The organism is Streptomyces monashensis, from assembly GCF_001866665.1.
GTDB lineage: Bacteria > Actinomycetota > Actinomycetes > Streptomycetales > Streptomycetaceae > Streptomyces > Streptomyces monashensis.
The window spans coordinates 1-56,502 of the sequence record NZ_MLYO01000031.1 but is presented as its reverse complement, the minus strand read 5'-3'; the positions used below and the strand labels follow the sequence as shown (position 1 = coordinate 56,502).

At 72.9% G+C, this 56,502-nt stretch carries 49 protein-coding genes and 1 pseudogene (1 of these 50 only partly in view); 27 read left to right on the top strand and 23 right to left on the bottom strand.

Annotation, left to right across the window (positions count from 1 at the left end):
* Nucleotides 1-610, top strand: partial view of a response regulator transcription factor gene (locus BIV23_RS18270; protein ID WP_071381944.1) — the 3' portion only. The gene continues 2 nt to the left of window position 1, outside the view; only the last 610 of its 612 coding nucleotides appear in the window; only part of the start codon is in view: it crosses the left edge, with 1 base visible at nt 1; it ends in the stop codon at nt 608-610.
* A gap of 10 nt (nt 611-620) precedes the next feature.
* On the opposite strand, the gene BIV23_RS18265 is transcribed toward BIV23_RS18270, so the two are convergent.
* From BIV23_RS18265 to lanKC, 4 genes are all read right to left on the bottom strand, one after another.
* Complete coding sequence (locus BIV23_RS18265) at nt 621-2,369, bottom strand: ATP-binding cassette domain-containing protein (protein ID WP_177239938.1); 1,749 nt, start codon at nt 2,367-2,369, stop codon at nt 621-623.
* Nucleotides 2,369-4,156, bottom strand: coding sequence for an ABC transporter ATP-binding protein (locus BIV23_RS18260; protein ID WP_079173229.1), 1,788 nt, complete (start codon nt 4,154-4,156; stop codon nt 2,369-2,371). The genes BIV23_RS18265 and BIV23_RS18260 overlap by 1 nt, the downstream gene beginning before the upstream one ends.
* A 121-nt stretch (nt 4,157-4,277) precedes the next feature.
* Nucleotides 4,278-4,391, bottom strand: coding sequence for a SapB/AmfS family lanthipeptide (locus tag BIV23_RS18255; RefSeq protein WP_071371418.1), 114 nt, complete (start codon nt 4,389-4,391; stop codon nt 4,278-4,280).
* A gap of 36 nt (nt 4,392-4,427) precedes the next feature.
* A complete protein-coding gene (gene lanKC / locus BIV23_RS18250; protein WP_071381943.1) occupies nt 4,428-7,040 on the bottom strand; it encodes a class III lanthionine synthetase LanKC in 2,613 nt (870 codons plus the stop codon).
* A gap of 260 nt (nt 7,041-7,300) precedes the next feature.
* On the opposite strand from lanKC, the gene BIV23_RS18245 reads away from it, so the two are divergent.
* From BIV23_RS18245 to qcrB, 3 genes are all read left to right on the top strand, one after another.
* Nucleotides 7,301-9,760 (top strand): SpoIIE family protein phosphatase, encoded by a 2,460-nt coding sequence (locus tag BIV23_RS18245; protein ID WP_177239937.1) that lies wholly within the window; start codon nt 7,301-7,303, stop codon nt 9,758-9,760.
* A gap of 80 nt (nt 9,761-9,840) precedes the next feature.
* Nucleotides 9,841-10,116 carry a hypothetical protein gene (locus BIV23_RS18240; protein WP_071381942.1) on the top strand — a complete coding sequence of 92 codons (276 nt, stop codon included), beginning with the start codon at nt 9,841-9,843 and terminating at the stop codon, nt 10,114-10,116.
* Nucleotides 10,113-11,648: a cytochrome bc1 complex cytochrome b subunit gene (gene qcrB, locus BIV23_RS18235; protein ID WP_079173228.1), complete on the top strand. Its 1,536-nt coding sequence runs from the start codon at nt 10,113-10,115 to the stop codon at nt 11,646-11,648. The genes BIV23_RS18240 and qcrB overlap by 4 nt, the downstream gene beginning before the upstream one ends.
* On the opposite strand, the gene ctaF is transcribed toward qcrB, so the two are convergent.
* The 4 genes from ctaF to BIV23_RS18215 all read right to left on the bottom strand — a co-directional run bounded on the left by ctaF (nt 11,584) and on the right by BIV23_RS18215 (nt 15,239).
* Nucleotides 11,584-11,967, bottom strand: coding sequence for an aa3-type cytochrome oxidase subunit IV (gene ctaF / locus BIV23_RS18230; protein ID WP_071381941.1), 384 nt, complete (start codon nt 11,965-11,967; stop codon nt 11,584-11,586). The genes qcrB and ctaF overlap by 65 nt on opposite strands.
* Nucleotides 11,964-13,643, bottom strand: coding sequence for an aa3-type cytochrome oxidase subunit I (gene ctaD, locus BIV23_RS18225; RefSeq protein ID WP_079173227.1), 1,680 nt, complete (start codon nt 13,641-13,643; stop codon nt 11,964-11,966). The genes ctaF and ctaD overlap by 4 nt, the downstream gene beginning before the upstream one ends.
* 243 nt (nt 13,644-13,886) lie before the next feature.
* Nucleotides 13,887-14,471 (bottom strand): isochorismatase family protein, encoded by a 585-nt coding sequence (locus BIV23_RS18220; protein ID WP_071381939.1) that lies wholly within the window; start codon nt 14,469-14,471, stop codon nt 13,887-13,889.
* A gap of 330 nt (nt 14,472-14,801) precedes the next feature.
* Nucleotides 14,802-15,239, bottom strand: coding sequence for a MarR family winged helix-turn-helix transcriptional regulator (locus BIV23_RS18215; RefSeq protein WP_071381938.1), 438 nt, complete (start codon nt 15,237-15,239; stop codon nt 14,802-14,804).
* Nucleotides 15,240-15,343: 104 nt separating this feature from the next.
* On the opposite strand from BIV23_RS18215, the gene BIV23_RS18210 reads away from it, so the two are divergent.
* Entirely contained in the window at nt 15,344-15,844 is a 501-nt protein-coding gene (locus BIV23_RS18210; RefSeq protein WP_071381937.1) for a metallophosphoesterase family protein, read from the top strand.
* Between the two features lie 23 nt (nt 15,845-15,867).
* Nucleotides 15,868-16,461 carry a GNAT family N-acetyltransferase gene (locus BIV23_RS18205; RefSeq protein WP_071381936.1) on the top strand — a complete coding sequence of 198 codons (594 nt, stop codon included), beginning with the start codon at nt 15,868-15,870 and terminating at the stop codon, nt 16,459-16,461.
* A gap of 128 nt (nt 16,462-16,589) precedes the next feature.
* Here BIV23_RS18205 and BIV23_RS18200 read toward each other — a convergent pair whose 3' ends face one another.
* Nucleotides 16,590-17,693, bottom strand: a complete 1,104-nt coding sequence (locus tag BIV23_RS18200; RefSeq protein ID WP_071381935.1) for an XdhC family protein — start codon at nt 17,691-17,693, stop codon at nt 16,590-16,592.
* Between the two features lie 262 nt (nt 17,694-17,955).
* On the opposite strand from BIV23_RS18200, the gene BIV23_RS18195 reads away from it, so the two are divergent.
* Both BIV23_RS18195 and BIV23_RS18190 read left to right on the top strand, forming a co-directional pair.
* The gene (locus BIV23_RS18195) at nt 17,956-19,890 is read left to right on the top strand and encodes an elongation factor G (protein ID WP_071381934.1); all 1,935 of its coding nucleotides are present in this window, start codon (nt 17,956-17,958) and stop codon (nt 19,888-19,890) included.
* 65 nt (nt 19,891-19,955) lie between these two features.
* The gene (locus BIV23_RS18190; RefSeq protein WP_071382058.1) at nt 19,956-21,824 is read left to right on the top strand and encodes a cellulase family glycosylhydrolase; all 1,869 of its coding nucleotides are present in this window, start codon (nt 19,956-19,958) and stop codon (nt 21,822-21,824) included.
* 74 nt (nt 21,825-21,898) lie between these two features.
* Here the strand turns inward: BIV23_RS18190 and BIV23_RS18185 are convergent, their stop codons facing one another.
* A complete protein-coding gene (locus BIV23_RS18185; protein WP_071381933.1) occupies nt 21,899-23,152 on the bottom strand; it encodes a YncE family protein in 1,254 nt (417 codons plus the stop codon).
* A 163-nt stretch (nt 23,153-23,315) separates the two neighbouring features.
* Between BIV23_RS18185 and BIV23_RS18180 the strand changes: the two genes are divergently transcribed.
* Both BIV23_RS18180 and BIV23_RS18175 read left to right on the top strand, forming a co-directional pair.
* A complete protein-coding gene (locus tag BIV23_RS18180) occupies nt 23,316-23,993 on the top strand; it encodes a TetR/AcrR family transcriptional regulator (protein WP_071381932.1) in 678 nt (225 codons plus the stop codon).
* A gap of 183 nt (nt 23,994-24,176) precedes the next feature.
* Nucleotides 24,177-25,202, top strand: coding sequence for an alcohol dehydrogenase (locus tag BIV23_RS18175; protein WP_071381931.1), 1,026 nt, complete (start codon nt 24,177-24,179; stop codon nt 25,200-25,202).
* Nucleotides 25,203-25,274: 72 nt separating this feature from the next.
* Here the strand turns inward: BIV23_RS18175 and BIV23_RS18170 are convergent, their stop codons facing one another.
* Complete coding sequence (locus BIV23_RS18170; RefSeq protein ID WP_071381930.1) at nt 25,275-26,507, bottom strand: glycosyltransferase; 1,233 nt, start codon at nt 26,505-26,507, stop codon at nt 25,275-25,277.
* A 250-nt stretch (nt 26,508-26,757) separates the two neighbouring features.
* Between BIV23_RS18170 and BIV23_RS18165 the strand changes: the two genes are divergently transcribed.
* The gene (locus BIV23_RS18165; protein WP_079173225.1) at nt 26,758-28,728 is read left to right on the top strand and encodes a ricin-type beta-trefoil lectin domain protein; all 1,971 of its coding nucleotides are present in this window, start codon (nt 26,758-26,760) and stop codon (nt 28,726-28,728) included.
* Between the two features lie 22 nt (nt 28,729-28,750).
* On the opposite strand, the pseudogene BIV23_RS53235 reads toward BIV23_RS18165, so the two are convergent.
* Nucleotides 28,751-29,129, bottom strand: a pseudogene (locus BIV23_RS53235) (tetrahydrofolate dehydrogenase/cyclohydrolase catalytic domain-containing protein); the annotation flags it as partial.
* A gap of 219 nt (nt 29,130-29,348) precedes the next feature.
* A complete protein-coding gene (locus BIV23_RS18160; RefSeq protein WP_071381929.1) occupies nt 29,349-29,714 on the bottom strand; it encodes a nuclear transport factor 2 family protein in 366 nt (121 codons plus the stop codon).
* Nucleotides 29,715-29,887: 173 nt separating this feature from the next.
* Here BIV23_RS18160 and BIV23_RS18155 point away from each other — a divergent pair, with 173 nt between their 5' ends.
* Entirely contained in the window at nt 29,888-30,154 is a 267-nt protein-coding gene (locus BIV23_RS18155) for a hypothetical protein (RefSeq protein WP_071381928.1), read from the top strand.
* Between the two features lie 103 nt (nt 30,155-30,257).
* On the opposite strand, the gene BIV23_RS18150 is transcribed toward BIV23_RS18155, so the two are convergent.
* Nucleotides 30,258-31,037: an acyltransferase domain-containing protein gene (locus tag BIV23_RS18150; RefSeq protein ID WP_079173224.1), complete on the bottom strand. Its 780-nt coding sequence runs from the start codon at nt 31,035-31,037 to the stop codon at nt 30,258-30,260.
* A 233-nt stretch (nt 31,038-31,270) separates the two neighbouring features.
* Between BIV23_RS18150 and BIV23_RS18145 the strand changes: the two genes are divergently transcribed.
* From BIV23_RS18145 to BIV23_RS18130, 4 genes are all read left to right on the top strand, one after another.
* Entirely contained in the window at nt 31,271-32,356 is a 1,086-nt protein-coding gene (locus BIV23_RS18145; RefSeq protein ID WP_071381926.1) for an S-(hydroxymethyl)mycothiol dehydrogenase, read from the top strand.
* Nucleotides 32,356-32,985 (top strand): MBL fold metallo-hydrolase, encoded by a 630-nt coding sequence (locus tag BIV23_RS18140; RefSeq protein ID WP_071381925.1) that lies wholly within the window; start codon nt 32,356-32,358, stop codon nt 32,983-32,985. Before BIV23_RS18145 ends, BIV23_RS18140 begins: the two co-directional genes overlap by 1 nt.
* A 66-nt stretch (nt 32,986-33,051) precedes the next feature.
* A complete protein-coding gene (locus BIV23_RS18135) occupies nt 33,052-33,843 on the top strand; it encodes an SDR family NAD(P)-dependent oxidoreductase (protein ID WP_071381924.1) in 792 nt (263 codons plus the stop codon).
* A gap of 151 nt (nt 33,844-33,994) precedes the next feature.
* Nucleotides 33,995-34,693: a L,D-transpeptidase family protein gene (locus tag BIV23_RS18130; RefSeq protein WP_071381923.1), complete on the top strand. Its 699-nt coding sequence runs from the start codon at nt 33,995-33,997 to the stop codon at nt 34,691-34,693.
* A 44-nt stretch (nt 34,694-34,737) separates the two neighbouring features.
* Here BIV23_RS18130 and BIV23_RS18125 read toward each other — a convergent pair whose 3' ends face one another.
* Complete coding sequence (locus BIV23_RS18125; protein ID WP_071381922.1) at nt 34,738-35,940, bottom strand: Gfo/Idh/MocA family protein; 1,203 nt, start codon at nt 35,938-35,940, stop codon at nt 34,738-34,740.
* Between the two features lie 119 nt (nt 35,941-36,059).
* Between BIV23_RS18125 and BIV23_RS18120 the strand changes: the two genes are divergently transcribed.
* Both BIV23_RS18120 and BIV23_RS18115 read left to right on the top strand, forming a co-directional pair.
* Nucleotides 36,060-37,217 carry an ROK family transcriptional regulator gene (locus tag BIV23_RS18120; RefSeq protein ID WP_107471200.1) on the top strand — a complete coding sequence of 386 codons (1,158 nt, stop codon included), beginning with the start codon at nt 36,060-36,062 and terminating at the stop codon, nt 37,215-37,217.
* 100 nt (nt 37,218-37,317) lie between these two features.
* Nucleotides 37,318-37,512, top strand: coding sequence for a hypothetical protein (locus BIV23_RS18115; protein WP_071381921.1), 195 nt, complete (start codon nt 37,318-37,320; stop codon nt 37,510-37,512).
* Between the two features lie 78 nt (nt 37,513-37,590).
* Here BIV23_RS18115 and BIV23_RS18110 read toward each other — a convergent pair whose 3' ends face one another.
* Both BIV23_RS18110 and BIV23_RS18105 read right to left on the bottom strand, forming a co-directional pair.
* Complete coding sequence (locus tag BIV23_RS18110) at nt 37,591-38,991, bottom strand: S1 family peptidase (protein ID WP_071381920.1); 1,401 nt, start codon at nt 38,989-38,991, stop codon at nt 37,591-37,593.
* A gap of 153 nt (nt 38,992-39,144) precedes the next feature.
* On the bottom strand, nt 39,145-39,975 hold the full coding sequence (locus BIV23_RS18105; RefSeq protein WP_071382055.1) for an SAM-dependent methyltransferase: 831 nt from the start codon (nt 39,973-39,975) through the stop codon (nt 39,145-39,147).
* A 192-nt stretch (nt 39,976-40,167) separates the two neighbouring features.
* Between BIV23_RS18105 and BIV23_RS18100 the strand changes: the two genes are divergently transcribed.
* Nucleotides 40,168-41,364, top strand: a complete 1,197-nt coding sequence (locus BIV23_RS18100; RefSeq protein ID WP_071381919.1) for a MalY/PatB family protein — start codon at nt 40,168-40,170, stop codon at nt 41,362-41,364.
* 10 nt (nt 41,365-41,374) lie between these two features.
* Entirely contained in the window at nt 41,375-41,761 is a 387-nt protein-coding gene (locus tag BIV23_RS18095; RefSeq protein WP_071381918.1) for a PPOX class F420-dependent oxidoreductase, read from the top strand.
* A 31-nt stretch (nt 41,762-41,792) separates the two neighbouring features.
* Here BIV23_RS18095 and BIV23_RS18090 read toward each other — a convergent pair whose 3' ends face one another.
* The 3 genes from BIV23_RS18090 to BIV23_RS18080 form a co-directional block, all read right to left on the bottom strand.
* Nucleotides 41,793-44,594: a hypothetical protein gene (locus tag BIV23_RS18090; protein WP_071381917.1), complete on the bottom strand. Its 2,802-nt coding sequence runs from the start codon at nt 44,592-44,594 to the stop codon at nt 41,793-41,795.
* A 345-nt stretch (nt 44,595-44,939) separates the two neighbouring features.
* Entirely contained in the window at nt 44,940-45,434 is a 495-nt protein-coding gene (locus BIV23_RS18085) for a Zn-ribbon domain-containing OB-fold protein (protein WP_071381916.1), read from the bottom strand.
* Between the two features lie 162 nt (nt 45,435-45,596).
* Nucleotides 45,597-46,340, bottom strand: coding sequence for a TetR family transcriptional regulator (locus BIV23_RS18080; RefSeq protein ID WP_071381915.1), 744 nt, complete (start codon nt 46,338-46,340; stop codon nt 45,597-45,599).
* 244 nt (nt 46,341-46,584) lie between these two features.
* Between BIV23_RS18080 and BIV23_RS18075 the strand changes: the two genes are divergently transcribed.
* The 5 genes from BIV23_RS18075 (at nt 46,585) to BIV23_RS51930 (ending at nt 52,444) form a co-directional block, all read left to right on the top strand.
* Nucleotides 46,585-47,688 carry a substrate-binding domain-containing protein gene (locus BIV23_RS18075; protein ID WP_071381914.1) on the top strand — a complete coding sequence of 368 codons (1,104 nt, stop codon included), beginning with the start codon at nt 46,585-46,587 and terminating at the stop codon, nt 47,686-47,688.
* A gap of 220 nt (nt 47,689-47,908) precedes the next feature.
* Entirely contained in the window at nt 47,909-48,238 is a 330-nt protein-coding gene (locus BIV23_RS18070; RefSeq protein ID WP_071381913.1) for an NAD(P)-dependent oxidoreductase, read from the top strand.
* Nucleotides 48,239-48,277: 39 nt separating this feature from the next.
* The gene (locus tag BIV23_RS18065) at nt 48,278-49,129 is read left to right on the top strand and encodes an ATP-grasp domain-containing protein (protein ID WP_071381912.1); all 852 of its coding nucleotides are present in this window, start codon (nt 48,278-48,280) and stop codon (nt 49,127-49,129) included.
* A gap of 308 nt (nt 49,130-49,437) precedes the next feature.
* Nucleotides 49,438-51,258, top strand: a complete 1,821-nt coding sequence (locus tag BIV23_RS51120) for a DUF4158 domain-containing protein (RefSeq protein ID WP_218161870.1) — start codon at nt 49,438-49,440, stop codon at nt 51,256-51,258.
* A complete protein-coding gene (locus BIV23_RS51930; protein ID WP_342746370.1) occupies nt 51,179-52,444 on the top strand; it encodes a Tn3 family transposase in 1,266 nt (421 codons plus the stop codon). Before BIV23_RS51120 ends, BIV23_RS51930 begins: the two co-directional genes overlap by 80 nt.
* A 155-nt stretch (nt 52,445-52,599) precedes the next feature.
* On the opposite strand, the gene BIV23_RS18055 is transcribed toward BIV23_RS51930, so the two are convergent.
* From BIV23_RS18055 to BIV23_RS18045, 3 genes are all read right to left on the bottom strand, one after another.
* On the bottom strand, nt 52,600-52,956 hold the full coding sequence (locus BIV23_RS18055) for a nuclear transport factor 2 family protein (protein ID WP_245790567.1): 357 nt from the start codon (nt 52,954-52,956) through the stop codon (nt 52,600-52,602).
* A gap of 87 nt (nt 52,957-53,043) precedes the next feature.
* Nucleotides 53,044-53,496, bottom strand: coding sequence for a nuclear transport factor 2 family protein (locus BIV23_RS18050; RefSeq protein ID WP_071381911.1), 453 nt, complete (start codon nt 53,494-53,496; stop codon nt 53,044-53,046).
* A complete protein-coding gene (locus tag BIV23_RS18045; protein ID WP_071381910.1) occupies nt 53,493-54,341 on the bottom strand; it encodes an NmrA family NAD(P)-binding protein in 849 nt (282 codons plus the stop codon). Before BIV23_RS18045 ends, BIV23_RS18050 begins: the two co-directional genes overlap by 4 nt.
* 111 nt (nt 54,342-54,452) lie before the next feature.
* On the opposite strand from BIV23_RS18045, the gene BIV23_RS18040 reads away from it, so the two are divergent.
* Together BIV23_RS18040 and BIV23_RS18035 are read left to right on the top strand one after the other, a co-directional pair.
* Entirely contained in the window at nt 54,453-55,391 is a 939-nt protein-coding gene (locus BIV23_RS18040; protein ID WP_071381909.1) for an AraC family transcriptional regulator, read from the top strand.
* Between the two features lie 207 nt (nt 55,392-55,598).
* Nucleotides 55,599-56,468, top strand: coding sequence for a recombinase family protein (locus BIV23_RS18035; protein ID WP_218161869.1), 870 nt, complete (start codon nt 55,599-55,601; stop codon nt 56,466-56,468).
* The last annotated feature ends 34 nt before the right edge of the window (nt 56,469-56,502 follow it).

Here is a 56,502-nt window from a genome sequence, read left to right as displayed (position 1 = left end):
GATTCGGTTGCTTCTGGTGCACGACGCGTGTCTGGTGCGGGCGGTGCTGGCGGAGTGGCTGGGCCGGGAACCGGGGCTGGACGTGGACGACACACCGTGGCGCTCCGCCGCGGCGCGGATCCGGTCGTCGTCGCCGGACGTGTGCGCGGCGGACCTGGACTGCGCCGACGGCCATGGCATACCGCCGCTCGGCGATCTGTCCCCGGCGCGGGCCGGGGCCGGCCGGCCGCCGGCGCTGGTGGTCATGGCCCACGCGAACCGGCCGGGCCTGCTGAAACGGGCCGCCGAGGCGGGCGCCCTCGGCTTCGTCGACAAGGCGGGCTCACCGGACCGACTGCTGCGCGCGATCCGCAGCGTCGCCGCGAGGGAACGTTTCGTCGACGCCTCACTGGGCTTCGGCTTTCTCCAGGCGGCCCAGATGCCACTGACGAGGCGCGAGCTGAGCGTGCTGTCGCTGGCGGCCGGGGGCGCGTCGATCGCGGAGATCGCCGGAAGCCTGCACCTGTCCCACGGCACGGTCCGCAACTACATGGCGTCGATCACCCGCAAGACGGGCGCGCGGAACCGGATCGACGCCATCCGCATATCGCGGGGGGAAGGGTGGCTGTGACCGGTGCCGGCTAGCGGGTGAGCGTGGTCGGCGACGCGGGGCGGCCGGCGGTGAGCTGCTGGTACAGGGCCGAGGTGCGCAGTAGTTCGTCGTGGGTGGCGCAGGCGGTGCGCGCACCGTCCATGACCAGGATCCGCCCGGCACGGCGGGCCGAACCGAGCCGGTGGGCGACGACCAGCAGCGTGCCGCCCGGACGCCCGGCGAAGGCCCGCTCGGCGCGTGCCTCCGCCGCCGGGTCGAGATGGCAGGTCGCCTCGTCGAGCAGGGCGAGCGGGGCGGTCGAGAGATAGGCCCTGGTCAGCGCGATCAGCTGGCGCTCGCCGGCCGACAGCGCCGTCGGCTCCACCCGGGCGCCCGGCCCGCCCAGCGCCCGCAGCAACGGGGTCAGCCCGACGGCGTCGGCCGCGGCCAGCAGCTCGGCCTCCGGCACGGGGTCCGGCCGGAAGAGGGCCAGGTTCTCGGCGAGTGTGCCGCCGTGGACGTAGGCCTCCTGGGGGATGAGGACGGTTGCCTGCGGCGCGGGTACGGGGTTGCCGTGCACGCGGATCGTGCCGCGGTCCGGGGTGATCAGGCCGGCGATCAGGCCGGTGAGCGTCGACTTGCCGACGCCGCTGGGCCCTACGACGGCCAGATGGGCGCCGGTGGGGAGGGTGAGGTCGAGGCCGTCGAGGACCGGCTCGCAGGCGGGGCCGTACGCGAAGGAGAGGGAGGCGAGGGCGAGGGCGGGTGCTGCGGTCGTGCGGCGGGCGCGGGCGGGTTGCGGCTGGTCGTGGTCTGCGGTCGGCGGTGTCTGTGTGCGGGGGAGGGGGCGGGGTGTGGGGGTGGTCAGGCGGCGCAGTGCCACGGTCAGGCGGGAGCCGCTGGTGCCCAGGCCGTGGACCAGGTTCTGGAGGGCGGGGAGCAGGGACTGGGTGACATAGGCGAGCGCGCCGACCAGGGCACCCGCGCTCACGCCGTGGCGCAGCAGCCAGGGGGTCGTGACCAGGAGCAGTACCACGGGCAGTTCGCCGCCGACGGCCAGCGCCGCCGTGCGGGTCAGGCTCCAGCGGGCCAGGGCACGTGCGGTCGCCAGCTCGGCGTCGATCCGTCGTCCGAGGTCCGCCGCGACGCGCTCCTCGGCGCCGCACGCCGTGACGTCCCGCAGCCCCGGGCACAGCACGCCCAGCTCCCGGGCGAGCGTCTCGTCGGCGGTGAGGAACGCCTCCTGACGGCGGGCCAGCGGCCGGAGGGTCACGGCGAACAGGGCCACCCCGGCCAGCAGCGGGGGCAGGACGACGGTCAGCAGCAGCGGGGCCAGTGAGAACAGACCGATCAGGGCGCCGGCGGCGGTGAACAGGAAGGAGCGCGACACCATCACCACGCCCGCGAGCGTGTCGCGGGCCAGCTCCACCTGCTGGGTGAGCCCGGACAGCGCACCCGGGTCCGCCTCCCGCACCCCCCGCCCGACCACGGCGGTCACCAGCCGGTCCCGGGCCGGTTCGACCAGTTCGGCGACCACGCCGTAGACCCGCCCGGTCCCGTACGCCCCGGCGCACACCGCGAGCCCCGCCGCCCCCAGCCACCCCAGCCCGGTCCGCACGTTTCCGGCCAGGAACCCGGCGTCCAGCGCCCGCGCGAGCGCGTATCCGACGAGGAAGGTCTGCCCCGCCTCCAGCACGGACCACGCCCCGAGCCGCACCAGCACCCGCCACCGCTCCCGCAGAAACCGGGCCGCCTGTGCGCGGGGCGGCGCCGCCCGCCCGCCCTCGTAGCCCTCCATCAGCCTCGTTCCTCGCTTCCTGCCGCGGTCCCGGCGTCGCTCTCCCCCTCCGCCCCGAACACCGCCCGGTACGCCGCGTCCCGCCACAGCTCCCGGTGGGTGCCCACGGCCCGGACACGGCCGTCGTCCAGCCAGGCGACGCGGTCCGCACGGGCCGCGGTCGTCGGGCGGTGGGCGATCAGGAGGCGGGTGCGGGCCGGTGCGGAGGTCAACAGGCTCTGGGCGATGCGGTGTTCCGTGACCGTGTCGAGGCTGGACAGGGCGTCGTCGAGGATGAGGACGCGGCTGTCGCGGGCGAACGCCCGGGCGAGGCCCAGGCGCTGGGACTCCCCGCCGGAGCGCGGGGCGTCGGCGACGCGGGTGGCGTAGCCGTCGGGCAGTCTGCGGACGAAGTCGTCGGCGTGGGCGCGCCGGGCGGCGGACCGGACGGCGGCCGGGGTCCGGTCGGCGAGCCCGAAGGCGAGGGCGTCCTCGATCGTCGTGCCCAGCAGCGCGGGGCGTTCGAAGGCGTAGGCGACGGCGCGCCGCAGTTCGTCGTGGGTGAGGTCGCGCAGGGGGACGCCGTCCAGGAGGACGTCGCCGGCGTCCGGGTCGGACAGTCGGCCCGCCACCTCGGCGAGCAGGGACTTCCCGGCGCCGCAGCGGCCGACGAGCGCGAGGGTCGTACCGCCCGGAACGGTCAGATCCAGTCCGTCGAGGACCGCGCGGCCGCCCCGGACGGCGGTCACCGCCCGCAGCTCCAGCCGGCCGGGTCCGGCGGGCAGGCGGCGGGTGCCGTGCCCCGGGCGGGGTTCGGCCGTCACCTCGCCGAGCCGGCCGGTCGCCGCGCGGGCCCGGGCGAGCGCGGACAGCCGGCCGACGAGCGCGCCGACGCCGGTCGCGAGCACCGCGTACCGGGAGGCGGCCAGCAGGTCGCCGACCGACAGCCGGTGCCGGGCCAGCAGCAGTCCGGCCACCGCGAGGACGCCCAGGTTCAGCAGCGGTGCCACGGTGACCGCCTGCGCGGCGGCCCGCCCCTGCACCTGCCACATCCGCCGCCCGGCACGCGCGAGTTCGGGCAGCGGCGCGAGGATCCGGGCCGTCTCCCGGTCCGCCACGCCCGCCGCCCGGATCGTCCGGGAACCGGCGACCGCGTCGGCCAGCGCTCCGGCGATCCGGCCCTGCACCCGCTGGTATTCGGCCACGCACGTCGTCGTGTCCCGGGCGAGGGCGCGCAGCAGCAGCGCCAGGACCGGTGCTCCGGCGAGGAACACGGCCGCCAGCCACGGGTCGATGACACCGAGCGCCACCACGCCCCCGACCGGCCCGGCGAGCGTGGCGAGCAGCGCGGCCACCGCACCCGGGGCGGTCCCGGCCTGCGCGGCGTTGCCGACGCCGCGCGCCACCAGGTCCCCGGCGCCGAACCGGGCCGTCGCGCGCCGGCCGAGCGCGAGGACGTGCCCGGTGAGGCGGCGGCGCAGCCAGGCGGTGGCGTGCGCGGTGGCCGTGCCGGTGAGCACGCCCGCGCAGCCGTCCAGCAGGGCGAGCAGCAGGACGACGCCCGCACAGCAGGCGACCCAGCGGGCGGCCGGCGCACGGGCGAGGAGCAGGTCGAGGGTGTGGCCGAGGAGGGCCGGCAGCAGCAGGCCGGCGGCCGTGGCGGTCGTACTCACGGCGCACAGCGCGGCGCAGCGGGCGCGGCCGTGGCGCAGCAGCTCGTGCGACAGGGCGCGGCCGGCCGCCGAAGTGCCGCTGTCGGAGCGGGATTCGACCGGCTGCCGCGTCGCCGGGGTCACGGAGGGGGTCATCGGCTGCGGCCTCGTTCGGCTCGGAGGGGTGCGGGGGCCGCCGGCGGCGCACCGGGGCGGCCCCGGACGGACCCCTCTGCGTGGGAGGGGGCCGTCCGGAGCCGGTGAATCACCCGCTCGGTCAGAGACAGAGCAGAATGCTGGCGGCGGAGACGCAGGAGAGCAGGCTCACGGTGCTCGCGCCGCCGCCGTCGTGCTCGTCGGACTCGAGGGTCTGAAGGTCGAGCAGTGCCATGGCAGGGTCCTTTCCTTGTCGGGGACGGGGGTTGGATCACGGCTCCGTCCGTGCGGAGCCGCGTGTGCGGGCCGCCGGGGGCGGCGGGAGGAACGGCAGGTGCGCGGTGCGGGGGTCGTCGCAGGCCGCGGCGAGCGCGAGCAGGCAGCCCGCCGTTCCGGTGGCGAGGTCCATGGACAGACGCATCATCTGGTGCCCGGGGAAGGCGAGTTGGCCCTGGTAGTCCATGGCGAGCCAGCCGAGCCCCTCGATCTGCCGCGCCAGCCGCTCCCGGTCGGCGCCCGGCGCCGTGCAGCGGGCGAGGTGCAGGATCATTCCGGCGCGGCCCTGGAACAGGCCGGGCTGGGCGTAGAAGCGTGAGGTGGCGGCGGTGAGGATGCCGTTACGGGCGCGGGCGAACGCCTCGTTGTCCGTGTGCGCGAGGTAGTCGTCCAGGACCAGGCCGATGCCCGCGCTGCCGTCGCCGAGGTAGGGCAGCGTCCGCCGGCCCTCGTCCACCTCCAGGCCGCCGCCCGCCTGCTGGGTCACGCAGCAGTCCAGGTCACGGCGGAGCGCCGCGGCGGCCGTGGCCAGGTAGCGGTCCTCGCCGGTCTCCTGGTGGCGCCGCAGCAGGAACAGCGCCGGTCCGCTCGCGCCGCGCAGCAGCCCGGCGCGCGGGCGCGGGGTGGCCGGCACGGGCTCGGCGAGCCGCCGTACGACGATGTCGGCGGCCTCGGCGGCGTGTCGCCGCAGGGACGGCTCGCCGGTGGTGTCCGCGAGCCGGCCGAGGACCAGGCCGAGTCCGGCGAGCCCGCCGTGCAGGTCGGAGGCGAGATGGCGCCAGTTCTCCCGCAGGATGGCGTCGACCAGGTCCAACGCCCGCTGCCGGTGGCCGAGCCGGTCGAGGACCAGGGCGACGCCCGCGAGGCCGTCGTACAGGCCGAGCGGGGTGCCGGGCGGCGGCGGGGCCGTGTGGTCGAGCAGCCAGCGCTCGCCCTCGTCGTAGCGGCCCGCCCCCGACGCCTCCAGGGCGTACAGGACCCCGGCCGCGCCGTGCGCGAGGCCGAGGCCGCCGCCGTCGGAGAACTGGGCGATGTCACCGGGGAACAGCCGGTCGTCGCGCTCCGGGGTGGCCGAGGCGAGGATCGCCTTCACCATCGAGTCGCGGCTGTACGGCCAGTCGCCCGGCACCACGGGCGGAGTGGTCCGGACGCGCCGGCCGCCCGCCGTGTCCCGGGTGATCTCCGCGACCGCCTCGTCCAGGAAGGCCCGCGGCACGTCCGGGAACTGCTCGGCGACGACGTCCGCGAGATGGGCCGCCTTGCCGCGGTCCACCACGAACAGCGTGGTCACCGGCAGGAACAGGGCGAGCCGCAGACAGGCCAGCGCATAGCGGTCCACGTCCGGGCCGCGGCGGTCCGGCGGGGCGAAGAAGCCGGGATGGGCGACGGTCTGCCGGGCGTTCTCCTCGGCGGGGGCGGCGGCCTCGAAGTCGATGAGATGCACGGACCGTTCGTCCTCGGCCACCATGATGTTGAACACGTGCAGGTCGTTGAAGACCAGCCCGCACGCGTGCACCGCCTCGACCGCCCGTTCCACCGCCGCGTGGATCCGCAGCGCCCACGCCGTGTACGCGGCGACCTTCGCCGGGTCGGGGTCGGGCGTCAGCAGCGGATGCCGCTCGGCGAAGAAGGAGTTGAGCGGGCGGCCCGCCAGGAAGTCCATGACCAGGAACCGGTGCTCGCCCAGCAGGAACCAGTCCCGCACCCCGGGCACCACACCGGTCCCGGCGGCCCGCTCCAGCGCGGCCTTCTCCCGCTCCAGGCGGGTCACCGCGTCCGCGCCGTCGGCCGCGAGCCCCGCGTGCGGCCGGGCCTCCTTCAGCACCACCTTGCGCCCGTCGCGGGTGTCGGTGCCGGCGTACACCCCGCCGCCGTTGGAGAAGTGCAGCGCCTTCTCGATGCGGTACGGCAGCTCGCCGACCGTCGTGGTGTTGCGGGCCGCCAGATGCGGCCGGAGGAACGCGGGCAGGGTCACCCACTCGGGGACCTGGAAGGACGGCGCCCGCCGGTCCGGCACGAGTCTGCCCTCGCCGTCGGCCACCGCCAGGGCCAGCGTGCCGCGCTCGTCGACGACGTACCGGCGGGCGAAGGCGCCGTAGCGGACGTAGAGCGGACCCTCGCCCCAGCGCAGGTCGGTGAGGATGTACGGCCCCTCGAACCCCGCCAGCAGGGCGCCCAGTTCACGCAGGACCTCGTGCAGCCGCGCCTCGTCGGCCGGGTAGACGGTGACGAACTTGCCGCTGGTGTCGCGGCCCGCGTACTTGGCGTTGCGCAGATGCAGCAGCTGCGGGCCCGGCACGAACTTGAAGGGGATGCGGCGGGGCACGCAGTAGTCCCAGACGATCTCGGCGATCCGCTCCGCGTTCGCGGCGGTCGCCGAGGAGTGGATCTTCCAGCCCTGGGCCGGCGACGGCAGCGGAGCGCCGTCCGGGCCGAGCGGGGTCAGGTTCAGCCAGTCGCCGGAGCGGGACGCGTGCCAGCCGTCCGGGACGGCGCGGCGCGCCGCGGCGAACTGGGCGGCGGCCGCGCCGCCGGTGTCCGGGAGCCGGTCGGGCGTGTCGTAGAAGTGCCCGTCGGCGAGCGCGTACACCTCGTACCGCTTGTCCATGCCCCTCCGCCCTCGTCGCCCTCGGCGCCTCGGCGCCTTGTCCCGGAGCACCGGACGCTCGTCCCGGTGACCGCAAGAGACACTCGCAGGCGTCGCACGGCTGCGGACAGTCACGTCTGTCACGAGGTCGCCGTGCGGAACTCACGGGTCAAGATGTGTTCGGCGGCTTTCGAGCGGACCGGCGTGCGCGGCCCCGGGCGCCGCCCGCGGGCCACCCGGAGCGTTCACAGGGGCTGCGCAGGAGCCTCACACGCGCTGTAATGGCGAACGTGGTGAGCGAGGGCGCGGCGGTCGGCGGGACGAGGACGGGGCCGGAGCGTGCCGCAGTCGCCCTCGACGCCCTCCGTGCCTCGCCCCGCACCCCGGGCCGGCTCCACCGGGTCCTCGAACAGGCGCTGGTGTTCGCCGGCGCGGCCTTCGTCGGCGTGTACACGCCCGGCGACGATCCCGCGCAGCTGTCCCTCGCCGAGTCGGCGGGGCTGCCGCGCACCCTGTACGGGCTCCGCGACGGCTATCCGGCCGAAGGCTCCTCCCCGGTCGCCGAGGCCCACCGCACCGGCCGCCCGCGGTTGCTCGGCCCCGAGGAACTGGCCGGGTGTCCCGAGGCGCGGCGCACCCCCTCCCCGGACTTCTCCGTGGCCCTCCTGCCGCTCGGCCCGGCGGGCACGGGCGCGCTGGTGGCCGTCAGCGAGCATCCGGGCGGCTTCGGCATCGAGGACCGGGCCTGCCTGGAGCTGATCGCGGGCGCCGTCGCCGTCCCCGCCCCGGGCGCCGCGGGGGCGCCCGGCGAGCTCTCCGCGAACGCCTTCGACCTGGCCATGGACACCGGCCGGGTCCAGGTCGGCGACGCCATCCTGGGACTGTTCGGGCTCGGCCGGGGCACCTTCGACGGCCGGGTGGAGACCCTGCTCGCGCGGGCCGTGCCCGAGGACCTGCCCGCGCTGATGTCCGTGGTCGAGGCCGACCACATGTCCATCGGCGACCGCGAGCTGGAGTTCCGCATCCTGCAGCCCTCCGGCGCGCTGCTGTGGCTGCGGCTGCGCGGCCGGCTGCTGTCCGGCGGGGAGGGCCGCCCGGCCCGGCTGGTCGGCACGGTCGCCGACGCCTCCACCCTGCGCTCCGACGTCACCGACGTGGCCCGGGTGCAGCGCCTGGCCGCCGCCCTCGCCACCGCCGGCACGGTCAAGGACGTCGGCCGGGCCGTCGTCGACGCCCTGCGCGGACCGCTGCGGGCCGACCGGATCGCCCTCGCCGAACTGGAGAACGACCGCCTCGTCGTCACCGTCCTCGACCCGCCCGAACCCGAGGCGTGGCCCGAGGTGTGGCGCACCGAATGGCGCACCGAGTGGCCCGACGCGCCGGTGCGCGCCATGCCCACGCTCGCGGCCGCGCTGCGCGAGGGCCGCGCTCGGATCTGGCCCGCCGGCAGCACCCTGGAGCCCGCCCTCGCCGAGGTCGGCCCCGGCGGCCTCGCCGTACTTCCGCTGCCCGCCGGCGGCCGGGTGGCCGGCGCCTGCCTGATCGGCTGGGACGACCCGCACGACTTCGGCCCCGACGAACGCGCCCTGCTCACCGCCTGCGCCGCCCTGACCGGCCAGGCCCTGCTGCGCGCCCACGCCTTCGACGCCGAGCACGAACTCGTCGGCATGCTCCAGCGCACCCTGCTGCCGCGCCGCCTGCCCCGGCTGCCCGGCGCGGTCGCCGTCGCCCGCTATCTGCCCACCACCGCCGGGCTGGAGGTCGGCGGCGACTGGTACGACGTGATCCCGCTCGCCGACCACCACGTGGCCTTCGTCATCGGCGACGTCCAGGGCCACAACGCGGGCGCCGCCACCCTGATGGGCCAGATGCGCACCGCGCTGCGCGCCTACGCCGCCGAGGGCCACGCCCCGGACGTGGTCGTCGCCCACGCCAACCGGCTGCTGCTGGACATGGAGACCGACCTCTTCGCCACCTGCGCCTACGTCGACGTCGACATGGAACAGGGCACCGCCTGGATCGTGCGCGCCGGCCATCTGGAGCCGGTCGTGCGTCACCCGGACGGCAGCACCGAGATCCTGCGCACCGAGGGCGGGCCGCCGCTCGGGGTGACGGCGCAGGCGGAGTTCCCGATGACCCCGCTGCGCCTGGCGCCCGGCACCGTGCTCGCGCTGACCACCGACGGCCTCGTGGAGTCCGCCGACACCGACCTCGACACCGGCATGGAGCGGCTCGCCCACGCCCTGTCCGCCGCCGACCCCGCCCACCTCGGCCTGGTCGCCGACGCACTGCTCACCGACGCCCACCGCACCGACGACGTCGCCCTGCTGCTGATGCGCTACGACGGCATGGCCGTACGGCCCCTGCGTGAGAGCTGGACGGTGTGGCGGGTGCCGGAGGCGGTCCGGCACGCCCGCCGCTTCACCCGGCGCACCCTGCGCACCTGGGGCGTCAGCCCCGACACGCTCGACGCGGCCCTGCTGGTGGTCTCCGAACTCGTCACCAACGCCCTCGTGCACACCGACGGCCAGGTCCGCCTCGACCTCAGCCTGGTCAACCACCGGCTCCGGCTGGCCGTCGCCGACGCCTCGCCGCGCAGCCCGGTCAAGCCCACCAGCATCGGCTGGGAGGCCACCGGCGGGCGCGGCATCCTGCTGGTGGAGGCGGTCTCGGCGGCCTGGGGGACGGTCCCGGTCAGCGGCGGCAAACAGGTGTGGGCCGAGCTCGTGCCCGGCGGCTGACCCGCCACTCGGGTACGGGTGCGGGCGCCCCCGGCAGGTCGAAGGGGCCCGCCCGGCGGCCGTGCCTAGGGTCGATCGGCGTGGCACACACCTTCGATGAACTGGTCGCGAAGCAGCGCGCCGCGGACGCGGCCCAGCACACGGTCGACGAACTGCGGCAGGCCTACGGCCCGCCGGCCGAGCGGAGCATGACGGGCGCTCAGTCGGAGACCTACGAAACGGCCCTGCGCGCCTCGCGGGACCTGGCCCGGGAGGCACAGACCGCGCTGAGCGACTACGCCAGGGAGACCGGCCGGCCGCGCGCCGACATCGAGGACGAGGTGGTCCGGGCGGCCGCGGAGCCGCAGGAGACATGAGCGCACCGGCAGGCGGTACGAGCGGTGTCGGCCGTTCGGGTGCCGGGGAGGCGAGCTGCGGCGAGCGGCTCGTGCGGTCCGCCGACGCCCGGCTGCCCGTCCTCGACGGCGGACCGCTGCTGCGCAAGGCGTTCCCGGACCACTGGTCCTTCCTGCTCGGTGAACTCGCGCTCTACAGCCTGCTGGTGCTGTTCCTGACCGGCATCTGGCTGACCCTGTTCTTCACGCCCGAGATGCGCGAGGTCGTCTACGCCGGCCCCTACGCGCCGCTGCGCGGGGTGCGCATGTCCACCGCCTTCGCCTCCACCCTGCACATCAGCTTCGACGTGCGCGGCGGACTGCTGCTGCGCCAGGCCCACCACTGGGCCGCGCTGGTCTTCGTCGCCGCGATCGGCGTGCACCTGCTGCGGATCTTCTTCACCGGTGCCTTCCGCCGCCCCCGCGAGCTGAACTGGGTGATCGGACTGACCCTGTTCGTGGTCTCGCTCGCCGAGGGCTTCGCCGGCTACTCGCTCCCCGACGACCTGCTCTCCGGGACCGGACTGCGCATCGCGCAGGGCATCATGACGTCGATCCCGCTGGTCGGCACGTACGTGGCCTTCTTCGTCTTCGGCGGCGCGTTCCCCGCGCACGACATCGTCACCCGGCTGTACCCGGTGCACGTGCTGCTGCTCCCGGGTGTCCTGATCGCCCTGGTCACGGTGCATCTGATCCTGGTGGTCCACCTCAAGCACACCCAGTGGCGCGGCCCGCGCCGCCGCGTGGACAACGCGGTCGGCAAGCCCTTCTTCGCCCAGTTCACGGCCTCCTCCGGCGGGCTGTCCCTCATCGTCTTCGGCGTCCTGGTGCTCCTCGCCGCACTCGCCCAGGTCAACCCGGTCTGGAACTACGGCCCCTACCGCCCCGACCAGGCCTCCACCGGCGCCCAGCCGGACTGGTACGTCGGCTTCCTGGAGGGCGCGCTGCGACTGATGCCGGCCTGGGAGACGAACCTCGCCGGACACACCCTGATGTGGAACGTCCTGCTGCCCGCGGTGGTCCTGCCCGGCCTGCTGTTCGCGGTGCTGTACGCCTATCCGTTCGTCGAGCAGCGCCGCACCGGGGAGTGGCGGCGCGAACAGCACTTCTGCGACCGGCCGCGCGAGCGCCCCGTCCGTACCGGCCTCGGCGTCGCGGGCATCGTCTGGTACGGCGTGCTGCTGCTGGCCGGCGGCAACGACGTCGTCGCCCAGACCTTCCGGATCTCCGTCAACGCCCTCACCTGGGTGCTGCGCGTCGCCGTGGTCGTCCTGCCCGCACTGGCGTTCCTGGTGACCCGCTGGCTGTGCCGGGCCCTCACCGAGGCCGAGCGGCACCGGCTGGCGCAGGGCGTGTCCACCGGCGAGGTCCGGCAGAACATCACCGGCGGCTACGAGAGCGACCACGCACCCGTGGCGTCCTTCCGGCCCGGCGCCCCGCGCAGGCCGCTCACCGCCGCGCGTACTGGTACGCCATCCCGAACACCCCGCGAGCCAGCACCCCCAGACCGATGAGGAACAGCCAGAGTCCGTAGACCACGCCGCCGGCGGCCAGCGCGAACCCGAACGCGGTGATGATCGGGAACATGCTCTCGTCCGGGAAGAACGCCACCGGTTCCGCCCCGTCGGCCACCTCCGCCTCCGTGCGGTCCTGCGCCCGGCTGCCCCGCCGCCGGTACTGGATCAGGCAGAAGAACGACACCAGCGCCGCCATCCCGCACGCGACGACCAGCGCGACCGTGCCCGTCTCGTCCCCGGACCACACCCCGTACAGCGCGGCGGACCCGCCGAAGAACACCGCCACCCCGCCGAACAGCATCGACTCGGTCTTCATCGCGCGTGCTCCGCCCCGGCCCGGGCGGCCTCCGGATGGTGCAGGTCGAACGCGGGCGACTCCGAGCGGATCCGGGGCAGGGCGGTGAAGTTGTGCCGGGGCGGCGGACAGGAGGTGGCCCACTCCAGGCCCCGGCCCCAGCCCCACGGATCGTCGAGGGTGACCTTCTCGCCCCGGGCGGCGGTGCGCCAGACGTTGTAGAGGAACGGCAGCGTCGAGATCCCCAGCAGGAACGCGCCCGCCGAGGACAGGGTGTTGAGCAGCGTGAAACCGTCCGCCGGCAGATAGTCCGCGTACCGGCGCGGCATGCCCGACGTGCCCAGCCAGTGCTGCACCAGGAAGGTCAGCTGGAACGCCGGGAACAGCAGCCAGAAGTGCAGTCTGCCGAGACGCTCGTCCAGCATCTTCCCGGTGAACTTCGGCCACCAGAAGTAGAACCCGGCGAACATCGCGAACACCACGGTGCCGAACAGCACGTAGTGCAGGTGCGCCACGACGAAGTAGCTGTCGGTCACGTGGAAGTCCAGCGGCGGCGAGGCGATCAGCACCCCGCTCAACCCGCCGAGCAGGAACGACACCAGAAAGCCCATGGCCCACAGCATCGGCGTCTCGAACGACACCGAGCCGTTCACCATCGTCCCGATCCACGCGAAGAACTTGATCCCGGTGGGCACCGCGATCAGGAACGACATCAGGGAGAAGAACGGCAGCAGCACCGCGCCCGTGGCGAACATGTGGTGCGCCCACACCACCGCGGACAGCATCGTGATCGCGACGGTCGCGCCGATCATCGGCAGATACCCGAACTGCGGCTTGCGGGAGAACACCGGGACGATCTCCGAGATGATCCCGAAGAACGGCAGCGCCACGATGTAGACCTCCGGATGCCCGAAGAACCAGAACAGGTGCTGCCACAGGATCGCGCCGCCGTTCGCCGCGTCGAAGACGTGCGCCCCGAACTTCCGGTCCGCCTCCAGCGCGAGCAGCGCCGCCGCGAACACCGGGAAGGCGGGCAGCACCAGGATCGAGGTGAACAGCACGTTCCAGGTGAACATCGGCATCCGGAACATGGTCATGCCCGGAGCGCGCAGGCACAGGATCGTGGTGATGAAGTTGACCGCGGTCAGCGTCGTCGACACACCGGTGACCACCAGCCCCATCGCCCACAGGTCGCCGCCCGCGCCGGGCGAGAAGTAGGCGCTGTTCAGCGGCGCGTACGCGAACCAGCCGAACGCGGCGGCCCCGCCCGGCACCAGGAATCCGGACACCACCATCAGCGCCCCGAACAGGTACATCCAGTACGACATCGCGTTCAGCCGCGGCAGCGCCAGGTCCGGGGCACCGATCTGCAGCGGCATCACCGCGTTGGCGAACCCGGCGAACATGGGCGTCGCGAACAGCAGCATCATGATCGTGCCGTGGATGGTGAAGAACTCGTCGTAGCCGTGCTCGCTCAGGAACTGGAGCCCCGGGCGGGCGAGTTCGGCCCGCATGCCGAGCGCCAGCAGCCCGGCGAACAGGAAGAAGCAGAACGCCGTGACCATGTACAGCCGGCCGATCACCTTGTGATCGGTCGTGGCCGCCCAGCGCAGCAGGGTCCGGCCGGGCTGCGGGGCGGGGGCCGTGTACCGTTCGACGGCCTCACGGGCGTCGGACATCTGTGGTAGTTCGGTCATCCCGGGCGACGCTACTCCGGGTCCCCGAACGCCCCGCCCGCGCCACGCCTGGACACCGCCCGGCAAACTGCGGTCGAGGTCCGGTGCGTACCGTTGCGCGCGGCCGGTCATGCGGCCGGAGGCCGGTTCCCGCCGAACTCGGTGCCGACGGCCTGGTGGTGGACCCGGACACGCGGATCACCGGTCGATCGCCCGCCGTCGACCGTCCCGGCGCGATGGCCCGCCGGGACGGTCGGGCGGTGCTCAGGCGTGGGTCTTGGCCAGCAGTTCCAGGACCTCGGCGGTGGTGCCGCTCTCGCCGAGCCGGGGGAAGATCCGCTCCACGCTGTTCGCGTGCGCCTCGGCGTCGGCGTCGGCCATCGCGTCGGTGGCGAGGGTGACGTGGTAGCCGTGCGCATAGGCGTCACGGGCGGTGGACTCCACGCCGATGCTGGTGGCGATGCCGGTCAGCACGATCTGCGTGATGCCGCGCCGGCGCAGCTGGACGTCCAGGTCGGTGCCGTGGAAGGCGCTCCAGTTGTGCTTCGTGACGTGGATGTCGCCGGCGTGGCCGGACAGTTCGTCGACGATCAGGTCCCAGCCCTCGGGGAAGGCGAGGCCGCGGACCTGGCGCTCGGTACGGCCGGGCACGACGTCCCCGCCGTCGGCCGAGAAGGAGACGCGGACCAGGACCACCGGCAGGTTCCGGGCGCGGAAGGCGTCGGCGAGTTCCGCCGTGCGCGCGACGACCTCGGGGCCGGCGTACGGCTGGGTGGGCATGGCGGCGATGCCGTTCTGGAGGTCGATCGCGACGACGGCGGTACGGGGGTCGAGTGTGGTGAGCGACATGGTCGGTCGGGCCTTTCCGAGTGGTGCGGTCATGGGGGAGGGGGTGAGCCGGCCGAGGGAACGGCCGGCCGGGGTCGTCGCCGGCAGCAGGAGGGCGCCGGCGGGCGTGAACAGGGCCGGGCCGCCGTGCGGCCCGGGGTGCCGGCGGGCACGTCGCCGAGCGCGAGGCCGATCGGCACCGACGCCACGGCGCCACGGCGGTCATCGGGCAATCGACCGGGTTCAGGGCCGAGCCGAGGACCACCGGGGCGACGAGCGGGTGGTCGGTTCCGGCGGGGGAGGGGCGGCACCCGCTTCCGGTGCCCGGTGGGCCTCGCCGTTACGGCCGGATCACGGCTCCGACAGCCGGTCCATCAGCTCCAGCACCCTGAGGACGGCTTGCCTCTCCTCCTCGGAGTACCGCTCCTGGAAGGCGCGGGCCAGCCACTCGCTGCGCGCCTGCCGGTTGTCCTCCACGCGGGCCCGGCCGGCCTCGGTCAGCGTGACCAGCTGACGGCGGCCGTCGGCCGGGTCGGGGGCACGCCGGATCAGCCCCTGCTGCTCCAGGGCGGCCAGGGTCGTCGCCATCGACTGCGGCCGTACGCCCTCGGTGGCGGCGAGCGCGCTGGCCGTGGCGGCGCCGTGCTTGCCGACCAGGGTGAGCGCCGACTCCTGGGACGGACTGAGGTCGGTGTCCTGCGCGACCTCGCGGAGCCGGCGCCGCAACCGGCTGAAGACCACACGCAGATCGCGCGCGGCGCGGGTGGCGGAGTCGGAGGTGTCAGCCATGCCCGCCAGCGTAGGACCGACAGCTGAAACTGTCCAGCTCGAGCTGTTCAGTTCCATCTGAACAATTACGGGCCCGCCGGCCGCGCCTCGGCTAGGTTGGCCACGTGCGTCTGCTGATCATGTCCGACACCCACCTGCCCCGGCGCGCCAAGCAGCTCCCCGTGCCACTGCTGGCCGAACTCCCGCACGCGGACGTGGTGTTCCACGCCGGCGACTGGGTCGACACCGCCACCCTGGACCTGCTGGAGAGCCGCAGCCGCCGCCTGATCGCGGTCCACGGCAACAACGACGGCCCCGAGCTGCGGGCCCGGCTCCCCGAGGTGGCCCGCGCCGAACTGGACGGCCTGCGCTTCGGCGTCGTACACGACACCGGCCCCGCCCGGGGCCGCGAGGCCCGCTGCGCCGCCCGCTTCCCCGACCTCGACGTGCTGGTCTTCGGCCACAGCCACATCCCCTGGGACACCACCGCCCCGACCGGCCTGCGCCTGCTCAACCCGGGCTCCCCGACCGACCGCCGCCGCCAGCCGCACCGCACCTACCTCACCGCGACGCTCGCCGACGGCGCCCTCACCGACGTGACCCTGCACCGGCTGCCGCAGCGGTAGCGGCCCTGTGCCAGGATGCGCGGATGATCTCTGACAACGGCATCCCGGGCGACGTCGTTCCGCCGGGGCGCATGGCCGGGAGCGAGCAGCCCGTGCTCGCCCTGCCCGGCGGACTCCAGCTGCGGCCCTGGCACCTCGACGACGCCGACACGCTGCTGACCGCCGCCCAGGACCCCGCGATCCGCCGGTGGAACCGGCTCGCCGTCGACAGCCGTGAGGACGCGCTCGCCAGGATCGAGCGGATGCACGCGCGCTGGCGAGCCGAGACCTTCGCGGTGTGGGCCGTCGCCGCGCCGGGCGGACCCGCCGTCGGACTGTGCGCATGGGGCGACATCGATCTGCGCGCGGGCAGTGCCGAGATCGTCTACTGGCTCCTGCCCGAGGCGCGCGGCGGCGGCATCGCCGCCGAGGCCACGCGCAGGGTCAGCGAGTGGGCCCTCGACGACCTGGGTCTGCACCGTCTGCGCCTGTGCCACTCGGTCGCCAACCCGGCGTCCTGCCGGGTCGCCGAGAAGGCCGGCTACACCTACGAGGGCACCCTGCGCAGCGCCCTCCTGCACGCCGACGGCTGGCACGACCAGCACCTGCACGCACGCGTGGCGGGCGACACCGCGTAGCGGTCGCCGGAGCCAGTGGGCGCGGTCCCTTTGACCGCGCGTCCACCACGGGGTCTGCCCGATCCGGACAGGGCGGCCGGGCACCGTCAGGTCGGCCGGACCTGCTCCTCCCGGACGCGGTGGGCCCCTCACACGGCGGGCGGATGGATGGCCCCGGCGGTCGTGGTCAGCGGTGCGCCGGAGCCGCCCCAGCGCAGGGCGACGATCTCGGCGGCGACGGACACCGCGACCTCCTCGGGTGTACGGGCCCCGAGGTCGAGCCCGAGCGGTGAGCGCAGCCGGGACAGCTCGGCCTCGCCCAGACCGGCCTCGGCGAGTCGTGCGCGCCGCTCGTCGTGGGTCTTGCGGCTGCCCATCGCGCCGACGTAGGCGGCCGGGCGGCGCAGGGCCTCCTCCAGCAGGGGGACGTCGAACTTCGGATCGTGGGTGAGGACACAGATCACCGTGCGGTCGTCGGTCCGCGTGCCGGCGAGGTAGCGGTGCGGCCAGTCGACCACGACCTCGACCGCGGCCGGGAAACGCTTCGGCGTGGCGAAGACCGGGCGGGCGTCGCAGACGGTCACCCGGTAGCCGAGGAAGTCGCCGACGCGGGCCACCGCGGCCGCGTAGTCGATCGCTCCGAAGACCAGCATGCGCGGCGGCGGCGCGAACGACTGGAGGAACACCGTCACGTCGTCCTCGCGGCGCTCGCCGTGCGGCCCGTAGTGCCGCATCACCGAGGCGCCGAGGGCGAGTTCGCCGCGCGCGTCGGCGGTGACGGCGACATCGAGGCCGGGCGCGCCGAGCGTGCCGTCGGCCCGGCCCGGCCAGACGGCGAGCGTGGCGCCGCGCGGCGCGGGTCCGTCCACCACCGTGGCCACCGTCACCGGCTCGCCCGCCGCGACCGACGCGGCGACCGCCCCGAACGCCGGGTCCGACTCGGGGGTCACCGGCCGTACCAGCAGGGTGATCTCACCGCCGCAGGTGAGGCCGACCGCGAAGGCGTCCGCGTCGCTGTACCCGAACGTCTCCAGCCGCGCCTCGCCGCTCGCCACGACCTCCTGCGCCAGCTCGAACACGGCCCCCTCCACACAGCCCCCGGACACGCTCCCCACCACCTCGTCGTCCGGGCCCACCGCCATCGCGGCACCGGGACCGCGCGGCGCGCTGCGGCTGACCGCGACGACCGTGGCCAGCCCGAACGGGACCCCGGCCGCGTGCCAGCGCGCCAGCGCCGGCAGAACCTCACGCACGCTCCACTCCTCTCCCCGCCCCGACCATGCCGACAGGGGAGAAAGCGACCCGTCATGGCCGTACGTCACATTACGACCACGTCCGGCGTGCGGCGAGTGCTGGAGGGGGTTCCGGCGAGCGTTAATCCGTTGCCGCCCGGGGACGGCATCTGCTGCACTGCCGGGGTTCCGACAGACGTCACACAGGAAGGTCCAGCGATGCGCGCTGCGTGCATGTCCGCCCAGGAAGGAATCCACCCCATGCCGAAGGACACCACGCTCAGTGCATCTGCTCAATCTCGGAATTCTCGCCCATGTCGATGCCGGTAAGACCAGCCTGACCGAACGGCTGCTGCACACGGCCGGGGTCATCGACGAGATCGGCAGCGTCGACGACGGAAACACCCGGACCGACACGCTCGCGCTGGAACGCCGGCGCGGTATCACGATCAAGTCCGCCGTCGTGTCGTTCCCGCTCGACGGCGTCACGGTCAACCTCGTCGACACCCCCGGTCACCCGGACTTCATCGCCGAGGTCGAGCGCGTGCTCGGCATCCTCGACGGCGCCGTCCTGGTCGTCTCGGCGGTCGAGGGTGTCCAGGCGCAGACCGGGGTGCTGCTGCGCGCCCTGCGCCGGCTGGGCATCCCCACCCTGATCTTCGTGAACAAGATCGACCGGCGCGGCGCGAACGGCTCCGCCGTGCTCGATCAGCTCTCCCGCCGGCTGGCCGTACCGCTCGTCCCGATGGGCCGCCCCGCCGCGCCCGGCACCCGCGCCGCCCGCTTCGTGCCAGGCCTCGCCCCCACCGCCCCGGAAGTGCTCGCCGGCCACGACGACGAACTGCTCGCGGCCTACCTCGACGGCGGGATCCCCGACGGCCGGCTGCACGCCGCCCTCGCCGCCCAGACCCGCGGCTCCCGCGTGCATCCCGTCTACTTCGGCTCCGCGATCACCGGCGCCGGGGTGCCCGAACTGGCCGGCGGCATCGAACGGCTGCTGCCCACCGCCGGCGGCGACCCGGACGGCCCGCTGTCGGGCACGGTCTTCAAGGTGGAACGGGGCCCGGCGGGCGAGAAGATCGCCTACGCGCGGCTGCGCGGCGGCACCCTGCGCGTCCGCGACCGTGTCCCGTACGGCGCCGCCCGCCGCGCGACCGGCAGGATCACCGCGCTGAGCGTCTTCGACGGCGGTACCGACACCCGGCGGGACCACGCCGCTGCCGGGCGGATCGTCAAGGTGTGGGGCCTCGACGGCATCCGGACCGGGGACACACTCGGTACACCCGGGCATGCGTACGAGCACCACTTCGCACCGCCGACCCTGGAGACCGTGGTCGTCCCCGGCCCCGGCACGGACCGGCGCACCCTGCACCTGGCGCTCACCCAGCTGGCCGAACAGGACCCGCTCATCGGTGTCCGCCACGACGAACCGCGCCAGGAGACCTCGGTGTCCCTCTACGGCGAGGTGCAGAAGGAGGTCGTCCAGGCCACCCTCGCCGAGGAGTACGGCCTGGACGTCACCTTCCGCGAGACGACCACCCTGTGCGTGGAACGGCCCGCCGGCGCCGGGCACGCCGTCGAGTTCATCGGGAAGGACCCCAATCCGTTCTTCGCCACGGTCGGCCTGCGCGTCGCGCCCGCACCGCCCGGAGCGGGCGTGGCGTTCCGGCTGGAGGTGGAGCTGGGCTCGATGCCGTACGCCTTCTTCAACGCCGTCGAGGACACCGTCCGCGACACGCTCGGTCAGGGGCTGCGCGGCTGGCAGGTGCCCGACTGCACGGTGACGGTGACCCACTGCGGGTACAACAGCGTCCTGAGCACCGCCCACGACTTCCGGGCTCTGACCCCGCTGGTGCTGGCCGAGGCGCTGCGCCGCGCGGGCACCGTCGTGCACGAGCCGGTGCACCGCTTCCGGCTCGACGCCCCGGCGGACTCGCTGGGCACGCTGCTGCCGGTGCTCGCCCGGCTCGGCGCCGTACCGGAGCGCACCGCCGCGGCCGGGGCCGCCGCCGTGCTGGAGGGCAGGCTGCCCGCCGCCCGGGTGCACGAGCTGCAGCAGCGGCTGCCCGGGCTCACCCGCGGCGAGGGCGCGCTGGAGACGGCGTTCGACCACTACGCGCCGATCGCCCGGGGCGCCGTCCCCGAGCGGCCGCGCACCGACCACAACCCGCTCAACCGCAAGGAGTACCTGCTGAACCTGTCCCACCGGACTGACTGAGAGTCAACTTACTTGTGAGTCAGGTGGTATTGACGTGGCTTTCGGCGGGCCGGACTGTGGTGGACATGTCGAACATCCGGGCACGTCTGCTCGTTGTCCTGGTCGTCCTCAGCGGATTCCTGACGGTGGCGGGTGCTCCGCCCGCCACCGCCGCCACCTCGGCTCTCCCCTCCGACTCCCTCTGGTTCGACGGTTCCGCGCTCACCGTGCACAACGGCCGGTTCACCGACGGCCAGGGGCGCGAGATCGTCCTGCGCGGCTACAACGTCTCCGGCGAGACCAAACTGGAGGAGAACAGCGGCCTGCCGTTCGCCTCCGTCGCCGACGCCCGCACGTCCGCGACCGCGCTGCGCGCCCTCGGCGGCGGCAACGCGGTCCGCTTCCTGCTCTCCTGGGCCCATGCCGAACCCGTACGCGGCCAGGTCGACACCGCCTATCTGGCCGCCGTCACCGACCAGATGCGCGCCTTCCTGGACGAGGGCATCCGCGTCTTCCCCGACTTCCACCAGGACCTCTACTCCCGCCACCTCTTCGGCGCGGGCAGCTGGTACACCGGCGACGGCGCCCCCAAGTGGGCGGTGGACGCCGGGAGTTATCCCGCCGAGTCCTGCGGCATCTGCCTCTTCTGGGGCCAGAACATCACCCAGAACGCGGCCGTGCAGAAGGCCCAGTACGACTTCTGGCACGACACCTACGGTCTCCAGGACGCCTTCCTCGCCACCGCGCGAACGACCATGACCTACCTCCAACAGCACCTGACGGCCGCGGAGTTCGCCGCCGTCACCGGCTTCGACCCGTACAACGAGCCCTACGCCGGCAGCTACGACTCCGGGCAGACCTCCCGCACCTGGGAACGCGATCTGCTGTGGCCGTTCTACGTGAGGTTCCGCGCCGCCATGGACGCCGCCGGCTGGCAGGACAAGCCCGCCTTCGTGGAACCCGGCCTCTTCTGGAACTCCGACATCTCCACCCAGAAGCAGGAGGGCGGGCTGCTGGACGCGGGCACCCTCGGCCCGCGGTACGTCTTCAACACGCACTTCTACGACCAGAAGGCCATCTCCGGGATCCTGATGTGGGGCAAGGCGGCCGACGGCCAGTACGCCTCCGACTTCGGAGCCGTCCGCGACCGCGCCGCCTCCGCGGGCACCGCGGCCCTGGTCAGCGAGTTCGGGCACCCCCTGTCCGGCACGGTGTCCGACAAGGCGCCGACCGTCCTGAAGGCCATGTACCAGGCCCTCGACTCCCGTCTGCCGGGGGCGAGTTGGTGGTCGGACCCGGCCGCCTCGGGCCCGGTCCTGTCCGGCACCCAGTGGCAGTGGGACATCTACAGCGGCCGGCATCACGAGCTGATGAACGGCAACCCCGACAAGGTGCAGACCTCGGGCGACGCATGGAACGGTGAGGACCTCTCCGCCGTGGACCTGGACGGCTCCGGCGACGTCACCCTCCGCCAGGACGCCCGGCTGCTGGACCGCCTCTACCCGAGCGCCACGGCCGGTACGACCCTGGCCTTCACCTACGAGGACCGCTCCCGCGACGGCTCCACCACCCTCGCCTGGAATCCCGTGCCGAGCAGCCTGCCGCACGTGGCGCAGCTGGTGGGCGCCGGCCGGTACGGGCTGCTGGTGTGGCGCTCCGGGGACGGCACCGCGCCCACCGAACTGCACCTGCCGGCATCCTTCCCGACCGCCTCGACCACCGTCGTCTCCGACCTCGGCACGGTCTGCGCCCCGCCCGCCTACACCGGTGCCGGCACGCCGGTCGCCGTCGCCCCCGAACCGGGCGGCACCGGCAGCCGCCGCCTGCTGCTCAGCGACACCGACGCGGGCGTCCTGCACTACGCGCTGGTGACCGACGGGGCCACGACCCCGTCGGCGGACCTGCTGAGCGCGGCCAGGTCCGAGCTGGCCGGCTGGGCGGCGGCGCACTTCTGAGACGTCCCGGCCGCCCGGAGTCGGAGCCGTGCGGCCCCCGGGGAGAGTGGGGTCCCCCCGGAGGCCGCCGGCGCTCAACTCCCCGTCGGCCCCGTCCAGTCGGCCTGGACGTGCCCCAGCCGGACACGCTGCGGATGGTCGCCGACCGGTACGGACAGCACCTTCTGGCCGGTGGCGAAGTCGATGGCCGTGACCTGGTCGGCGCCGGCCTCGGAGATGAGGCAGTCCCTGCCGTCGCCGCTCACCGTCGCCCAGTACGGCGTCGAGGCGGCGATGAGCGGGCCGACGTCGAAGGAGGCCCGGTCGACCACGGTCGCGTAGTTGTCCATGGTCCCGGCGACACACAGCTTGGTGCCCTCGGGGTTCATCGAGATGCCGTGGTGGCGCGAGTCCAGCAGCCAGGTGGTGCGGTCCGGGTTCGTCGCCGGGTTCCCCGGCAGCGTCTTCACCCGGGTGATCCTGTCCGCGGCCACGTCGTACTCCAGGAAGCCGTTGAAGAACGACACCTGGAAGTACAGCTTGGACCAGTCGGGCGTGAAGGCGGCGGGCCGGACGGCGCTGGAGAAGTCCTTCAGCCCGATCGCGTCCAGCCGTTGCCGCATGTCGATGGTCCTGACCTGCTTGAACGTCGTCGCGTCGACGATCGTGATGTGCCGGTCGCCCTTGGTCCAGTCCCAGCCCGGGGCGTCCAGGGAGGTCGTGACCTCGCCGATGGACATGTTCCAGATGTACGTGCCGCCGTCGGTGAAGAAGTTCTCGTGCGGCTTGTCCCCGGTGGCGAACTCACCGAGTTCCCTACCGGTGTCGATGTCCAGCACCTGCACCTTGTTCGCGGTGGACGCCGAGACGGCGACCCGGGTGCCGTCGGGGGAGACCGCCATGTGGTCGGCGCGGTAACCGGCCACCGGGAAGCGCCAGTTGACCCTGTCGGTGGCCAGGTCGATGGAGACCACGTCGGCGAAGCTCGGCCGGGAGACGACCACGGACCTGCCGTCGGGCGTGGAGTACATGTCGTCCACGTACTGGTCGTGCCCCTGGCCCACCTCGTTGCGGATGGACGTGTAGTAGATCCACTTGATCGGGTCGGCGTTGATCTCGGCGAGTCGCTCCGCCTTGTCGGGGACGACGTCGATCCGGCCGATCTTCGCGAAGTCGCCGGTGGACTTGATGACGTCGGCGGTGCCGTCCCAGTTGTTGCCGACGAACATCACCTCGCGCAGACCGCCGGAGCCGGCCGTGGCGGCGGAGGCGGCGGTCGCCGGAACGGCGACGGTCAGGGCGAGTGCGGCGGCCACGGAGCACAGGTGCCTGGTTCTGGAGGCAGGCATGACTGCTCTCCTTCCTCGGGGGAGAAGTCTGAACACGCGTGCTTTCACAGTGAACTTACTGAAAAGTAAGGAGGGGGCGGGTTACTCGACAAGAGGTGTGCACGACAGGATTGAGAGCCGGCCGGGCAAGGGCCGGACGACGGTGGGGCGACGAGGGGGACGGGTGGCGGGAAGGCTCAGGGCGCCGACGGGCCGCTACGGCGGCCGGTCCGCAGAGGAACGGCAGGCCGAACGGCGCCGGCGTTTCCTGGACGCGGCCCTGGAACTGTTCGGCGGGCCGCCCGGCTACCGGGGCACGACGGTCGCCGCGCTCAGCCAGGCCGCCGGACTGTCGACGCGTCAGTTCTACGAGGAGTTCCGCACCCTGGAGGACGTCCTCGCCGCGCTGCACCTGGAGGTCAACGGCTGGGCCGAGCAGGCGGTGCTGGACGCCCTCGCCGCGGCGCAGGGGCTGCCGCTGGCCGAGCGGGCCACGGTGCTCTTCCGGGCCTACGCCCGCGACGTGACCTGCGATCCGCGCCGTATCCGCATCGCCTTCGTGGAGATCGTCGGCGTCAGCCCCCGGCTGGAGGAGCAGCGGCTGGCCCGCCGGGCCCGCTGGGTCGACCTCATCCGCGCCGAGGCGGACGCGGCCGTCGTACGCGGTGAGGCGGCGCCCCGGGACTACCGGCTGGCGGCGACGGCCTTCATCGGCAGTGTCAACGGTCTGCTGCACGACTGGAGCGCGGGCTGGGTGGACGCCACGCTGGACGAGCTGGTGGACGAGCTGGTGCGGCTGCTGCTCGGGATGCTGCGGCCGGAGGGCTGGCGCCCCGGACCCGAGGGGCCGGCCGCCGCCTGACCCCCCGACCGCTGTTCGCCTGTCGGCGCAGGTCAGTGCGGGTCCGTGCCGTTCGACGCGCGGGATCGGCCCGGAGCTGGTCTGCTGGTGCGGGGGCGTCGCACCCGTGCGCCGGGCGGCACGGCCACCGCGAGCCACGGGAGAGCGAGAGAGAGCGGGAGAGAGCGGGAGAGAGGGAGCGTGATGAGCACGTATCGAGTCGCGCAGGTGAGGAGCGCGGGCGGCCCGTTCGAGCTGGCCGAGCGTGAGGTGCCCGAGCCCGGGCCGGGCCAGGTGCGGATCGCCGTCGAGGCGTGCGGCATCTGCCACAGCGACGCCATGTTCGTGCACGCCGCGATGCCGGGCATCACCTTCCCGGAGGTCCCCGGGCACGAGATCGCCGGCCGCGTCGACGCGCTCGGCGAGGGCGCGCGGGACCGGGGCTGGCAGGTCGGCGACCGGGTGGCGGTCGGCTGGTTCGGCGGCAGCTGCGGCCACTGCACGCCCTGCCGGCGGGGCGACTTCATCGTGTGCGCCAACCTCAAGGTGCCCGGCTGGGCCTACGACGGCGGCTTCGCGGAGAAGACGATCGCGCCCGTCGACGCCCTGGCCCGGATCCCGGACGCGCTGGCGGCGAGCGACGCTGGCCCCATGGCCTGCGCGGGCGTGACCACGTACAACGGGCTGCGGCACAGCTCCGCCCACCCCGGGGACCTGGTCGCGGTGCTCGGTCTCGGCGGCCTCGGCCACCTCGGGGTGCAGTACGCGGCGGCGATGGGCTTCGAGACCGTGGCGATCGCCCGCGGCGCCGAGAAGGCCGACTTCGCCAAGCGGCTGGGCGCCCACCACTACGTCGACAGCACCGCGGGCACCCCGGTCGCCGAGGCCCTCCAGTCCCTGGGCGGGGCGAAGGCCGTGCTGGCCACCGCCGGGAACTCCGAGGCCATCACGGCCTGCGTGGACGGCCTCGCACCGCGCGGTGAGCTGGTGGTGATCGGTGCGGACCCGGAGGCCATGGGCATCACCCCGTTCCAGCTGATCATGGGCGGCCGGGTGGTGCGCGGACACCCGTCCGGCACCTCGCAGGACGTGCAGGACACCATGGGGTTCAGCGCCCTGCACGGCATCCGCCCGATGACCGAGACGGTCCCGCTGGACGACGTCGACGGCGCCTTCCAGAAGATGCTGGCCGGCAAGGCCCGCTTCCGCATGGTCCTCACGAACGGCTGACCCGGGCGCCGCCGAGCCGGGCACCGGAGCGACCTCTCCCGGTGATCCCGCGAGGCTGCCCCGTCGGGCGTGTCAGCCGCCGCCCAGCCGCTCCAGTGCGGCCAGGACCTCGGCCGCCCCGTCCTCGGCGCGGATGCGGGCGGCCAGGGAGCGCGCCCGTCGCCCGTACGCCGGCTCGCGGGTGGCCCGCAGCAGGGCCGAGGAGAGGGCGTCCACGGTCAGGCGGCGCAGCGGTACGGCGGCCGGGGCGACGCCGAGGGCGACCAGCCGGGCGGCCCAGAAACCGGCGTCGAACTGGATCGGCACCGGCACGGCGGGCACCCCCGCGCGCAGGCCCGCCGCGGTCGTACCCGCACCCGCGTGGTGGACCACGGCGGCCATGCGCGGGAAGAGCAGTGCGTGCGGCACGTCGTCGATGGTCAGCATGTCGTCGCCGTCGGCCGCGAGCCCGCCCCAGCCGCGCTGGACCACCCCGCGCAGCCCGGCCCGCCGCAGCGCCGCCACCACCTGGGCACTGAGCCGTGCGGCGTCCGGCACCGTGGCGCTGCCCAGCCCGACGAAGACCGGCGCCGGACCGTCGTCCAGGAACTCCCGTACGACATCGGGTAGTTGGTCCTCGGTGTCGTACGGCCACCAGTAGCCGCTCACCGCCAGACCCGGCCGCCAGTCCCGGGGCCGGGGCACCACCAGCGGGCTGAAGCCGTGCTGCACCGGCCACAGCCGCCGCTCCCTGGCCCGCAGTGCGGCGCCGGAGCGTACCGGGGGCAGCCCGAGCCGCTCGCGCACGCCGGGCAGGGCGCCCGAGAAGATGTGTTCCGTGGCGAGGCACACCCCGTGCCCGGCCACCCGGTTCACGGCCGGCCCCCAGGAGCCGCCGCCGAGCACCGGAGGCGCGAACTCCCGTGTCCCGGCGAGGGGTTGGAGATACACCCCCATGCTCGGCAGGTGCAGCCCCTCGGCGATGGTGTGGCCGAGCGGGGCGAGCGAGGCGGCGAGCAGCAGTACCTCGCTGTCGCGGGCCGCCATGAGCAGGTCCTCCGTCATCCGCCCGACCAGCCGGCGTGCCATGTCCGCGAGGCGCACCAGCTTCGTGGCCTCACCGGCGCTGCGGTGCAGGCCCCGGCCGCGCGGCGACTCCAGCTCCGCCCGGGGGTCGACCGGCAGCGGGTGGAAGCGCACGCCCGAGCCGGAGAGCAACGGCTCGAAGCGGGCGTGGGTGACCAGGGTGACCTCGTGCCCGGCGCGGGCGAGGCGGTGCCCCAGTCCGGTGTAGGGGGCGACATCGCCCCGGGAACCCGCCGTCATGATCGCAATGCGCACGATGACCCAGTATGGCGGCACGGCGCCATGCGCGGGACCCAACGGCCCTGTGGGCACGGCCGGTTCACCCCTGTCGCAGCCGTTGACTTCATTCCCGGGGCGGTTCTACGGTCGGCGCGCGACACGTTCGTATTATCGATCCGTGTTCGACATCTCGACCGTACTGATCGTGTCGACCTGACCGCCGGTCGGCGTATCGATCAGCGTGGATTCCGTTCCGCACGCGGAGGCGCCGATGCATCCCCCACCCCGTCCGACCGCCGAAGGCCTGCTGCGCCGTTGCAGAGCCGGCGCCGTCCGCGCGCTCGTCCTGGCGCTGACCGCGGCCGCCGCCCTCCTCTTCGCCCAGCCCGGCCCGGCCCAGGCGGCGACGGCCCCTCAGATCGCGGTGCCCGCCGCGCCGATGGGCTGGGCCTCCTGGAACAGCTTCGCCGCGAAGATCGACTACAACGTCATCAAACAGCAGGTCGACGCCTTCGTCGCCGCCGGTCTGCCCGCCGCCGGCTACCGGTACATCAACATCGACGAGGGCTGGTGGCAGGGCACCCGCGACAGCGCCGGCAACATCACCGTCGACACCGGTGAGTGGCCCGGCGGCATGAGCGCCATCGCCGACTACATCCACAGCAAGGGCCTGAAGGCCGGCATCTACACCGACGCCGGCAAGAACGGCTGCGGCTACTACTACCCGACCGGCCGCCCCGCCGCGCCGAACACCGGCAGCGAGGGCCACTACGACCAGGACATGCTCCAGTTCTCGAAGTGGGGCTTCGACGTCGTCAAGGTCGACTGGTGCGGCGGTGACGCCGAGGGTCTGGACGCGAAGACGGCGTACACGTCGATCAGCTCCGCCGTCACCAGGGCGACCGCGGCCACCGGCCGCCCGCTCACGCTGTCCGCGTGCAACTGGGGCAAGCAGAACCCCTGGAACTGGGCGCCGGGCCTCGCCACCATGTGGCGCACCAGCACGGACATCGTCTACTACGGCAACACGCCCTCCCAGGCGAACATGCTGTCCAACTTCGACCAGGCCCAGCACCCCGCCGCCCAGCACACCGGGTACTACAACGACCCCGACATGCTGATGACCGGCATGCCCGGCCTCACGGCCGCGCAGAACCGCACCCACATGGCCCTGTGGGCCATCTCCGGCGCCCCGCTGCTGGCCGGCAACGACCTGGCGACGATGACGAGCGAGACGGCCGGGATCCTCAAGAACCCCGAGGTCGTCGCCGTCGACCAGGACCCGCGCGGCCTCCAGGGTGTCAAGGTCGCCGAGGACAGCGCCGGACTCCAGGTGTACGGCAAGGTCCTGTCCGGCACCGGCGCCCGGGCCGTCGTGCTGCTGAACCGCACCTCCGCCGCGCGGAACATCACCGTCCGCTGGTCCGACCTCGGCCTGACCGGTGCCCCGGCGACGGTGCGCGACCTGTGGGCGCGCTCCACCCTCGGCTCGTACACGACGAGTTACACCGCCGGTGTCCCGGCGGGCGGATCGGTCATGCTCAAGGTGACCGGCACCGAGGCGGCGAGCAGCGACTACAGCGTGACCGCCGCCGGCACCTACACCGGCGTGAGCGCCGCGAGCACCGGGCTGGCCGTGGCCGACATCGCCTACACCAACACCGGCTCCACACCCGTGACCGGCACCCTGAGGGTCGACGGGCAGACGGCCACCACGGTCTCCTTCCCGCCGACCGGTTCCGCTCAGGGCACCGTCTCGGTCCAGGTGAACCTCACCAAGGGAGCCGCCAACTCCCTTGCGTCGACCGGTGCTCCGGCCCTCGGCACCCTCACCGTCCGGCCCCTCCCGGGCACCGACGGCACACTCCTGACCGGCAAGCAGTCCGGCCGCTGCGCCGACGTCCACGACAACACGATCACCAACGGCACCCAGGCCGCGCTGTGGGACTGCAACGGCGGCGCCAACCAGGCTTGGACGTACACCTCCCGCAAGGAACTGGTCGTCTACGGCGACAAGTGCCTCGACGCCTACGACCTCGGCACCACCGACGGCACCGAGGTCGTGATCTGGGACTGCAACGGCCAGGACAACCAGAAGTGGACGCTGAACACCGACGGCACGATCACCAACGTCCACGCGGGACTGTGCCTGGACGCCTACGACGCGGCCACCGGCAACGGCACCTCACTGGTCCTGTGGACCTGCAACGGGCAGGACAACCAGAAGTGGTCCCGGACCTGACCACCTCCTGGGCGGTCGCCGTCGTCGCGGCGGCGACCGTCTGCTCCAGCAGGGCGGCGATCGTCATCGGACCGACGCCACCGGGCACCGGAGTGATCAGCGAGGCCCGCTCCACGGCCGAGCCGAAGCCGCCGACAGGTCCCGGGTGCGCGAGTGGCAGTAGGCCACCGTCGCGTCCCGGGCCAGGACCAGCATGCCGAGGATCGCGCTGCGGCCCACGACCACCGCCCCCCCACGCTCGGCTTCGCTCGCGCGGGGGGACCCCCACCCCGCCTGTCCACGAGTGCGGCTGTGGTCGTGGCGGCGGGCAGTGCCACGTGGCGGGAGGTGGTGCCGGCCTCGCGGCAGCGGTTCTGCTTCGTCCGGACGTAGGTCACGGACGCCGGGTCCTCGCCGACGAGGGCGGCCCGGCGGGTGGTCCGCCCGGCTCAGCGGCGCCGGGAGCGCCGGGCGCGCGGCGCCGGACGGGGCCGCGCCTGCCCCAGCACCGACCGCAGCGCCCGCACCGACCGCAGCCGCAGCCCTCCCAGGCTCGCGTGGGCAGAGAAGGTCCAGGTCAGCCGGGAGGTGACCTGGACCCTCGCCGTTCTCCTTCCGGCGCCGGTCATGCCCGAGATCGCCTACTCGTCCCAGGCCTGGATGATCAGCTGGTTGGCGATCTTTCCGTCGCGCAGCGTGAGCATCGACTCGGCGAGGACCTTGGTGCCGTCCCCGTACTGGCAGACCTCGCTGAAGGCGACGTGGTCGCCCTGTACGACGCACTGGCCCAGCTTGTGCGTCATGTCGCGGCTGTAGATGTCGTCCAGCAACTCGGCGATCTGGGCCCGGCCGTGCAGGACGCTGGGGTGGCTGGGCTGGTGGTCGTGGTCGACGATGCGGATCTCCGCCTCGTCGGCGTAGAGCGCGAGCAGGGAGTTGCCGGTGTTGCCTTCCACGGCCCGGCGCAGTGTCTCGATGTCGAAGCCGGACCCTGTCACGGTCCCCATGGTGACCTCCTTCGGACGCCCGCGGCCCGGCGCGGACCGGGCCGCGCGGGCTCCACCCTTCGAGGCTCCTCCGGCCCGGCGGGCACGGCAAGCGCAGCCGGACGCCTCCGCCTCACCGGTGAGCGCGGCCCGCCACCCGTGTCCGGCCGGGGTCCGGGGGCGTTGTTGAGGGCATGATCTCCTCTCGACGTATCGTCGCCGCCCTCGGTCTCGCCGCCGGGATCACGGGCCTCGCCGTCCCGACGGCGAACGCGGCGCCCCCGAGCGCGCCGCACAAGGCGCTGCTCAACCCCATGAGCACGCTCGACGCGATCGCGGTGACCGGTATCCCGGCCGCGCACAGGAAGGAGGTCCCGAAGGTCTCCGAGCAGATGCGCGCGCTGAACCGGGTCCACCAGCTGGACAAGCTGCACCAGGTCACCGACCTCGCCGGCCCGTGACGGGCGTGCTGCCGGCCGAGGCCCGATCCGCCGCCGAGGCCGTCCTCGGCCGGGGGCCCGGCGGTCCCGGGACGTCGAGGGCCGCCCCGTCCGGGGGCGGCCCTCACGGCTGTCCGCCGCCGGACTCCGCCCCCGGCCCCGCCCGCAGCACCGCCCAGTCCCGCGACAGGGCGAAGGCCGCCGCCGGGCCGTCCGGCAGACAGCCGGGCAGCAGGCGGACGAGCACATCGGCGGGGCCCAGTTCCAGCCAGACGCGGACCCCGTCGCGATGCAGCACCCCGGCCGTGTCCGCGAACCGGTGCGGCGTGCGCCGTACCCAGAACTCCGGCTCGGCGGTCTCCGCGCCCACCGGGCGGGCGGTGACGTCGCAGACGAGCGGGAGGCGCGGCGCGCGCGGGTGCAGGGTGGCGAGCGTACGGCCGTAGGCGCCGAGGACGCCTTCCAGGGCGGAGCGCCCCGGGGCCGGGTCGGGCAGGGCGCCGAGGAGACGGGCCAGGCTGCCGACCGCGTGACAGGCCTCCGCCAGCGAGAAGACACCGGCGGCGTACGCGGCGGCCATCCGTCCGGCCGCCTGGCCGTAGACCACGTCCGGCCGGACGCCCCAGCTGTACAGCAGCCGGCACTGCGCCGCCTGGAGCGCGAACAGCGCCGGACCGGCGTACGTCACCCGGTCCAGGAGGGCCGCCGTCCGGGTGCCGTCGGCCGCGAACATCACGCAGGCCAGCGGGAGTTCGAGATACGGGTCGAGGCGCGCGCAGATGTCGTCCAGCGTCTCGGCGAACACCGGGAACTCCTCCCGGAGTTCGGCTGCGGCTCCGGGCCGTGGCGAGGCACCGGCCGAGAACAGGAAGGCGGTACGTCCCGTGCAGCCGTCAAGAGGCATGCCCCCATTGAGGCACGACCGGACCGGGTGCAGACACCAGGAGGATTCCCGCACCCTGCAAAAGAATTGTCATCATGGAATGACCTTTTCCAGTCACTTCCCGGAAAGTGTGGAATGTTCACGAACAAATCCGGTCAGGCGAGAGATCCACGATCACCGCCGTGGCCCGCACCGCTACCGATCGGTCACGCGTAGGGTCGGCAGCGAAGGCAATCGATGGAAGGGACCAGACCATGGCGCAGGAAGTCCGCGGTGTGATCGCACCGGGGAAGGACGAGCCCGTACGGGTCGAGACGATCGTCGTGCCGGACCCGGGACCCGGCGAGGCCGTCGTCCGCGTCCAGGCCTGCGGTGTCTGCCACACCGACCTGCACTACAAGCAGGGCGGCATCTCCGACGACTTCCCCTTCCTCCTCGGCCACGAGGCCGCGGGCGTGGTGGAGTCGGTCGGCGCAGGTGTCACGGACGTGGCGCCCGGTGACTTCGTCGTCCTCAACTGGCGTGCGGTGTGCGGGAACTGCCGGGCCTGTCTGCGGGGCCGGCCCTGGTACTGCTTCGACACCCACAACGCGAAGCAGAAGATGACCCTCACTGACGGTACCGAGTTGTCCCCGGCCCTCGGGATCGGCGCGTTCGCCGAGAAGACCCTCGTCGCCGCCGGGCAGTGCACCAAGGTCGACCCGGCCGTCTCCCCGGCGGTCGCCGGACTGCTCGGCTGCGGGGTGATGGCCGGCCTCGGCGCCGCCATCAACACCGGCGACGTCGGACGCGGCGACTCGGTGGCCGTCATCGGCTGCGGCGGCGTCGGCGACGCGGCGATCGCGGGGGCGACCCTCGCCGGCGCGGCGAAGATCATCGCCGTGGACATCGACGACCGCAAGCTGGCCAAGGCCCGCACCCTGGGCGCCACCCACACCGTGAACTCCAAGGAGACCGACCCCGTCGAGGCGGTCCGCGAGCTGACCGGCGGCTTCGGCGCCGACGTCGTCATCGAGGCCGTCGGCCGCCCGGACACGTACCAGCAGGCCTTCTACGCCCGCGACCTCGCCGGCACCGTCGTCCTCGTCGGCGTCCCCACCCCCGAGATGAAGCTCGAACTGCCCCTGCTGGACGTCTTCGGCCGCGGCGGCGCCCTGAAGTCCAGCTGGTACGGCGACTGCCTGCCCTCCCGGGACTTCCCCGTGCTCATCGACCTGCACCTGCAGGGCCGTCTCCCGCTCGACGCGTTCGTCACCGAGACCGTCCGACTCGACGAGGTGGAGAAGGCGTTCGAGCGGATGCACCACGGCGACGTGCTGCGCTCGGTGGTGGTGCTGTGATGACCGCCCGCATCGAACACCTCGTCACCTCCGGCCAGTTCACGCTCGACGGCGGCAGCTGGGACGTCGAGAACAACGTGTGGATCGTCGGCGACGACCACGAGGTGATCGTCATCGACGCCGCCCACGACGCCGAGGCCATCGCCGCCGCCGTCGGCGACCGCCGCCTCACCGCGATCGTGTGCACCCACGCGCACAACGACCACATCGACGCGGCCCCCGCGCTCGCCGACCTCACCGGCGCCGTCATCTGGCTGCACCCCGACGACCTGCCGCTGTGGAAGCAGACCCACCCGCACCGAGACCCCGACCGGCACCTCGTCGACGGCCAGGTCATCGAGGCGGCCGGCGCCGACCTCACCGTGCTCCACACCCCGGGCCACGCCCCCGGCGCCGTCTGCCTGTACGACCCCGGGCTCGGCACGGTCTTCACCGGCGACACCCTCTTCCGGGGCGGCCCCGGCGCCACCGGACGGTCCTGGTCCCACTTCCCGACGATCATCGACTCCATCCGCGACAGGCTCCTCACGCTGCCCCCGCAGACCAAGGTCCTCACCGGCCACGGCGAGTCCACCACGATCGGCGCCGAGGCACCGCACCTGGAGGAGTGGATCGAACGGGGACACTGAACCGCCCGAGAGGCCGTTCCCGCCGTACCCGGTGAAACGACGGGCTCGGCGCCGTACGGTCGCCCCATGACCGATCACACCCGATTCGCCGGACACGGCGTACTCGTCACGGGCGCGGCCCGCGGCATCGGCGCGGCCGTCGCCCGGCGCATCGCCGAGGAGGGCGGCCGCGTCCTGCTGACCGACCGGGACCTGCCCGAGGCCGAGCGGACGGCCGCGTCCCTGCGTCAACAGGGGCTCGACGCCGAGGCGTCGGCGTGCGACGTCGCCGACCGCGCCTCGGTGGACGCCGCCGTCGCCCAGGCCGTCGCCGCGTTCGGCTCGCTCGACGTGCTGGTCAACTGCGCCGCCCACTGCACCCCGGACGCCCCGCTCTTCGAGGACGATTCCGACGACGGGTGGGCGCACGACCTCGACATCACCCTCACCGGCGTGCGCCGGTGCTGCCGGGCCGCGTTGCCGCACCTCGTCGCCTCCGGGCGCGGGGCGATCGTCAGCATCGGCTCCGTCAACGGCGGCCAGGACTTCGGCAACCACGCCTACAGCGCCGCCAAGGCCGGCCTCGCCTCGCTGACCCGTACGCTCGCCGGGCACGCGGCGGCCCGGGGGGTGCGGGTGAACCTCGTGGTGCCGGGCACGGTCCGCACCTCGGCGTGGGAGGGCCGCGACGACGAACTGGACGCCGTCCGGCCCCTCTATCCGCTCGGCCGCATCGGCGAGCCCGAGGACGTCGCCGCCGCGGTCGCCTTCCTCGCCTCCCGCGACGCGGCCTGGATCACGGGGACGACGCTGGTGGTCGACGGCGGTCTGACGGCCGTGAACACGGGTTTCCTGGCGGCCGTGAAGCGCCCGTCCTGACGAAGGCGACGAAGTTCACCGTTTCGTCACAGTCCGGCCGGAACCACAACCCCGTCGCCCCCGCGCAGGTCTAGGAGTCCGACATCGCGGGAAGCGAGTGGTAGGCACCCGGGGCGGCTCCCGGGCGGCCAGGGGAGAAGGGGACACGGACATGGGGGACATACGCAGACGGGGCGTCGTCGCGCTGGGCGTCACGGGACTGGTGGCGCCGCTCACGCTGGCCCTCACCACCGCACCGGCCCAGGCGGCCACGAACTGCACCACGCAGGCGGGGCCGTACCAGAAGCAGGCGGAGAAGTTCCTCGGCCGGCCCGTCGACGGCAAGCAGTCCGCCGCCGACTGCAGGGCCATCAAGGCCTTCCAGGACACGCACGGCATCACGCCCGACACCGGCTACGCCGGTCCTGTCACCTGGGGCGTGATGGATCTGGTCAGCAAGCAGCGGGCCGCGGGGAACAACCCGAACAAGGACGGCAGGTGCCCGGTGAACAAGGGCCGGATCGCCTGTGTGAACCTCACGCTCCAGCTCAGCTGGATCCAGGACGGGAAGAAGGTCGTCTACGGACCGGTGCCCGTGCGCACCGGCCGCAAGGGATACGTCACCCGCACCGGTCTGAAGAAGGTCTACTGGCGGGACCTCCACCACGTCTCGACCCTCTACAACGTGCCGATGCCGTACAGCCAGTTCTTCGACGGCGGCCAGGCCTTCCACTCGGTGGGCCTGAGCATGTGGAACCCGCCGGGTTCGCACGGCTGCGTCAACATGACCACCAAGGACGCCCAGACGTACTGGTCGCTGCTGAGGACGGGCGACGACGTCTTCGTCTACGGCCGCAAGCCGGGTACCTGAGCGGCCGCACCCGAGCGGCACCCGGGCCGTCGTCGCCCGGGCCGTCACGCCTCGGGCGCGTCCCCGAAGTCGGGGATCCGCAGCCGTACCCCGCCCTGCCGCGCGGACTCGTGCGCGATGACGCCCGGCAGGGTGTAGCGGGCGGCCGTCCACGCGTTCACGGTCGGCAGTGCGCGGGTGGTGACGGCGGTGACGAAGTCGTCGACGAGGAAGTGATGACTGCCCTCGTGGCCGTTGTGGAGGCGGTCGAACTCCCTGGGCAGCCTCGACCGGTCGTGCACCGGGGCCGAACCGGAGGTGAAGGCGGCCCGCAACTCCGGTGCGATGTGCGCGAGTGAGGGGTCGTCGGGGGCCAGTGTCTGCTTGGGCTCGAGCAGTTCGCTGATGTCCCGCACCCCCTTCTTGTCCTGCCACAGCGCCACCGTCGCCAGCTGTTCCATGCTGGCCTCGGTGCCGAAGAACCGGAACCGGGACTCGCGGATGTGCGAGGGATAGCCGACCCGCCGGAACTCGTTCGTACGGAACGACCCGCCGCCCGCCACTTCGAACAGAGCGGTCGCGTTGGACACATCGTTGTCGAACTGGCTGACCGAACGGTCGAAAACGCCGTCCCCGCGATCGTCCCGCACGCCGATCGCCGACACGCTCACCGCATGGGTCCGCCAGGCCCCGAGCACCCCGCCCACCGCGTGCGTCGGGTAGAGCAGCGGCGGATAGCTGGCCGTCGCCCGCCAGTTCTCGCCGCCGCTGTACCGGTAGGCGTCGTAGAAGCCGAGGTCCATGTCGTGGACGTAGTCGCCCTCGGCGTAGAAGAGCCGGCCGAAGGCGCCCTGGGCCAGCTGGTCGCGGGCGTGCACGGTCGCCGGGTGGTAGTGACTGGTCTCGCCCATCATGTACGTCAGCCCGGTCGCCCGGACCGCGTCGATGATCGCGCCGATCTCCTGTGTGGTGATCGCCATGGGGACGGCGCAGTACACGTGCTTGCCGGCGCCGAGTCCCTGCAGCGCGAGCGGGCCGTGCGTCCAGCGCTGGGTGAAGATCGCGACCGCGTCGACCGCCGCCGACTCCAGCATGGCCTCGTACGACGGGAAGGTGCCGGCGAGCCCCTGCGCGGCGGCGAGCCGCTCGGCCCGCTCGGGCAGCAGGTCGGTGACGTACACGTCACGGACGCCGGGGTGGGCCTGGAACAGCGTGGCGAATTGTCCGGAGAACTGTCCGGCGCCGACGATGCCGAGAGAGAAAGTCATGCTGATTACTTTTGGTGCGGAAGAATTGTATCGTCAAGGGGCGGGAGGAAGCTTCTGCAGCGCACGCGACGCGCAGTAGGGTGAGCTGGTTGCTTCTGAGCCGGAAGAAAAGGGGTGCCGTGACCGACTGGCTGCCGCTGAGTCCCGCGGAGCGCTCCGTGGCGATCGAGGTGCTCGTGCACGGGCCGCTGTCCCGCACCGCGCTGGCCCGCCGCCTCGGGCTCTCGCAGGGCAGCCTCACCCGCCTGACCAAGCCCCTCATCGAGTCGGGGCTGCTGGTGGAGGCGGCGGAGACGTCCGAGGCGGAGAGCGGGGGGGAGACCCGCCAGGGACGCCCGTCCCGGCCGCTCGGCGTCGTGGCCGACTCCTGCTCCTTCCTCGGGCTCAAGATCACCGCCGACCGGGTCTACGGCGTGGTCACCACCCTGCGCAGCGAGGTCGTCGCCCGTCAGGACCGGCCGCTGACCGGTCACGACCCGGACGCCGTCGCCGACGCGGTCGCGCGGCTGGCCGCCGGCCTCGCGAAGGGGCGGCCGGCCCCGGCCGGTCTCGGCATCGGCGTGGGCGGTCTGGTGCGCGAGCGTGCGGTGGTGGCGGACTCGCCGTTCCTCGGCTGGCGGGACGTGCCGCTCGCCGCGCTGGTCCGGGACCGCACCGGGCTGCCGGTCGTCGTCGAGAACGACGTCGCCGCCCTGGCCGAGGCCGAGACCTGGTTCGGTGCGGGCCGGGGCCTGGACCGCTTCGCCGTGCTGACCATCGGCGCCGGCCTCGGCTATGGGCTGGTCCTCGGCGGCAGGCGCGTGTCGTTCGCGGAGGAGGGCCGCGCCCCCGGCCGGTACTGGATCGTCGACCCGCACGGCCCGCTCACCCCGGACGGCGCCCGCGGCAGCGCCGTGTCCCTGCTCACGATCCCCAGCATCGAGTACCAGATCCGCGCCGCGACCGGCCGTGACGTCGGTTACGAGGACATCCTCGCCGGTGCCGCCGCGGGCGAGCCCATGGCCGCCCGGGTCGTCGGCGAGGCGGCCCGGGCGCTCGGCGTCCTGGTCGCGCAGATCGCCAACTTCGCGCTGCCGCAGAAGATTCTGCTCGCCGGAGAGGGGGTCGGCCTGATGGATGTGGCCGGGGTCACGGTCCACGAGACCGTCCGTGCCCACCGGCATCCGCTCGCCGAACCGGTGGACCTGGAGACGAGGGTCTCCGACTTCCACGACTGGGCGCGCGGGGCGGCCGTTCTGGCGATCCAGGTCCTCGTGCTGGGTGAGGGGAGAGTGTGAACTCCCGTGTGCGCATTGACAGATCGACGTGATGAGTAACACGGTCTGAAATGTCCGTATCGAGACTACTTGCTCACGGCGTCTTCACGTCGAGCGGCATATGCTTCACAGCATGTCCACCACTGTTGAAGCCGTCACCGAGCGCTCCGCGCGATCGGCCGCGGAGGTCAACGAGGAGATCAGGGCCCTGTGGCGCCGGTCGGGCGGGACACTGACCACCGAGCAGCGCGCGGAGTACCAGCGCCTCGTGATGGAGTGGGCCGCCGCGACCCCGCGGTCGAAGCGGGCGGCCTGACCGACCTCGCGGCGACCGCGCCACAACGCTCGGCATCCTGGGCACCCGTGACCGCGCGGGTGCCCTTCTCGTGTCCCGTCAGCCCCAGGTCGCCGAGTAGTACCGCTGATAGGCCTTGCGATCCTGCTCGGCCCGGATGTACCGGGTCGCGACGAGCGCGATCAGACTGCCCGCGATGACCAGCAGCCCGGGACCGACGTTCCGGGTGTCCGTCAGCCGCGCCAGCAGCGTCTCGTTCTGGCCGCCCGCCACCGGCGCCGCCGAGCCCGGCGTCACGCCGCCCGGGGCGATCGCGGCCTGCGTGGCCGCGGCGGACGGGGCGGACGGGGCGGACGGGGCGGGGGAGGAGGCGGCGCCCTGTGCGGCGCCGGCGTTCTGGGCCGACACGATCAGCTTGACGTTCAGCGCCGTCAACGCCTTGGTGATCGGCTGGAAGAACGTCGTACCACCCGCCGTGCAGTCCCCGCTGCCGCCCGAGGTGACACCGAGCGCGATGCCGTCGGAGAACAACGGGCCGCCGCTGTCGCCCGGTTCGGCGCACACATTGGTCTGGATGAGCCCGGTGACCGTCCCCTCCGGGTAGTTGACGGTGGCGTTCAGCGCGGTCACCGCGCCGTCGTGCAGACCGCTGGTGCTGCCGCTGCGGAACACCCGCTGCCCCACCGTCGCATCGGCGGCCCCCGTGATCCGCACCCCGTTGCCGCCGCCGATCGCGACGACGCCGGCGCCGTCACCCGCCCTGCCGGAGGCGTACTTCACGAGCGAGAAGTCGTTGCCGGGAAACGTGCTGCTCACCGTCTGGCCGAGCTGCCGGTCGCCCTGGTTGTCGGCGAACCACGTGGACCCGGCCGGTCCGCAGTGCCCTGCCGTGAGGATGAAGTCGCTCTGACCGTTCGTCACGTTGAACCCCGCCGAGCAGCGGCCGCCGGTCGACAGGATCGGCTGGGCACCGTTCAGCCGCGTGGTGAAGGAGCCCCGCGTCCGCCGCATCCGCACGAACTCACCGATCCTGGCGGCCACGTGGCTCATCCGGGACCAGTCGCTCTTCGACACCGTGCTGTCCGCGCTCACCAGCACCTGGTTGGTCCGGTAGTCCACCGCCCACGCGGTGCCCGCCACCCGGGGTGCCGAACGCAGTGTGGCGGTGGCCGACTTGAGCTGGTCCATGCTGTGCGCGACGACCTTCGCCGCGGCTCCCGCACCGCGCACCGTCCGCGCCGCCGCGTCGTCGGTCACCGCCACCACCGGCCGCCCGTCGGCGCCGATCCAGCTGCCCGCCGTACGGGCCGTGCCGAGCCGCGCCACCAGCGCGGCGCCGGGGTCCCCGGTGCCGCCGGCGGAGGACAGCGTTCTCGTGGCGGCGCGAGGTGTCTCGCTCGCCATGGCCGCCTGGGTGACCATCACGCCGCCCAGGAGGAGTCCGCCGACCGCCGCCAGGCGTGTCACTCGCCGGACGATGCGTCGTCGTGCGTGCCGCATGCGTGGCTCCCGAAGCCGAACCCGAACACGCGCCGCCGTGCCGGCAGCGCGAGACCCCCGGCTCGTCGAGGGCCCGCTCCTCCATACGCGGCCCGGCGCCCCCGCGTTCAGCGAAACAGGTCTTCGGTGGCAGCGGTGTCGGATGGCGGCGACTCAGTTCTTCCGCGCCACCCCGCCGAACATGGCGACCTCCTCCGGCTCGGCCCCGTGCCCGTGCTCCGGGCGCCAGCGCGAGCAGGACACCACACCCGGCTCCAGCAGTTCGAGGCCGTCGAAGAACCGGGCCACGTCCCCGGGGGTGCGCTGCGTCAGCTTCGGCGTCCCGTTCTCGTTCCAGAACCTCACCGCCTCGTCCACGTCCGGCATCGACGGGCTGGTGACGGTGTGCGACAGCACCAGGTGGCTGCCCGCCGGCAGCCGGTCGGTCAACTGCCGTACCAGGCCGTACGGATCCTCGTCGTCACCGATGAAGATGACCACGCCCAGCAGCATCAGCGCCACCGGCTCGCCGAAGTCCAGTGTCCTCGCCGCGTGTTCGAGGATCGCGTCGACGTTGCGCAGGTCCTCGTCCAGGTAGTCGGTACGGCCCTCGGGCGTGCTCGTCAGCAGCGCGCGGGCGTGCGCGAGGACGAGCGGGTCGTTGTCGACGTACACGATCCGCGCCTCGGGCGCGATGCGCTGGGCGACCTCGTGCGTGTTGTCGGCGCTCGGCAGCCCGGTGCCGATGTCCAGGAACTGCCGGATCCCGGTCTCGGCGACCAGATGGCGTACGGCACGGCCGAGGAAGAGCCGGTCGGCGCGCGCGTACTCCCCGATGCCCGGGTGCAGTTGGCGTATCTGATCACCGGCCGCGCGGTCGACCTCGTAGTTGTCCTTGCCGCCGAGCCAGTAGTTCCAGATCCGCGCGGTGTGCGGCTGACTGGTGTTGATACGGCTGCGCAGCGACATGGCCACGCCGTCGGTGGCTGCCGGGTTGTCGGTCACGTGGGTCAGCTCCTGGATGCCTGAGGAAAGCCGGGCGAGCGGTGCGGTCACTCGTTCATGACGCAATCTAGACGCTTGAGTTGATCACCACCCGGAACTCCGGCACCACCGCACTGCGGAACACCGTCATTCCGGCTCTTCGCACGCTTCGGATCGTTCCCGCCGTCGCCCCGTCCGCCTATCGTGAGCCCCATGAGCGGCACACCGCGCGACACCCACGGCGGACCGGACCCCCTGCGCGCCCTCGGCCTGGACCGGCTGCGCCGCCGTACGAGCATGAAATGGCGCACGTACCCCGAGGACGTGCTGCCGCTCTGGGTGGCCGAGATGGACGTCTCCCTCGCCGAACCCGTCGTCCGCGCCGTCACCGACGCGCTCGCCCTCGGCGACACCGGCTACCCCGCCGGCACGGCCTACGCCGAGGCGCTCGCCGCGTTCGCCGCCGACCGCTGGGGCTGGGACGGGATCGCGATCGAGCGCACCGCGATCGTCCCCGACGTGATGCTCGGAGTGGTCGAGATGATCAAACTGGTCACCGGGCCCGGCGATCCGGTGATCGTCAATCCGCCGGTCTATCCGCCGTTCTTCCAGTTCATCGGCCACATGGACCGCAAGGTGGTCGAAGCGCCGCTCGGGCCGGGACAGCGCCTCGACCCGGCCGCCCTGGAGGAGCGGTTCCGGGAGGCGACCGCCGGCACCGGCCGGGCCGCCTTCCTGCTGTGCAGCCCGCACAACCCCACCGGCACCGTCCACACCGCCACGGAACTGGCCGCCGTCGCCGCCCTCGCCGAACGGTACGGCGTCCGGGTCGTCGCGGACGAGATCCACGCCCCGCTCGTCGCCCCCACCGCCGCCTTCGTGCCGTACCTCGGCGTGCCCGGCGCCGAGCGCGGACTGTCCCTGATGTCGGCCTCCAAGGGCTGGAACCTCGCCGGTCTCAAGGCCGCCCTCGCCCTCGCCGGACCCGGCGCCGCCGACGACCTCGCCCGGCTGCCCGAGGAGGTCGGCCACGGCCCCAGCCACCTCGGCGTCATCGCCCACACCGCCGCCCTGCGCGACGGAAGAGCCTGGCTGGACACCCTGCTCACCGGGCTCGACACCAACCGGCGGCTGCTCGCCGGCCTGCTCGCCGAGCACCTGCCCGCGATCCGCCTCCATCCCGCCGAGGCCACCTATCTGGCCTGGCTCGACTGCCGCGCCCTCGGTCTCGGCGACGACCCCGCGCAGGTCTTCCTGGACCGCGGCCGCGTCGCCCTCAGCTCGGGCCTGCCCTTCGGCACCGGCGGCGCGGGGCACGTACGGCTGAACCTGGCGACCTCGCCCGAGATCCTCACCGAGGCGGTACGGCGCATGGCGGCCGCCGTGCCCGACACGCGAGCGGGCTCCTAGACTGCCCGGCATGGACGACACACGCCTGGACCGGCTCGGCTCCGGCAAGTACCTGCTGGTGACCAGCTATCGCAAGGACGGCACTCCGGTCGCCACCCCGGTGTGGGTGGTCCGGGACGGGGAAACCCTCGGGGTGTGGACGGCCGCCGACAGCTTCAAGGTCAAACGCATCCGGCGCCGCGCGGACGTCCTCGTCGGCCCCTGCGATGTGCGCGGCAACCCCACCGGCGACCTCTTCCCGGCCACCGCCGTGCTCGCCGACGGGGCCACCACCGCCCGCTACCGGGACCTGATCGCCCGCAAGTACGGCATCCTCGGCCGCCTCACCCTGCTGGGCAGCCGACTGCGACGGGGCCTGGACGGCACGGTCGGGATCCGGGTGACCCTCACGGACTGACACCGCGGGGGGCCACCCGGAAACGGGACCGCTACGACGCGTCGAGCACCGAACCGGACAGCACCAGCCCGTCGGGCACCGGCTCACCGGTCGTCACGTCGACCTGCCGGAACCGCACCGACTCCGTCGGCTCCTTCACCTTGTCCCCGACCGTGGGAACGGTGATGTCCACGCTCGTCCTCCCCGCCGGGACGTCCGCCCACAGGGAGACCCCGGCCTTCGACAGCGGACGCTCCGGGTCGGGCTTCGCCCCCGAGGTCTCCTCCAGCCAGCGCGCCGGGACGTCCTTCGTGGACAGCTCAGGACCGGTGCCCGGCACCGCGGCGAACATCGCGTTCATGTCCACGTCCACGGCCTCCGACAGGGACAGCCGCCACGTCAGGGACCGTCCCTCCATGACCCGGTCGGCGACCGGCGTGACCCTCATCGTGGGCGCCGGGTCGTCGTCGTGGACCGTGACGCCGCCCCGGTAGGAGCCGACGACCGCGCCGTGGACCGCCTTGACCAGCACATCGTGCGAAACGTCCGTGCCGTGGCGCGTGTTGCCCCTCACCTCGACCGGTACGTCGATGTCGTGCCCGCCCGGCCGCACCGTGACCAGCCGGTCCTTCGCCCTCCCGGTGACCGGGTCGAGGACGTACACCCGGACCTGCCCGCTGCCGTGGCCGGTCACCCGCACCGGCACATGGCAGGTGCGCACACCCGAGTCGCCCTCGGCCACCGTCATCCGGCCGAGGTCCACCCGGGGCAGCGCGGCCGCCCGGGCCGTCGGCGTTCCCGGCTGCCAGCCCCACGCGTCCATCAGCCAGGCCTGCCCGGACGCCGAACGCGCCGCAAGTTCCATGGACTTGACCGAGCCGAGCCGCAACCCGGCACGGGCGGCGGCCGTCAACGGCAGCCGGAACTCACGCGCCCAGTACGACGCGGTGCGCTCGCTGCCGGGCAGCCCGTCCGCACGCACCCGGCCCAGCGTCACCTTCCGGCCCGTGGTGTCGGTGAGGGACACGTCCCACTGCGCGCCCCGGGAGTTCGGCGGCACGAACAGCCGCAGCGCCAGCGCCTTCGCGCCCTGCAGCGACACCGGGTGCCGCACACTCACCCGCGCGGGCGCGCCGGCGCGCGTCCAGCGCAGCGCGATCGCCCGCCGGCCGCTCTCCCGGCCGGTCTCCCACGGGGCGAAGTGCGGCGAGACACCCTTCGCGCCCGCACCGAGACAGGCCTTGCCGGCACTCGGGTTCACCGCGTCGCACAGCCGGGCGCCGGTCACGCCCACCCCGCCGTCCGGCAGGAACCCGGCGCTGCGGCGCGCCCCCACCGCGTGGCTGAGGACCCGCGCCGGATCCGCCGACGGGGCCCGCCTGCCGGAGCCGTCGAGCAGCGGCCGCACCCGGTCGTCGCCGGCCAGGAACAGCCGTGCGGCGGCCGCGATGTACGTCGAGCCGGCCCGGTGCTGCTGGTCGGCGGTGAGCCGGGTCGCCGCGCGCCTGCCGCACACCGCGTCCGGGTGGTCCGGGTCGTCGTAGAAGTCGTCCTCGGAGGGTGCCGCCGACCGGCCGGGCGTCCACTCGGAGTTGAAGAAGTTGTGGTCGGCGCCGATCACGTACACGGCGCTGTGCAGGGCGCTGCCGTTGCTGACCGCGCGGGTCCCGTCGACGTACACCTCGCCCTGCAGGTCGGAGACGTCGCCGTCGCAGCCGGGCAGGATCGTCGTCGACGGCACGTCGGGCACCGGGTTCTGGCCGAAGACCGTGGGGCCGATCAGGACCGTGCCGCGCACGGTCCAGCGGACCGGGCCGCGGTAGCCGTCCTGGTCCGCGGGCGGCGGGTAAAGGCTGTCCAGGGCCGCCCTGTTGACCCCCTCGCCGCCCCGCGAGTGGCCGACGAGCAGCACCCGCGACAGATCGGCGCGCGGCGCCCGGCGGACGACCGCCGGCGCGGCGGCGGGGTGCGCGGCCCAGTCGGCCCAGCGGGCCAGGTGCAGCCGCACCAGCGAGGAGCGGGCCTGGGCGCCGCCGTCCTCGGCCGCGAAGTCCTGGCCGTTGATGCCGTTGGCGGAGATCGAGACGGTCACATAGCCCTGCGACGCCAGCAGCTTCTGGTCGCGCAGATAGCCGCGGTGGCTCGGCACCGGCTTCCAGCCGCTCTTGCAGGGCCAGTCGCCGCCGATCTGCTTGCCCTGGTGGCAGGTGTAGTGGCGGCCGTGCAGGAACAGCGCGAGGGGCCGCTTGCCGGGCGCGCCGACCGGGGCGACGACCACCCCGCGCATCTCGACCGGTGCCGGGAAGCCGGGCAGCTTGACGGAGGCGAGGCTGTACGCGCCGCTGCTCGTGCGGTATGTGCCGGGCTTGCCCGGGTCGACCGGGTTCGCGGGCAGCGGGGCGGGCGGCTGCACCGCGGCGGCGGCCCCGCCGGAAGCGGGTGCGTCCAACTGCCGTCCGCCGGACCAGACATGGAGTCCCCGCGGTCCGCTCAGCCCTTGCCGTCCGCGCACTCCGTGCAGCGTGCTCAGCTCGTCGGCGAGGCGCTCGTTCAGCGGCAGCCGGAAGATGTGTCCGTCCGCGCCGGGCCGTGGCACTCCCAACAGGCGGTCGCCCGATCGGAATTCGACCCGGGCGTCACCCATCGGCACCGGCCGGTCCGAGCGCCACTCCAGCTGCGGCTGTGACCGCTGCCCGGATATCCGCCAGCCCGGCGGCAGCGCACCGTCGGCAGAGGCCGCCAACCACGCCGCGTGTGAGGGTGGTTGGCCTTGTGCGACTGCCGCCCCTGGGGATGCCCCCGCCACCGCGGCCAACGCGGTGGCGGTCACCCATATGTGCCGGGCACGGACCACTGTTCCTCCTCGACCCCCGAATCCCGGGAGCCCCGGCCGTCCCGGGAGCTCCTCGATTCCGGAGGACGGAAGGCGGAGACTGTGGGTTGCCTGTGAAAGAGGAGTGATCGACCGGATGATGCGATCAAGACAATGAGGGTCCGGAACCCCGCGGTTGTCCGGCCGGCTCTCCGGCGGCCGCCTCGGCCGCGGCCCGCCGGGCGATCACGCGCGCGGGACTCACGGCGGATCGGGCGACCGTCGCAAACGGCGAACCGTCGCAGATCAGCGGCCCGATGAGCGGGCCGTCGGCGGAGTGCGGCAGTGCGAGCGGCCGCGCCGCCGGTGTGGCCGCGGTGAGGTCCGTCAGGTCCAGGCCCGGTACGGCTCGTCCGTCAGCTGGAACACCGGCTCGCCCCGCACCGGGTCCTTGGCCGTGGACAGCCGGACCCGGTCACCGCTGTGGATGCCGACCGGCGGCCCCATGACGCGGCCCCGGACCACGAACCCCTCGGCCATCTCGATGAGCGAAACGTTGCGCGCGGCGGGCGTGTTGCGGTGCAGCACGGTGGAGTGCCGGACCGTGCCGACGCCCTCGCTGCGCTCCGTCCGCAGGTCGCTGCCCTGGCACACCGGACAGAGCAGCCGGTGGTACATCGCGGTGGCGCACCAGGCGCAGCGCTGGAAGAGGATGGCGTCCTTGCTGTCCTTGGCGTCCTTGGCGTCCGCGAAGGCGGAGACGGCCACCGGGGCGGGGGCGGCGACCGCCACGGAGACGGGCACGGAGACGGAGACGGGATCGAGGACGCCTGTCGCGGCGCCGGCCGTCGGAGACGAGGCATTTGCTGAGTGGTGGTACACGCTGGTCAACTCCCTGCGCTCGGCCGGAATCCTGCGTGTCCGGCGCGCACCGGGCACACGTGTGGGCGGGAGCCGTGCTGCCGCGCACGCCGACAGAGTATGGCACTCAGTGTCACTCGTAAAGGCACCGCGTACCCCTTGTCTGCCGGATGGCGAGCGGGATCAGGTCCGGTCGAACGCCCTTTCCAGCTCCCGCACCACCCGCCACAGCGGGGTGTCCCGGCGGCAGGCCAGTACCACCACGTCGTCCGGATCCTCTGCCGGTGCGCCGATCGGCACCGGGTTGACGCGCGGGGCGGCCGCGGCCGTGGCGGACCGCCCGAACACCTTCTGCACATGACCCAGCGCGTGGTCGACCGCCGCGCCCGCGTCGCCCTCGCCGTCCGACCGCAGCCAGGAGCGCAGCCCGTTGTTGTGTGCCGCGACGACGGCGGCCGCGACCACATCCGCCCGCAGCGTGCCGTCGGGCAGTCCCACGAACCGTCCGCGCAGATACTCGGCGAGCGCGCGCTCGTAGCGCCACACCACGGACAGCTCGTAGGCGCGCAGGCCCGGCACCTGCTTGGTCAGGCGGTAGCGCTGCACCGAGAACGCCGGGTTCTCGGCGTACATCCGCAGGACCAGCCGGGCCGCGTCGCACACCCGCCGCACCGGTTCGTGCTCCGCGCCGCCCGCCGCGAGGAATGCGGTCATCTCGGCCAGACAGCGCTCGTGGTCCGGGAAGACCACGTCCTCCTTGGAGGGGAAGTAGCGGAAGAACGAACGCCGGCCGACCCCGGCCAGGGCCACGATGTCGTCGACGGTGGTCTGCTCGTACCCGCGTTCCACGAAGAGCCGGAAGGCGGCCGCGACCAGGGCCTCCCGCATCGGCGGCTTCGCGGCCGGTGCCGCGCTGCTGGAGCTCATGAACGGGAACGTAGCACCCGGACGGATGCCATGACACTCAGTGCAGCATGAGCGGGCCCACGGGGGAACTGAGTGCTGTGTGAGAGGGAGGAGGGGACGATGAGGGCGACGGGTGTGCTGTGCGGATGTCTTCCGAACATCGGAGCGATCGAATTGATTGGAATCGATCGATACGGTTGTGGGCGTAGAGTATGCGATTTGCGATCACCAGAACCCGCGCGATCACCGTTCCAGGGGGAACCCCATGCGACTGCACGTCGACCAGCGCCATGAGCGGGTGCTCGAACTCGTCCGGGAGCGGGGCAGCCTCCGCGTCGCCGAACTGGCCGCCGAACTCGGCGTCTCCGCCGTCACGCTGCGCCGCGACGTGGAGACCCTCGCGGCGCAGGGGCGGGTGCGGCGGTTGCACGGCGCGGTCGTCCGGCCCGGCGAGCAGGCCTCCGCCCCGGCCGCCGCGCCGCGGCCGGACTCCCTCGAAGGTGCCGTCATCGGCATGATCGTGCCCACCACGGTCAATCTCTTCGCGGCCATCGTGCGCGGTGCCCGGGAGGCCGTCGCGGCCCGGGGCGGGCGGCTCGTCCTCGGCGTCTCCGGCTACGTCGACACCGAGGACAGCGTGCAGGCGGAACACCTGATCGCGGGCGGTGCGCGCGGCCTGCTGGTGGCGCCCAGCTGGTTCGCCGGCGTCCCCCAGGACGGGCAGGAGAAGTGGCTGATGGAGAGCGGGGTGCCCACCGTCCTGGTGGAGCGCTCCGCCCCGCCCGGCAACCCCGCCGCCGACCTCGACCGGGTCCGCACCGACCGCGCCCACGGCGCCGCCGTCGCCGTCGGCCACCTGGCCGCCCTCGGCCACCGCCGGATCACCGCCGTGCTCCAGGAGGGCCCGCACGCCGTACAGATCGGCGCCGGCTTCGACGCGGCCGTACGCGCGCGCGGGATCGACGTGGACCAGGGCGCCCCGAGCGTGCGCGAACACGGCGACTACGAAGCCTCCGTCGACTACCTCGTCCGGGCGGTGCGCGAACGCGGCGTCACCGCGGCCCTGGTGCACAGCGACGAGGACGCCATCGTGCTCGTCCCCCGGCTCCAGGCGCACGGTGTGCGGGTCCCCGGCGACCTCGCCCTCATCGCCTACGAGGACGAGGTCGCCGCGCTCGCCGACGTGCCCCTGACCGCCATCGCCCCGCCCACCCGCGCGGTCGGCGAACTCGCCGCGAAGCTCCTGCTGCGCCGCCTCGCCGAGCAGAGCGGTCAGCGGCACCCCGGGCCCCGCCAACACCTCGACCTGCTCCCGGAGTTGCGCATCCGCTCCTCCTGCGGAGGCCGGTCGCCCGCCGACGCCTCCTGACCTCCATCGCACGGCTCCGCTCCTCCACTCCGTTCCATCGAGTCGATCAGACATCGATCATTCGACGTTCTTCTTGATTGTCCTGCGCGAACGCTCTCGCGTTGATCGTGTGTGCAGAAAGGATGTCCTGCGGGCCGGCCCTTCCCGTACGAGGTCTCGTAGGGGCCGCCCGCGGGGAGGCGGTCACCATCCACGCCCCCGACTTCCCGAGGCCCAGCACATGTTCGACGCCCGGAGCCTCGCCCTCCTCAAGGACGGCGCCGCCCTCGTCGACACCGCCTGCGGCTCCCTGGTCACCGCCGCCGCCCTCACCGCGCACCTCGTCACCGGCCGCCTCAACGCCGTCCTCGACATCGCCCGAACCCGACGTACCCCCCCGCCGAATCCGACCCGCACCGGCTCCGGCCCCGTCCGGCCGCCGCACCACCGCAGGAACTCCTGCTCCTGTGTGCCGAGCCGGGGACTCCGCCAGCCCGGTGGCCGAGGTCGGCCATGCACCGGCACACACCGACCCGCCCCCGCCGCGGAGGGCCCCCACTCGGCGACGTAACCTTTCTCCACCGCACCGGCCCGTCCGAGGAGATCCCGCATGCCCGCCGCCCGCCCCCGCCTGCTCTACGTCACGGACCTGGCGTACCGGGCCCGCGGGCGCCGCTACTGCGACGAGGACATCTTCCTCACCTCCCGGCTGCGCGCCCGCTTCGACCTCGCCCTGTGTCACCCGCTGGACGCGGCCGCGCTGATGGACGGCTACGACGCCGTCGTCGTCCGCAACAGCGGGCCCGTCCTCGGCTACCAGAGCGCCTACGACGCGTTTCGTGCGCAGGCGATCGAAACGGGCACCCGGGTCTACAACCCGCTCACCGGCAAGGCGGACATGGCCGGCAAGCAGTATCTGCTCGATCTGAGCGCCGCCGGATTCCCGGTGATACCGACGGTCGGCGGCGCCGAGGACCTGCACGGACTGCCCTCCGCCGAGCGGTACGTGGTCAAGCCGAAGCTCGGCGCGGACTCGGTCGGCCTGCGGGTCGTGCCCGCGCGCCAGGTCGCCGCGGCCGCCGCGTCGGCCGGCGGGGAAGTGCTGGTCCAGCCCTGCGTCGACTTCCTCCACGAGGTGTCCTTCTATTTCGTGGACGACGACTTCCAGTACGCCCTGTATGCTCCCGACCCCGAGCGCCGCTGGGCGCTGGAGCCCTACGCCGCGACCGCCGCCGACCTGGAGTTCGCCCGGCGCTTCATCGACTGGAACGACCTCGGCCACGGCATCCAGCGCGTGGACGCCTGCCGTACCCGCGACGGCGGACTGCTGCTGGTCGAGTTGGAGGACCTCAACCCGTACCTGTCGCTGGACGCCCTGCCGGAGGAGGCCCGGGACGCCTTCGTCGGCGCGTTCACGGCGTCCCTGGGCCGGTTCGCGCAAGGCGCGCTCACCGCAGCCTGACGGTGACCCGCTGGGTGACCCCCGCCGTACCGGTGAGATCACCGAGGACCAGCGTCAACGCGGTGCCGGTGGCCGCGGAGGCGAGCGTGGCCGGCGCGGACGTCACGCGGCGACCGCCCGCCGTCAGGTCAGGGGCAGCCCGGTGCGCATGCCCATCGGATCGCTCATGGCGATCAGGCCCCGGAGTCCTAGCTCAGACACCAGCCGCAAAGTAGGTCGCGGGTAGCCAAATGCGTCCCGTTTCCCTGTCCGGGGCACCGTCGTTGGTCTGATCGAGTGATCGAGTGATCGAGGCCAAAGGGGCGGGCGTGCGGCAAGAGTGGTCGCCAGAGGAGCTGCTGGCGAACTGGACGCTGGTGGACGGCGACTGGGACCTGGTGGCGAACAAGAGCGGGGCGACCCGGCTCGGCTTCAGTCTGTTGCTGAAGTTCCTCGAGCTGGAAGGCCGGTTCCCCGATGTGCTGGAAGAGGTCCCGCCGGCCGCGGTGGAGTACGTCGCCGATCTGGTGAAGGTCCCGGCCACAGGCTTCGCGAAGTACACGCTGGCCGGCAGGACCGCCGAGTACCACCGCAAGCAGATCCGTGAGGCCCTGGGGTTCCGGCCGTCGACGGTCGCGGACGAGAAGGCGCTGGCCGAGTGGTTGGCGGTGGAGGTCTGTCCGGTCGAGCTGGTGGAGGACCGTCAGCGTGAGGCCCTGCTGGTTGAGTGCCGGGCTCGGAAGATCGAGCCGCCGGGCCGGACCCGGGTCGAGAAGGTACTCGTCGCGGCGCGGGGCAAGTGGGAGAAGACGTTCTGCGCCCGCACGATCGGCCGACTGGGCGAGGCGGGCACGGCTCGGCTGCTGTCCCTGGTGGCCGAGGACAACGAGTCGGGGACCGCCTTGCTGGCCGCGCTCAAGCGCGATCCTGGCGCGGTGGGCTTGGACTCCCTGCTCACGGAGATCACCAAGCTGAACGACGTGCGCAAGCTCGGGCTGCCCGACGGATTGTTCGCGGACTGCTCGGAGAAGTTGGTGGCCGCCTGGCGGGCGCGGGCGATCAAGATGTACCCGTCGGACTTCCGCGACACGGCGGAGGACGTACGGATCACCCTGCTCGCGGCGCTGTGCTCGTCCCGTCAGGCGGAGATCACCGACGCCCTGGTCGATCTGCTGGTCGCTCTGGTCCACAAGATCAACGCTCGTGCGGAGCGGCGGGTGGAGAAGCAGCTCACTGCCGAGTTGGAGAAGGTTCGCGGCAAGGAGGGCATCCTCTTCCGCCTTGCGGCGGCCGCCGTCGACAAGCCCGACGAGGTCGTACGCCGGGCTCTTTTCCCGGTGGTGGGTGAGAAGACGCTGCGGGAGCTGGTGGCCGAGGCGAAGGCAAACGAGAAGGTGTTCAAGGCCAAGGTCCGTACCACGCTCCGGTCGTCGTACAGCTCGTACTACCGGCAGATGCTGCCGCCGCTGCTGAATACCCTGGGCTTCAAGTGCAACAACACCGCCTACCAGCCGGTGATGGGCGCGATGAAGCTGCTGAAGAGGTACGCCGACGTCGACGGCAAGACCCGCTTCTATGACGGCGGCGACGAGGTGCCGATGGACGGCGTGGTGCGCAAGGACTGGCGCGAGGCGGTTGTCGACGACAAGGGCAAGGTCGAGCGCATCCCGTACGAGCTGTGCGTCCTGGTCGCGCTGCGGGACGCGGTCCGCCGCCGCGAGATCTACGTCGAGGGCGCCGCCCGCTGGCGCAACCCGGAGGATGACCTGCCCGGCGACTTCGAGGCCACCCGCGCCGTGCACTACGCCGCGATCCGCCAGCCGCTGAACCCGAGGGCGTTCATCGCGGACCTGAAGAAGCGCATGACCGCGGGCCTGGACCGGCTCTCCGGCGCGCTCGCGGACGGCAGCGCGGGCGGGGTGAAGGTCACCACCCGCAAGGGCGAACCGTGGATCACCGGGCGAACCGTGGATCACCGTGCCGAAACTGGAACCGCTGCCCGAGCCCACCGGCCTCCAGGCACCCAAGGAGGAGGTCACACGCCGCTGGGGCGTCCTGGACCTCCTGGACGTGCTGAAGAACGCCGACTTCCTCACCGGCTTCACCGAGGAGTTCTCCTCGGTGGCCGCCTACGAGCGCATCGAGCGTGACGTCCTCCAGCGGCGCCTGCTGCTGGCCCTCTTCGCGCTGGGCACGAACATGGGCATCCGCGCGATCGTGGCGACCGGCGAGCACGGCGAGAGCGAGGCCGCGCTGCGGCACGTGCGCCGGCACTTCATCACCGTCGACAACCTGCGGGCCGCCGTCACCAGGCTGGTGAACGCCACCTTCGCCACCCGGGATGCCGCATGGTGGGGGCAAGGCACCGCCTGCGCGTCGGACTCGAAGAAGTTCGGGTCCTGGTCCTCGAACTTCATGACCGAGTACCACGCCCGCTACGGCGGCAACGGCGTGATGATCTACTGGCACGTCGAGCGGAAGAACGTCTGCATCTACTCCCAGCTCAAGAGCTGTTCGTCGTCCGAGGTCGCCGCGATGATCGAGGGCCTGCTGCGGCACTGCACTGACGCCGAGATCGAGTCGAACTACGTCGACACGCACGGTGCCAGCGTGGTCGGGTTCGCCTTCACCGAGCTGCTGAACTTCCGCCTGCTGCCCCGGCTGAAGAACATCGGCAGCATCCGCCTGTACCGCCCGGACGACGCCCCGCCCGGCTGGCCCGCGCTCGGAGCCTCGCTGACCCGGCCGATCCGCTGGGAGGTGATCGAGCAGCAGTACGACCAGATGGTCAAGTACGCCACCGCGCTCCGACTCGGAACAGCGGAGGCGGAGCAGGTGCTGCGGCGCTTCACCCGCGGCGGCCCCAAGCACCCGACTTACCAGGCCCTCGAAGAACTCGGCCGCGCCGTGCGTACGGTCTTCGCCTGCGACTACCTGGCCAGCCCCGGCCTGCGCCGCGAGATCCACGGCGGGCTCCAGGTCGTGGAGAACTGGAACAGCGCGAACACTGTGCTGCACTACGGCAAGGATGGCGCCCTGACCGGCCCGGACAAGGAGCACGCCGAGACGTCGATGCTCGCCCTGCACCTGCTCCAGTCCGCGCTCGTGCACGTCAACACCCTGCTGGTGCAGCAGGTTCTGGCGGAACCGGCCTGGGCATCGAGGCTGAGCGACGAGGACCGGCGCGGCCTGACCGCACTGTTCTGGTCGAACGTCAACCCGTACGGCACCTTCCGTCTCGACATGAGTAAACGTCTCGACCTGGGGCTGGCCGCCGTTCCCCGCCCGCGAGCCCCGGCGAATGCCGGAGCCCGATCGAGCGCTGAGACACGATGAAAGACTTTCAGGACCTCACCGACGCGCCGAGCTGAGCGGTGACGGTCATGGAGAGCAGGGGCGCGTCTCGGTCCAGTCGACCATGAGGCGGCGTTCCGCGAAGTACCAGTTGCCGTCGTGCTTGACGAACTGGTCGAGGTAGCGGATGGCAGCGATCATGATCGTGCATTGCGGGGGTTCTCGCGGGAGATGTGGTGGGCGAGGCAGTAGCTTTCGCCGGTGGCCCGGTCGCCGTCGAGGGCGATGGTGCTCTGGCCGTTGAAGTGGGTGGTGGCCTGGTAGGAGTTCAGGTTGTCGAACACCGGGGCGAGGGAGTCGCGGCCGTGGAGTTCCTGTGTGGGCTCGGCCGCGGTGGCGTCCATGAAGACGAGGAAGCGGGTGTCTTCGGTGAACAGGGCCATCTGGCCCTTCGCGTCGCGGCGGTCGGCGCAGTGCGCGTAGGCGTCGACCAGCTCCCGGATGGCCAGGCGATCAGCGGCTTCCTGTGGTGGGATCTGCGTGTGGGCGGACATGGCGGCTCCGTTCGAAGTTCGAGGTAGGACGGCGAGTGCTACAAGCGGCACGACGCCGTAGCTGCCTCTCCGTGAGGTCACTGGCTCTTACGGGCGGCCGCCCTGTGGCCATCCCTGGGCGTCGAAGACGGCGAGGGGGTCCAAGTAGTCGCGCCAGTGCGTCACCTTGCGGTCCTGGATGGTCACGACGGAGACGAAGCGGTTGTCGTAGGGCCGACCCGTCGGGACAGACGTGCCGTGGACTTCGTACTCCAGGACGACCACCGAGGTCTCGGGGTCCCGGTGTACGCGGAGGTTGTCCGCACCGTGCAGCTTGATGTAGTCACCGTAGTCGCGGTACAGGTCGATGATCCCCTGGCGTCCCTCGACCCGCCGGGGGTACCCGGGCACAGTGATCACGTACTCGAAGACCACGTCCTCGGCCAGCAGGTCGTAGAAGTCTTCCCCGTCGACCAGGCCGTCCAGCCCCTCCCTGATGATGCGGAAGAACGGGCTGCCTGCCCCGACCAGAGGCGTGTCGTCGCTGACCGTCTTGCTCACTTCGCCTCCAAGGCCCACGCCTGGGCATCGCGCTCGGTGAACGCCCGGAAGGCAGTGGCCGGCCGGCCGGTGACCTTCTCGATGTCGCCCGTGGGCGTGGAGCCGTTGCCGGCGACGATGGCACCGGTGAGCCAGCGCATCATCACCGCGTAGTCGGCGGGGACGCCCGCGGCGACCGCGCCATTGATCCACACCTCCTGGTCAATGTCACGGTAGGCGACGGGACGGCCGCTCACGGCGGAAATGGCGTCCGCGACGTCACCGAAGGTGAGGGCCTGCGGGCCGGTCAGCGAGTAAGCGGCGCCGGCGTGGGCCTCGGGGTCCAGCAGCGTCTCGGCCGCGACCGCCGCGATGTCGGCCGCGTCGACGAAGGCTTCCGTGTTCCCGGCGCTCGGGACGGTGATCACGCCGTCGATCACCGGGATGTGCCCGTCGGAGAAGTTCTGCATCACCCACGAAGCGCGCAGGACCGAGTGCGTGATGGTGCTGCGGGAAGCCAGATCGGCCTCGACGGCCGCGATGTCGATCTCCGGCGGCGCCTGGTCGGCGTTGTAGACGCTCAGGTACGTGACGTGCCGGACCCCGGCCGCCTCGGCGAGGTCCAGAAACGCGCCGACCTGGTCGGCGTAGCGGACACGCATCGTGGGCGTGACCAGATAGAGGCGGTCGGCGTCGGCCAGGGCTGCCGCGTGGGTGGCCGGGTCGTCCCAGTCGAACCGGACGTCCGCTCCGCTGCGCGCCGCGGTACGGATGGTGCTTCCCCGCCGGGCGAGCGCGCCGGCCAGCAGCGAACCGGTCCGGCCGGTGCCGCCCAGGATGAGCGTGGTGGAGGCTTCACTGTTCATAGCTCCATGCTTACGGCCCCAAGCAAGACAAACAATGCGTGAATCGCTCGACTTTTTACGTGAAGCTCTCGCACCTTGACCCTGCATGCTTGGGCTGGTCAAGCTGACCCCATGGACTTGCTGACCGACCACCTGGTGCGGGCGCGCGCCGCCGGCGCCGTATTCGCGCGGACGGTCGCCGAACCGCCCTGGGGCCTGCGGCTGGGCGGCTCAATACAGCTGTCGGTGCACACGGTGGTCCGCGGCCGGGGCTACCTGTGGCTCGACGCCCCCGGCAGCACCGTGGAGCTGATACCGGGGACCGTCACGCTGGTGCGCGGCGGCCCGGACCACTACATCGGGCACGAGCCGGGCGCCCAATGCCTGGAGCCGGAGGAGTTCCGGGCACGCCACGCCCGGATCGGCCCCGGGGACAACCCGCAGGCCACCGTGTTCCTGTGCGGCGCCTACCAGTTCTCCGGCGATGTCGGCGCCGGGCTGCTCGACGCCCTGCCCCAGGTCATGACCCTCTCGGCTGCCGACGACGACCCGCTGCGGGACGTGATCACGTTGCTGTCCCGCGAACTGGTCCGCAACGAACTCGCCCAGCAGATCGTCCTGGACCGCCTCCTGGACCTGCTGCTCGTCCTGGCCATCCGCGCCGACTTCCGCCGCAGCCCGACCGCACCGCGCTGGTACCGGGCATCCGCCGACCCGCGGCTGGGCGCCGCGCTGCAAGCCATACACGAAAACGCGGCCCATCCGTGGACGGTCCCCGAACTCGCCGCGATCAGCGGCCTGTCCCGCGCCGCCTTCGCGCGGGCGTTCCGGGACGCACTCGGCCAGGCCCCCGTGCAGTACCTGACCGACTGGCGCATGACCCTCGCCCGCGACCACCTGCGCGCCGACGACCTCAGCCTGGCCCAGATCGCCGACACCATCGGCTACGGCTCGCCCTTCGCATTCGCCGCAGCCTTCCGCCGACACCACGGAGAACCACCCGGAACCTGGCGGCAGAGGGAACGAACAACCGCACACACACGACTGCTGACCACCCACCCCGGGTCGTGAGCGGCGATCGGCCGCGCACGCCGACCAGCAGGACCCCGGCGTCCGACCGCAGCCGCACGATGGCACCGCTTCTCGGCCGTGCCTGTTTCATAGGTGGTCGCTCGTGAAACACCGCACCACCCGGTGGTCCACCTGCGGCGATCATGTTTCATGAGTTGTTGCAAACGACTAGACGTCTGAAACACCCTCATGAAACGCTTCGGGGCTGTGAGCAACGACTTCAAGCGCGTGGAATCGCACGACTGCCCGATGTCCACCTGTGCCGTCCCGGCGGGCTCCCCGTGCCGGACCGGCAAGGGCAAGGTGGCGATCCAGTACCACACCGCCCGCTTTCGCCTCGTGCCCCAGCTCGCCAAGACGCTCAGCGTGCCGACCCCCGCGGTACGGAAACCGGGATCGGTCTGGACCGAGCTGCCCCGGCCGGTGAGCGCCGGCGCCGAACCGGTCGGGCACGTCCGCCTCGGGTACGCCCGCGCCTCGACCGCCCGACAGTCCCTCGACGCGCAGCTCGACTCCCTCGCCGAGGCCGGGGTGACGCGGGTCTTCTCGGAGAAGATCTCCACCCGCGCCACGAAGCGCCCCGAGCTGGAGGCCGCCGTGAAGCTCGCCGGAGAGATCCGCTCCTCCGGCGTCGCCGTGACCCTCGTCGTCCACGAGCACAAGCGGCTTGGGCGCGGCATCGAGCTCGCCATGCTCGCTGAGGAGCTGAAGGCGAGCGACGTTGGGCTGGAGTTCCTGACCGGGGAGCTGAAGGGCTCGCACGATCCGTCCGGGATCGTGTTCACCGTGCTCGCCGCGATGTCCGGGATGGAGCGCGAGTACATCCGCGACCGCACCCTCGAAGGCCACGAGTCCGCCCGCAAGCGCGGCAAGACCATCGGCGGCGCGGGCGTCACCGACGACTCCATGCTGTCCATGGCCCTGCACCTGCGCGAGCAGGAGATGAGCCTGCGTGACATCGCCAAGCGGCTCGTCATCACCACCGGCGCGAAGAAGGGTCAGCATCCCTCGCCTGCCACTGTCATGCGGATGCTCCGCGAGCATGACGAGCAGGCCGCCGCAGCGGCGAGCACGTGATCACCCGGCTACTTTGCGGCTGGTGTCTGAGCTA

Excerpts from the sequence above, each read along its gene's own strand:
- BIV23_RS18265 (WP_177239938.1), bottom strand. The coding sequence starts at position 2,369 with ATGGAGGGCTACGAGGGCGGGCGGGCGGCGCCGCCCCGCGCACAGGCG.
- BIV23_RS18260 (WP_079173229.1), bottom strand. The coding sequence starts at position 4,156 with ATGACCCCCTCCGTGACCCCGGCGACGCGGCAGCCGGTCGAATCCCGC.
- BIV23_RS18255 (WP_071371418.1), bottom strand. The coding sequence starts at position 4,391 with ATGGCACTGCTCGACCTTCAGACCCTCGAGTCCGACGAGCACGACGGC.
- lanKC (WP_071381943.1), bottom strand. The coding sequence starts at position 7,040 with ATGGACAAGCGGTACGAGGTGTACGCGCTCGCCGACGGGCACTTCTAC.
- BIV23_RS18245 (WP_177239937.1), top strand. The coding sequence starts at position 7,301 with ATGGCGAACGTGGTGAGCGAGGGCGCGGCGGTCGGCGGGACGAGGACG.
- qcrB (WP_079173228.1), top strand. The coding sequence starts at position 10,113 with ATGAGCGCACCGGCAGGCGGTACGAGCGGTGTCGGCCGTTCGGGTGCC.
- ctaF (WP_071381941.1), bottom strand. The coding sequence starts at position 11,967 with ATGAAGACCGAGTCGATGCTGTTCGGCGGGGTGGCGGTGTTCTTCGGC.
- ctaD (WP_079173227.1), bottom strand. The coding sequence starts at position 13,643 with ATGACCGAACTACCACAGATGTCCGACGCCCGTGAGGCCGTCGAACGG.
- BIV23_RS18220 (WP_071381939.1), bottom strand. The coding sequence starts at position 14,471 with ATGTCGCTCACCACACTCGACCCCCGTACCGCCGTCGTCGCGATCGAC.
- BIV23_RS18215 (WP_071381938.1), bottom strand. The coding sequence starts at position 15,239 with ATGGCTGACACCTCCGACTCCGCCACCCGCGCCGCGCGCGATCTGCGT.
- BIV23_RS18205 (WP_071381936.1), top strand. The coding sequence starts at position 15,868 with ATGATCTCTGACAACGGCATCCCGGGCGACGTCGTTCCGCCGGGGCGC.
- BIV23_RS18190 (WP_071382058.1), top strand. The coding sequence starts at position 19,956 with ATGTCGAACATCCGGGCACGTCTGCTCGTTGTCCTGGTCGTCCTCAGC.
- BIV23_RS18185 (WP_071381933.1), bottom strand. The coding sequence starts at position 23,152 with ATGCCTGCCTCCAGAACCAGGCACCTGTGCTCCGTGGCCGCCGCACTC.
- BIV23_RS18175 (WP_071381931.1), top strand. The coding sequence starts at position 24,177 with ATGAGCACGTATCGAGTCGCGCAGGTGAGGAGCGCGGGCGGCCCGTTC.
- BIV23_RS18170 (WP_071381930.1), bottom strand. The coding sequence starts at position 26,507 with ATGACGGCGGGTTCCCGGGGCGATGTCGCCCCCTACACCGGACTGGGG.
- BIV23_RS18165 (WP_079173225.1), top strand. The coding sequence starts at position 26,758 with ATGCATCCCCCACCCCGTCCGACCGCCGAAGGCCTGCTGCGCCGTTGC.
- BIV23_RS18160 (WP_071381929.1), bottom strand. The coding sequence starts at position 29,714 with ATGGGGACCGTGACAGGGTCCGGCTTCGACATCGAGACACTGCGCCGG.
- BIV23_RS18155 (WP_071381928.1), top strand. The coding sequence starts at position 29,888 with ATGATCTCCTCTCGACGTATCGTCGCCGCCCTCGGTCTCGCCGCCGGG.
- BIV23_RS18150 (WP_079173224.1), bottom strand. The coding sequence starts at position 31,037 with ATGCCTCTTGACGGCTGCACGGGACGTACCGCCTTCCTGTTCTCGGCC.
- BIV23_RS18145 (WP_071381926.1), top strand. The coding sequence starts at position 31,271 with ATGGCGCAGGAAGTCCGCGGTGTGATCGCACCGGGGAAGGACGAGCCC.
- BIV23_RS18140 (WP_071381925.1), top strand. The coding sequence starts at position 32,356 with ATGACCGCCCGCATCGAACACCTCGTCACCTCCGGCCAGTTCACGCTC.
- BIV23_RS18135 (WP_071381924.1), top strand. The coding sequence starts at position 33,052 with ATGACCGATCACACCCGATTCGCCGGACACGGCGTACTCGTCACGGGC.
- BIV23_RS18130 (WP_071381923.1), top strand. The coding sequence starts at position 33,995 with ATGGGGGACATACGCAGACGGGGCGTCGTCGCGCTGGGCGTCACGGGA.
- BIV23_RS18125 (WP_071381922.1), bottom strand. The coding sequence starts at position 35,940 with ATGACTTTCTCTCTCGGCATCGTCGGCGCCGGACAGTTCTCCGGACAA.
- BIV23_RS18115 (WP_071381921.1), top strand. The coding sequence starts at position 37,318 with ATGCTTCACAGCATGTCCACCACTGTTGAAGCCGTCACCGAGCGCTCC.
- BIV23_RS18110 (WP_071381920.1), bottom strand. The coding sequence starts at position 38,991 with ATGCGGCACGCACGACGACGCATCGTCCGGCGAGTGACACGCCTGGCG.
- BIV23_RS18100 (WP_071381919.1), top strand. The coding sequence starts at position 40,168 with ATGAGCGGCACACCGCGCGACACCCACGGCGGACCGGACCCCCTGCGC.
- BIV23_RS18095 (WP_071381918.1), top strand. The coding sequence starts at position 41,375 with ATGGACGACACACGCCTGGACCGGCTCGGCTCCGGCAAGTACCTGCTG.
- BIV23_RS18080 (WP_071381915.1), bottom strand. The coding sequence starts at position 46,340 with ATGAGCTCCAGCAGCGCGGCACCGGCCGCGAAGCCGCCGATGCGGGAG.
- BIV23_RS18075 (WP_071381914.1), top strand. The coding sequence starts at position 46,585 with ATGCGACTGCACGTCGACCAGCGCCATGAGCGGGTGCTCGAACTCGTC.
- BIV23_RS18070 (WP_071381913.1), top strand. The coding sequence starts at position 47,909 with ATGTTCGACGCCCGGAGCCTCGCCCTCCTCAAGGACGGCGCCGCCCTC.
- BIV23_RS18065 (WP_071381912.1), top strand. The coding sequence starts at position 48,278 with ATGCCCGCCGCCCGCCCCCGCCTGCTCTACGTCACGGACCTGGCGTAC.
- BIV23_RS18055 (WP_245790567.1), bottom strand. The coding sequence starts at position 52,956 with ATGTCCGCCCACACGCAGATCCCACCACAGGAAGCCGCTGATCGCCTG.
- BIV23_RS18045 (WP_071381910.1), bottom strand. The coding sequence starts at position 54,341 with ATGAACAGTGAAGCCTCCACCACGCTCATCCTGGGCGGCACCGGCCGG.
- BIV23_RS18040 (WP_071381909.1), top strand. The coding sequence starts at position 54,453 with ATGGACTTGCTGACCGACCACCTGGTGCGGGCGCGCGCCGCCGGCGCC.